At 36.5% G+C, this 42,069-nt stretch carries 35 protein-coding genes, 3 pseudogenes and 1 riboswitch; of the genes and pseudogenes, 1 reads left to right on the top strand and 37 read right to left on the bottom strand.

What is annotated here, in order from left to right:
• The 19 genes and pseudogenes from AC6F8J_RS07155 to AC6F8J_RS07065 form a co-directional block, all read right to left on the bottom strand.
• Positions 1–267 (bottom strand): annotated as a pseudogene (locus tag AC6F8J_RS07155) (CheR family methyltransferase); the annotation flags it as partial.
• A 1-nt stretch (position 268) separates the two neighbouring features.
• Positions 269–1,132 (bottom strand): EAL domain-containing protein, encoded by an 864-nt coding sequence (locus AC6F8J_RS07150; RefSeq protein WP_500722049.1) that lies wholly within the window; start codon positions 1,130–1,132, stop codon positions 269–271.
• A gap of 24 nt (positions 1,133–1,156) precedes the next feature.
• Positions 1,157–1,489, bottom strand: a pseudogene (locus AC6F8J_RS07145) (diguanylate cyclase domain-containing protein); the annotation flags it as partial.
• A 47-nt stretch (positions 1,490–1,536) separates the two neighbouring features.
• The gene (locus AC6F8J_RS07140; protein ID WP_500722047.1) at positions 1,537–3,018 is read right to left on the bottom strand and encodes an ABC transporter substrate binding protein; all 1,482 of its coding nucleotides are present in this window, start codon (positions 3,016–3,018) and stop codon (positions 1,537–1,539) included.
• A gap of 105 nt (positions 3,019–3,123) precedes the next feature.
• Complete coding sequence (locus AC6F8J_RS07135) at positions 3,124–4,449, bottom strand: diguanylate cyclase (protein ID WP_500722046.1); 1,326 nt, start codon at positions 4,447–4,449, stop codon at positions 3,124–3,126.
• Positions 4,450–4,580: 131 nt separating this feature from the next.
• Positions 4,581–6,314 (bottom strand): methyl-accepting chemotaxis protein, encoded by a 1,734-nt coding sequence (locus AC6F8J_RS07130; protein WP_500722045.1) that lies wholly within the window; start codon positions 6,312–6,314, stop codon positions 4,581–4,583.
• Positions 6,315–6,328: 14 nt separating this feature from the next.
• Positions 6,329–6,826: a chemotaxis protein CheW gene (locus tag AC6F8J_RS07125; RefSeq protein ID WP_500722044.1), complete on the bottom strand. Its 498-nt coding sequence runs from the start codon at positions 6,824–6,826 to the stop codon at positions 6,329–6,331.
• A gap of 18 nt (positions 6,827–6,844) precedes the next feature.
• A complete protein-coding gene (locus AC6F8J_RS07120) occupies positions 6,845–8,944 on the bottom strand; it encodes a chemotaxis protein CheW (RefSeq protein WP_500722043.1) in 2,100 nt (699 codons plus the stop codon).
• A gap of 17 nt (positions 8,945–8,961) precedes the next feature.
• Positions 8,962–9,318, bottom strand: coding sequence for a response regulator (locus AC6F8J_RS07115; RefSeq protein WP_500722042.1), 357 nt, complete (start codon positions 9,316–9,318; stop codon positions 8,962–8,964).
• A 16-nt stretch (positions 9,319–9,334) separates the two neighbouring features.
• The gene (locus AC6F8J_RS07110; protein ID WP_500722041.1) at positions 9,335–11,599 is read right to left on the bottom strand and encodes an HD domain-containing phosphohydrolase; all 2,265 of its coding nucleotides are present in this window, start codon (positions 11,597–11,599) and stop codon (positions 9,335–9,337) included.
• A gap of 146 nt (positions 11,600–11,745) precedes the next feature.
• Complete coding sequence (locus AC6F8J_RS07105) at positions 11,746–12,708, bottom strand: hypothetical protein (RefSeq protein ID WP_500722040.1); 963 nt, start codon at positions 12,706–12,708, stop codon at positions 11,746–11,748.
• A gap of 12 nt (positions 12,709–12,720) precedes the next feature.
• Positions 12,721–14,223 (bottom strand): diguanylate cyclase domain-containing protein, encoded by a 1,503-nt coding sequence (locus tag AC6F8J_RS07100; protein ID WP_500722039.1) that lies wholly within the window; start codon positions 14,221–14,223, stop codon positions 12,721–12,723.
• Between the two features lie 3 nt (positions 14,224–14,226).
• Positions 14,227–15,258, bottom strand: coding sequence for a uroporphyrinogen decarboxylase family protein (locus AC6F8J_RS07095; RefSeq protein ID WP_500722038.1), 1,032 nt, complete (start codon positions 15,256–15,258; stop codon positions 14,227–14,229).
• On the bottom strand, positions 15,255–15,887 hold the full coding sequence (locus AC6F8J_RS07090; protein ID WP_500722037.1) for a cobalamin-dependent protein: 633 nt from the start codon (positions 15,885–15,887) through the stop codon (positions 15,255–15,257). The genes AC6F8J_RS07095 and AC6F8J_RS07090 overlap by 4 nt, the downstream gene beginning before the upstream one ends.
• A 204-nt stretch (positions 15,888–16,091) precedes the next feature.
• Positions 16,092–16,352 carry a hemerythrin domain-containing protein gene (locus AC6F8J_RS07085; RefSeq protein WP_500722036.1) on the bottom strand — a complete coding sequence of 87 codons (261 nt, stop codon included), beginning with the start codon at positions 16,350–16,352 and terminating at the stop codon, positions 16,092–16,094.
• Between the two features lie 167 nt (positions 16,353–16,519).
• The gene (locus AC6F8J_RS07080) at positions 16,520–16,861 is read right to left on the bottom strand and encodes a Na-translocating system protein MpsC family protein (RefSeq protein WP_500722035.1); all 342 of its coding nucleotides are present in this window, start codon (positions 16,859–16,861) and stop codon (positions 16,520–16,522) included.
• A 138-nt stretch (positions 16,862–16,999) separates the two neighbouring features.
• On the bottom strand, positions 17,000–17,593 hold the full coding sequence (locus AC6F8J_RS07075) for a TetR family transcriptional regulator (protein ID WP_500722034.1): 594 nt from the start codon (positions 17,591–17,593) through the stop codon (positions 17,000–17,002).
• Positions 17,594–18,044: 451 nt separating this feature from the next.
• Positions 18,045–18,221 carry a hypothetical protein gene (locus AC6F8J_RS07070; protein WP_500722033.1) on the bottom strand — a complete coding sequence of 59 codons (177 nt, stop codon included), beginning with the start codon at positions 18,219–18,221 and terminating at the stop codon, positions 18,045–18,047.
• A gap of 235 nt (positions 18,222–18,456) precedes the next feature.
• A complete protein-coding gene (locus tag AC6F8J_RS07065; protein ID WP_500722032.1) occupies positions 18,457–19,632 on the bottom strand; it encodes an aminotransferase class I/II-fold pyridoxal phosphate-dependent enzyme in 1,176 nt (391 codons plus the stop codon).
• Positions 19,633–20,436: 804 nt separating this feature from the next.
• On the opposite strand from AC6F8J_RS07065, the gene AC6F8J_RS07060 reads away from it, so the two are divergent.
• Complete coding sequence (locus AC6F8J_RS07060) at positions 20,437–21,183, top strand: hypothetical protein (protein ID WP_500722031.1); 747 nt, start codon at positions 20,437–20,439, stop codon at positions 21,181–21,183.
• A 415-nt stretch (positions 21,184–21,598) separates the two neighbouring features.
• Here AC6F8J_RS07060 and thiT read toward each other — a convergent pair whose 3' ends face one another.
• The 18 genes and pseudogenes from thiT to AC6F8J_RS06970 all read right to left on the bottom strand — a co-directional run.
• Positions 21,599–22,273 (bottom strand): energy-coupled thiamine transporter ThiT, encoded by a 675-nt coding sequence (thiT, locus tag AC6F8J_RS07055; protein ID WP_275843520.1) that lies wholly within the window; start codon positions 22,271–22,273, stop codon positions 21,599–21,601.
• A 56-nt stretch (positions 22,274–22,329) separates the two neighbouring features.
• A riboswitch (TPP riboswitch) is annotated at positions 22,330–22,429 on the bottom strand.
• Positions 22,430–22,656: 227 nt separating this feature from the next.
• Positions 22,657–23,916 (bottom strand): phosphoribosylamine--glycine ligase, encoded by a 1,260-nt coding sequence (gene purD, locus AC6F8J_RS07050; RefSeq protein WP_500722030.1) that lies wholly within the window; start codon positions 23,914–23,916, stop codon positions 22,657–22,659.
• Between the two features lie 38 nt (positions 23,917–23,954).
• Entirely contained in the window at positions 23,955–24,587 is a 633-nt protein-coding gene (purN, locus tag AC6F8J_RS07045; RefSeq protein WP_500722029.1) for a phosphoribosylglycinamide formyltransferase, read from the bottom strand.
• Positions 24,581–25,600, bottom strand: coding sequence for a phosphoribosylformylglycinamidine cyclo-ligase (purM, locus tag AC6F8J_RS07040; RefSeq protein ID WP_500722048.1), 1,020 nt, complete (start codon positions 25,598–25,600; stop codon positions 24,581–24,583). Before purM ends, purN begins: the two co-directional genes overlap by 7 nt.
• On the bottom strand, positions 25,597–27,000 hold the full coding sequence (purF, locus tag AC6F8J_RS07035; protein WP_500722028.1) for an amidophosphoribosyltransferase: 1,404 nt from the start codon (positions 26,998–27,000) through the stop codon (positions 25,597–25,599). The genes purM and purF overlap by 4 nt, the downstream gene beginning before the upstream one ends.
• A gap of 32 nt (positions 27,001–27,032) precedes the next feature.
• Entirely contained in the window at positions 27,033–27,749 is a 717-nt protein-coding gene (gene purC / locus AC6F8J_RS07030; RefSeq protein WP_500722027.1) for a phosphoribosylaminoimidazolesuccinocarboxamide synthase, read from the bottom strand.
• Positions 27,750–27,802: 53 nt separating this feature from the next.
• Positions 27,803–28,318 (bottom strand): 5-(carboxyamino)imidazole ribonucleotide mutase, encoded by a 516-nt coding sequence (gene purE, locus AC6F8J_RS07025; protein WP_500722026.1) that lies wholly within the window; start codon positions 28,316–28,318, stop codon positions 27,803–27,805.
• A 9-nt stretch (positions 28,319–28,327) separates the two neighbouring features.
• Positions 28,328–29,476, bottom strand: a complete 1,149-nt coding sequence (purK, locus tag AC6F8J_RS07020) for a 5-(carboxyamino)imidazole ribonucleotide synthase (protein ID WP_500722025.1) — start codon at positions 29,474–29,476, stop codon at positions 28,328–28,330.
• A gap of 353 nt (positions 29,477–29,829) precedes the next feature.
• Positions 29,830–31,437 carry a mannitol dehydrogenase family protein gene (locus AC6F8J_RS07015; protein WP_500722024.1) on the bottom strand — a complete coding sequence of 536 codons (1,608 nt, stop codon included), beginning with the start codon at positions 31,435–31,437 and terminating at the stop codon, positions 29,830–29,832.
• Entirely contained in the window at positions 31,438–32,514 is a 1,077-nt protein-coding gene (gene uxuA / locus AC6F8J_RS07010; protein WP_500722023.1) for a mannonate dehydratase, read from the bottom strand.
• 31 nt (positions 32,515–32,545) lie between these two features.
• The gene (locus AC6F8J_RS07005) at positions 32,546–33,565 is read right to left on the bottom strand and encodes an alcohol dehydrogenase catalytic domain-containing protein (protein ID WP_500722022.1); all 1,020 of its coding nucleotides are present in this window, start codon (positions 33,563–33,565) and stop codon (positions 32,546–32,548) included.
• Between the two features lie 104 nt (positions 33,566–33,669).
• The gene (locus AC6F8J_RS07000) at positions 33,670–34,359 is read right to left on the bottom strand and encodes an FCD domain-containing protein (RefSeq protein ID WP_500722021.1); all 690 of its coding nucleotides are present in this window, start codon (positions 34,357–34,359) and stop codon (positions 33,670–33,672) included.
• Positions 34,360–34,486: 127 nt separating this feature from the next.
• On the bottom strand, positions 34,487–35,767 hold the full coding sequence (locus AC6F8J_RS06995; protein ID WP_500722020.1) for a TRAP transporter large permease subunit: 1,281 nt from the start codon (positions 35,765–35,767) through the stop codon (positions 34,487–34,489).
• Positions 35,767–36,264, bottom strand: a complete 498-nt coding sequence (locus AC6F8J_RS06990) for a TRAP transporter small permease subunit (RefSeq protein WP_500722018.1) — start codon at positions 36,262–36,264, stop codon at positions 35,767–35,769. Before AC6F8J_RS06990 ends, AC6F8J_RS06995 begins: the two co-directional genes overlap by 1 nt.
• A 70-nt stretch (positions 36,265–36,334) precedes the next feature.
• Positions 36,335–37,390 (bottom strand): DctP family TRAP transporter solute-binding subunit, encoded by a 1,056-nt coding sequence (locus AC6F8J_RS06985; protein WP_500722017.1) that lies wholly within the window; start codon positions 37,388–37,390, stop codon positions 36,335–36,337.
• 333 nt (positions 37,391–37,723) lie between these two features.
• A complete protein-coding gene (locus AC6F8J_RS06980; RefSeq protein WP_500722016.1) occupies positions 37,724–38,359 on the bottom strand; it encodes a hypothetical protein in 636 nt (211 codons plus the stop codon).
• A gap of 41 nt (positions 38,360–38,400) precedes the next feature.
• The gene (locus AC6F8J_RS06975; protein ID WP_500722015.1) at positions 38,401–40,485 is read right to left on the bottom strand and encodes an aminopeptidase; all 2,085 of its coding nucleotides are present in this window, start codon (positions 40,483–40,485) and stop codon (positions 38,401–38,403) included.
• Between the two features lie 27 nt (positions 40,486–40,512).
• A pseudogene (locus AC6F8J_RS06970) lies at positions 40,513–42,069 on the bottom strand (insulinase family protein); the annotation flags it as partial.

Genomic DNA, 42,069 nt, shown 5'->3' with positions numbered 1-42,069 from the left:
CATCAAATAATTAAAGTGCTCCGATTCGCGCATAAAATAGGTATGGTTGGTGGTGATTTTATCAATCAGACGACTCAGTTCCTTACCTTCTTTGTCGTTTTTAAGCAATTGATAATAAGCCATAAAACTATTTAAGTTATGATCTCTGACAATGCTACCCAATCGACCAACCAACAATGTCTTTTTTTCATCTTTTAGATGTATGCCGCTGTGTTCTTTTATAAAATCCGTAATGAGTCTAAACTCATCTTCAGATATATGAATCATGTCACACCCACTTTTGCAAGAATACTTGCTCTTTAGTGTCATCTTCATTTTCTAGTATGTTCATAGGTTGTTGATGGCTTTTCATAAAAATAATAGCATCCTGAGCCGTAAGTGGTTTACTATAATAATATCCTTGAATAAAGTCACAACCATACTTTTTAATATATTCAACCTGTTCCAAAGTTTCTACACCTTCTGCTATAGTTTTTAAAGATAGACTTTTCGTTAAGGTACAAATTGTATCGATGATCAACTTTCCCTCTTTGTTCTCTAGAATATCGTCTATAAATTGTTTATCTATTTTTACGATATCTATTGGTAATTTACTAATATGAGACAAAGATGAATAACCTGTACCAAAGTCATCTAAAGCAACTGTGATGTTGTTGGCTTTTAACTCTGCCAATTTGCTGCTAATGATATCGTAAGAATAAATCATCATAGATTCAACAATCTCAAGTTGAATCATTGAAAAGTCTATATAGTTGTTATTAAGTTTTATAAGTAAGTTGGTGACAAAATCCGCTTCATAAAATTGAATGACGGAAATATTTATAGATACCTTTGTGACTCTTTGTTCATTCTTTTTAAGCATTTTAATAAAATCAATGGCCATATCTATAACTTTGTCACCTAAGGGTAATATCTGTCCACCTATTTCAGCAATAGGAATAAACACGTTCGGTGAAACCGGACCATAACAGCTGCTATTCCATCTTAATAAAGCTTCAAAGCTATTGACGTAAGAACCATCCAAGGCCATAATCGGTTGAAAAACCAGATAGAACTCATTGTTTTCTATGCCTTGTTCAATCTCGTTGATCATCTTGTATTCATTGTCTAATAAATGTTCTAAGCTTTCCATATATCGTATCGTTGAACCTTTTTGTTTTCTTTTAGCTTCATACATGGCAATGTCCGCAAATATGATAAGCTCATCGTAGTCCTTGGAATCCTCAGGATAAAGGCTGTATCCTACACTGGCTTTGACCGAAATTAATTCTTCTCCAACTTTAATGGGCAGCACAAATAGTTTTTTTAAGGAAGATACCACTTCATCCATAGTTATTACATCATTAGAATGTGTATAATCATAAATAATGACAAACTCATCGCCACCCACACGGCTTACAAAATAGGTTTCTCCTAAAGCTAAAAGTCGATTGCTGATTTGCTTAAGCACAACATCACCCATATGGTGACCAAAGTTACTATTAATATACTTAAAATTATGGTTAAAGGGTCAAAACTAAGTTTCACTAAATTCACCTACCATATGTAGATTACGTTGATACATTCATAACTACATATGGTAGGTGAAAGTTCAACTATATAGTTTTGAGGCCTTAACCAATTATCTAAATCTAAAAATGCAATTAATAGTTTATGATTATGCTTTGCATCATTTGATAAGAGTTTTTTTACATAGGATTCAAGGGCTATTCGATTATTTAAACCCGTTAATTGATCTATAACCGTTCTTAATTCCAAATCTTTTTGGTAAACTAGCATAGCTTCATTTTGTGCAATTAGCTCTTCTTCTGATGTAGCCACTTGGTCATATAATACCTGCAATTTATCATTTTGATCCATCAGATTCCTATTGGTAAAATTAATAATCCGTCTTTGATGTAGTAATATTCCAATAAGACCGATAAGGGCAAGAAACCCCAGTAATACAGACCATATTAATGGCCGATAAGATGCGTAGAAACTATGTATTTCATTTATTATGACGGTGTCGTCAGGCAAGATGATTTTATCTAATTTATACCTACGTGTCATATTTTCATCTACACCTAAATAGGATGTGCTTTCACTAGAATAGGGCATATCCTCAACTGGTATACCACCCAAAATATTAATAGCAATAGCACCCAGTTCTGCCCCCTGTAAATGAGCACTTAAAAACTCACCACCGATTACACCAGCTCCGAAATATATTTCTCCCAAGGAATACATAGGTACACTTGAGGCTTTTGAGATTTCTTGGCTAAAAACTTTCCCATCTTTTATGACACCGTCAGCAGATTCAAAGTAAGATATTAAAAAAACTGCTGTATCTTTTTCCAACACGCTTACCTCTTGAAGTATTTCTGCATAAGCTTTGTCTTCCCAAGAATTTAAGATATAACCATCCCTCACTTTTAATGCATCAAAACCAATTAGAATTTTCTCAACCAGTTGTTGACTGCTGGATGAGTGATCGTTTATAATCACCACTTTCTTAGCATCTGGCTGCAAAATACGCATGAGTTCAATCACTCTTGTATATCCACGTATTTCGTATACACCCGTAATATTTTTGGCATCACCAACTAAGTAATCTACTCTACTCTGAAGAACACCACTAAAGGCAATCGGTGTATCTTTTTGAAGTTGATCTCTAACTTCTATGGCAAATTCCAAACCAATATCATCTGTCGCCAAAATCATATCAAATTCTATGTCTGAATATTTATCTATAAAGATATCTTTTTGTTTTGACATGATATACTCTTCTGAAATTCTTTTAGAATCTAAGTTTTCTGTGTATATATTGGCTTTTGGAAAGGCTTCTAAAATTGTGTTTCTAACACCTTCATCCTGCCCATTCGTCCACTGGTAACATAAGTCGTAAGAATGAATGATCATGATATTTGGCGCAGCTTCTTGAGCACTAATCGAGTCATCCACAATTAAACCTAGTAAAAACAAGGCCCCTATAAGACATACTATATTTTTAATTTCCCTCGAAGTTGATTTTATCATTTAATCTCCTTTTTGCTGGAACCTGTTCTAATTTTCTGCTTCTATCTTCCCTTTTTCACAAAAAATAGCAACTGTTTCAACCGCTGTTATTGAAGACTTAGTGATTTAGTTTTTCTCTTTCTTTTGACTAGCTTTTTTCTTTTTGAAGAAATACATCATCTCATCTGCCTCTTTGATTTTTTTATTTATATGGCTCATATCATCTACAAAAGAAATACCATAAGAAAATTCAATTGGAAATTCAAAATGCTGCTGTAATAATAGTTCTTTTTTTATTCTTTTTATGGTTTCAATACCACTGTCATGCTCATTTTTTCTAAGAAAGAGTATAAACTCATCCCCGCCATATCTTATAATTAAATCATCACTTCGTATTGTATTTTTAAATACAGCTACAATCGTTTTTAAAACTTCATCGCCTATAGCATGCCCATATAGGTCATTAATCATCTTAAAATTATCTAAATCAATCAGGATTAAAAGCCCAGACTCAAAGGGATGCTTTTGAATAAACTCATTAAAAAATAATCTTGTATTGGCTTCCGTTAGAGTGTCTTTATCCGCTTGATTTTTATAGGTATCACGGTCAACCGCTATATCTCTAATTGTTTTTTTTGAATAGTCTACAATAAAGAAATAGACAATTAAAAATATAAACATATAACCTGCTACTATAAAATAGATACTTTGTCTCGTTAAACTATCCCGTCTTGCATATAAACTGTCTTTTGATTGATAGATGATTACCTCATGTTCATAATTAATAGGCATAGCAAAGTATATATTCATCTTATCTTCAAAAATATTTTTGTGCGTTTTTAAATAGACTCTATTTGATCTATTCTCTGCGATCAATACTTGAACATCATCTCTATTAAGTGCCAAAATAGTGTCATCTATATGAAATCCTAGTAAATCATGACCAATAACACTTTTATTTTCAATAATTGGAGATATCACTTCTAAGTAGGTTAAACTATCATCAAGGCTTATGGCATATGAAAGTTGATCCATTGATTCTACATTCATGATATTTGCTTTAATCTCATGATTATCATTAAACCCGGCAACAATTTGATGGTCTACAATTCTTAAGGCGTAATCAACATGTTCAATTGCACGTATACCGTCCAAATATTTATCTTCTGTGAAATCCTTAAGTTCATCAAAACTCACTTTTCCTTCTAAATACTCAATGATTTTATTACGAATGACCGTACGGCTTGAAAGACCTTTTGCGCCCTGTACTTTTTTTTCAACGGATACCATAAAGGCATTTGCTTTTGTTTCTGCTAATAAATTGAAATTATCTAATAAATTTATCTCTATTTCTTTTTTCATAGGAAAAAAAATACCATATAAGGTCAATACTAAAGTTACTAAAATTAGTAATATGAATACGATGCGCGTTCTTTTTATATATTTGTTCATGTAAACACCTGACCCTCAAGATTTAAAATCTAGTGCTTTTTAATTAGATCAAGAAAGGGGTTTTACCCTTTCTTGATCCTTACTCCTTAAATAAGCGACTTGATCATAACCGTTTTTCTTGCTTATGTGTTCTAGTATTTGTCAAAATCTGTATCACTTAAGGTAATCTTTTTGTTTTGCTTTGTTGCTTTTGTAGTCTCACCTTTTTTCATGTCCTCTAGCATCTTCATTACTTCCGGATTGATGTCATCATACCCTTGGCTTCTTTTGTTTTTTGCATGTTTTAGCTTAAAGGTTGCCACTTGGGTCTTAAGCATATCGGCTTGACCGGACAGTTCTTCACTGGCTGCTGCGGTTTCCTCTGCTGTTGCACTGGTGGTTTGTACCACATCGGAGATCTGCATGATGCCTTGATTGATCTGTTCTACACCCTGGGCCTGTTCGTTAGATGCTGCGGCTATTTCTCCAACCAGTTCTGCTGCTTTTGATACGCCTTCTACAATCATATTCAAGGCTTCTGCTGTTTCATTGGCCAGCTTAGTACCGCCTTCCACTTCTTTTATTGAACCCTCTATCATAGCGGTGGTTTCTTTGGCTGCATTGGCGGATCTTGCTGCTAGGTTTCTGACTTCTTCAGCGACGACGGCAAATCCTTTACCGTGTTGTCCGGCTCTTGCGGCTTCAACGGCTGCGTTGAGGGCTAGAATATTAGTTTGGAAAGCTATGTCGTCGATGACTTTGATAATCTTGGATATGTTGTTGGAGGAATCATTGATGCCTGCCATGGCTTTGACCATGCCAGCCATTTGTGCGTTCCCTTTTTCAGCATGTTTTTGTGCGGAAGCTGACAATTCTTTGGCTTTTTCTGCGTTGGCAGCATTTTGTCTGGTTTGTGCCGCAATCTCTTCTATGGATGCTGTGAGTTCTTCTACAGAGCTTGCTTGTTCTGTTGTCCCTTGAGATAAGGACATACTGGAGTCAGATACTTGTGTGGAACCGGATGCTACTTGCTCTGAGGCAGAGTTGATGTTGGTCATGACTTCGTTGACGTTGTCGGTCATTCTAAGGAAAGCTTCTGCCAATATGCCAATCTCATCCTTGGACTCAACGTGAATCTCAACATCAAGATCACCATCCGCAATACGTTTGGCTGCCACAACCATTTTATTAATTGGCTTTTTAATAATACTAGATATATAGAGTCCTAATACAATGGAAAGTAAGACGCCTACAATGGAAATTATGATGATTAATGTGGTGGCAAAAACTACAGCTTGATCTCCCGCCTCATTATCCCGTGCAGCCTCTTCGAAAATAATCTCAGACACTCTTAATAAGGCTTCTTCTGCTGGTAAAAATGCTTCTGCAGAAATTCTGTTTGCGTTTAGCAAATCATCTAGAAGACTATTTTGATTGGTTGCATTCACTCTAACCGCTGCATCATATTTTTGTGAGGCTTCAATGGATCTATCAACTGTAATGCGCCATGCATCCCATAAGGGTTCAAAGGAATTCCACGCTGACGTTTGTTCACTCGTATGTGGTAATGCTTCAAACTCAGCCCTATACTTTTCACTTCGTGCAAATGCTTCCTCAATATATCTGTAATCGACTACTCTTTGTTCTTCTTGAACTTCTGTATTCGCCAAATTTCTAAGCCCTGCCTTAACCGCAGTTTGTGATTCACGCATCATTAATATGGCATTGACACTTGGTAAATTCACATCTGCCATTTCATTTAAATAACCACTTAATGTATTGATACTGAAGAGACCAACCCCCCCTACAGTGCCTGCTATCATAGCCACTAAAATAAAGCCAATAATGAGTTTAACCCCTATTTTTAAATTTAAATACCATTTCATTTGATTTTCCTCCTCTAGTTGTTTGTATGATTTAATTCATTTAATTCGTTTTCATCGAGTAACTTTTCACAGTCTAATATTAAGGTTATTTTTTCTTCGCTTTTGCCCACACTTTTGATATATTTTCTGCCGCCGGTGTTGAGATTGGGTGGCGGTACGATGTTGTCATCGCTTATGTTTAGGACTTCTGCTACCTCATCTACGATGATGCCTATGGAGAGTTGACCTACATCAATGACGACGATACAGGTTCGGTCGTTATAGTCTTTTGGCGCTTTACTAAACTTAAGTCTGGCGTCCATGACCGGTATGATCTTGCCTCTTAGGTTGATGATGCCTTTAATAAAATGGGGTAATTCCGGTACCACGGTGATGGGTTGTATGCCGATGATTTCCGTTACATACATGATGTCGATGCCATAACATTCTTCCCCTAAGTAAAAGGTTAAGAACTTGCCTTTCTGCGTGTCTTCTTCTTGTTCATCCATAAAGTTGTTCATGTCTTCATTCATTTTTTCACCTTCATCCTTTTATTTTTCATGTACATTGGACAGTTCAAATTCGCCAACATCCAAGATTAAACTGATGCTGCCATCCCCCAGTAGGGTACATCCTCCTAAGCCTTTTATTTGTTTGTATTTTTTTATATAATTGGGTAGGGATTTGACCACGACTTGTTGTTGGCCAAGGAGCTCATCGGCCAACAGACAACAGCTTCGGTCATCTTCTTCTACCATAATCAAAATACCCTTTTCATAGTTTTTTACTTCTGTTTCTAATCCATAATGTTTATAGAGCTTTATGATGGGATAACATAGGCCCCGTACCATAATCATTTCTCGTCCTTCTGGGTCTCTTATGATTTCTTTATTCTGGGGTCTGAAGGATTCTTTGACGGATACAATGGGTATGGTGAATCTGGCATCCCCTACTTTGACGTTCATGCCTTCTATGATGGCTAGGGTTAAGGGTATTTTTAGAATAATGGTGGTGCCTTTTCCAAGTGTACTGTCTACAATAACTGAGCCGCCTATGCTTTCGATGTTTTTGGCGACCACATCCATACCCACACCTCTTCCTGAAAATTCCGTGACTTGCTCTTTCATGGAAAAGCCAGGATGAAGGATTAAGCGGTAGATGTCTTTGTCCTTCATGTCTTCTATGGCTTGATAGATAAGCCCTAGATTATAGGCTTTTTCATGGATTTTTTCTTTGTCTAAGCCCTTTCCGTCATCTTTGATGATGATGAGGACGTCACTACCTGAGTTTTTGGCTTCGAGGGTTAGGCTGCCTTGTGGGTCTTTTCCGGCAAGTCTTCTTTCTTCTGCGTCTTCTATACCATGGTCGATGGCATTTCTTATGATATGCATCAAGGGGTCTGCTATTTTTTCTATAATGTTTTTGTCGACTTCTGTTTCTTCACCGTATACATCCAGTACCACATTTTTTCCTAGCTTTCTTGTCATATCTCTGACGATTCGGTGCATTTTCATAAAGGTTGTGGATAAGGCCACCATCCGTATGGCCATGACCATGTCCTGTAATTCACTGGATATTTTATGCAGTTGTCTTGAGGCTTTCTCAAAGCTTTCTATTTCTAGTCGCACCACTTCCGGATTCTGGGATACCATGGCTTCTGCTATGACCAGCTCGCCCACCATGTCCATAAGTTTATCCAACTTATCGACGTTGACACTGATGATGCTTTGGGCGGATGTTGCTTTGATTTCTTGCTTATTTGCTTCCTTTTCTTTTTTTATGTTTTGACTCTCAACATATTTTTTGGAGGTTTCCGGTATCTTAATATCTTCTGATAGCTCTTGGTCTTGATAGATAACTTCGAATTCTTTATACCATGCTTGGTCTGTTTCTTCAAACTCCAAGCTTTCTAAAAAAATGGTGTTTTCTAGGTATCTTCTTATGTCTTCTTCACTTGACGTTGACCGAATGGCCATCAAAAAGCCATTGGCGCGTATTTCATCCACCGTTTGATCATTGTCTATGATGTCATTTGGTTTGTAGAGGACTTCTTCTGCCAAATCCACGATGTTGTGTATGATGGTATAAGCTCTGATGTTTTCCATCTCACTGTCACCTTTGAAATGGATTTTGGCTTTATAGTATTTGGCTTGGTCTTCTTTTTTGTTGGGACTGATGTAATATTTTTGATCTGCTTTGGTCTTTGTTCCAGCTTCTTTTTTACTTTTTTCAAGCCCATTGTCTTCTTTTAGCTTGATGAGATAGGCATTGACTTTTTCGGTTAGGCTTGTAGTGTCGCCATCTGGTGTTTCTCCATTTCGAATCTTGATCATTTCGATCTTGTAGTAATCCACACTCTCAAGTATACAGTCCACTAAGGTTGGAAAATCATATTCTATGGGCTGATTTTCTCGTATGACAAAAAACACATCTTCTATCTTATGGGCTAGCGTGCTGATTTCATTAAACATCATCATCGCCGATGAGCCCTTTATGGTATGCATGAACCGAAATATCTCATTAATGGTGTCTACAGAAAAACTGCCTGTTTTCTCACTTTGTATCATCAGTTGCTCAAGGGTCTCTATGATCTGTGACGTCTCATAGACATAAGCTTCCAACATCGGTTCATCAATATATGAATTTTCCAATTAACATTACCCCCTATTTATGATTTCATGCTTTCCAACACTTCAATAAGCTTGTCTTCTTTAAATGGCTTGACAAGAAAAGAATTGGCACCAGACATGACTGCTTCTCTAATAAGTGTTTCCTGACCCATCGCTGAGACCATGATGACTTTTACTGTAGAACTTAATTTTTTTATTTCTTTTAAAGCTTCTATACCTGAAAGATTTGGCATGGTAATGTCCATAGTAATCACATCCGGTCTGTACTTTTTGTACTTTTCAATAGCATCTTGACCGTCAACGGCCTCATACACTAGTTCATAATTCATTTTCTCAACCATTCTTTTTATTGTCACCCTCATAAATGACGCATCATCCACTATCATTAGTCTCATTTTAAGCTCCCTTCTACTAAAATGCTTTGATAAATACTTCCGCAATATTGGGATCAAACTGACTGCCCGCACATCTTTTTATTTCGTCAAGGGCCTCCTCCCTGCTTTTTGTTTTCTGATAGCTACGTTCCGCTGTCATGGCTTCAAAAGCATCAGCTATAGCAATAATTCTAGAGCCAAGAGGTATGTCTTCTCCGCATAAGCCTTCGGGGTAGCCTTTTCCATCCCAGGTTTCATGATGATGCAATACCATTTTGGATAATCCCATGTACTCATCCACGGATTTTAAGATTTGGTAGCCCGTTTCCGAATGTTTTTTGATCACCCCATACTCTTCTTCTGTCAATCTACCTGGTTTATTGAGAATTTCCATTGGTACCATGATTTTACCTATGTCATGAAGCATACCGGCCACCTTAATGGCATATGCTTCCTTTTCTTCCACGCCTAGGGCTTGGCAGATCACTTCACAATATTGGGACACCCGTTCAGTATGAATTTGCTCTTTATCGTATTTATTGTTTATACTCCGTAATACCATTTCAATGGTTTCATTACGCATTGTCTTTCCATATTTCAGTTTATCTTTATACATCAGATTATCCGCATTTTTAATGATTGTATCCATCGTTTGATTCATATCCGTTTTTACAGCATAGCCAATAGCCACTGAGACCACTATTGAGTCGAGTCTTTCTTTATGGGTTGCCTCTTTTATTCTAACTTTAATCCTTTCTGCTTGCTTGGCATTGGTGTTTGGCAACAGGATTGCGAATTCGTCACAACCCATTCTGCCGATAATTTCATCTGATCTACAAACTTCTTTTAGAATGTTACTAACACGCTTAAGAAGTTGATCTCCCATAGCATGACCAAAAGCATCGTTGGTTAATTTGAGGCCATTAATATCAATAACCATATAAGTGAAGGGTAAACTGCTTTCATAATCCAATTGCTTAATAGCTTTTTCTAAGTAACGTCTGTTGTAGATACCGGTCAAATAATCATGGTAACTTAGATGTTGGATTTGTTTTTGTTTTTGGTCTTTATCCGTACAATCTCTAAAGACAATTACGACGCCCGTTATATTGCCTTTTCTGTCTTTAATCGGTGCTACACTGTCTTCAATAATGTACTCTTTTTTATCTTTTGATATCAACATGGTATGATTTTCCAGTTCAATACTTTCACCCGTTAATAATACTTTTTGAACCGGATTCTGACATACTTCTTTTGTTCGCTCATGAATGATATAAAAAACCTCTTCTGTTGATTTACCAATGGCCTCTTCTTGGGTATAGCCCGTTAAAATCTCCGCTATGGGATTCATGACCGTAATCTTTCCCTGATTGTCACATGCTATAATTCCGTCCCCTACAGAAAGTAACGTTGTTTTAAAATGCTCCTTTTCAACGTAGACCTGCTCTTCTATTTGTTTATTCTTTGTCACATCTCTTAAATAGCCATACCATAAGATTGAGCCATCTGATAACTTCTCAGGCCTAGCTGATCCTAACACATGGCGTTCACCTTGCAAAGGAAGAATGACACGGTATTGGTCTTCCCAGTCTGTCATCGTATTTGCTGATTGTTGGATCGAGGCTTTCACTTGGTCAAGGTCATCCGGATGTATGCGTTCAAATACAATAGACGCATCTTCTTTTACTTGTTCCGGTGTCACTTCATAAATCTGATGGATGCCAGAACTTGTGAACGGAAAACAGGAAGTGCCATCTGGTCTCAGCAAATACTGATATACTGCACCCGGTACCTGCTGGGATAAATTATGCAAAAGTTGATCTCTTAAAAAGAGTTTGTATTCTATTTCTTTTTGCTCGGTTACATCTCTCGAACTAAATAGTATTTCTTTTGGTTGGTTCATCTCATCTCTTAAGAATTTTCCCATTGTTTCAAGCCAAAGGTAACGACCATCTGCTTTTTGGATTCTATATGTAACCCTTGTACCATCTATTTGATGAATGAGGTAAGCTTTAAAAGCTTCTAAAACTCTGGGTAAATCCTCAGGATGTATCTTTTCAAAAACCGTTTGCTCCAAAAGTGTTTTCTTACTATAACCTAAAATCTCATGAGACTTACCTGCCCATTTGTAACGCCCTTGCAAATCTGTTATTGAGACCAAGTCAAACATGTTTGTTGTAATCTCATCTAATAAGGCTTTTTCATATCTTAGTATTTTTATTTCTTTTTGGTAGTCTTCATATTCTTTATATTCTTTGATGCTTTTATCTAATGTTTTTTTTGTAGTCTTTTGATCCGCCATATACATCCTCCATTCGCACCTAGGTTGTACTTGTTACAATGGAATAAATAAAAATCTATGTGATATTATGGTTAAGGCGTCAAAACTATATGGTATGTGAATTTAGTAAAAATTAGTTTTGACCCTTTAACCATATTATTATCCTATCAAAAAATCATTTCACATATATCTTCACCATTATGATTTTCTAACATACCAATGGCTTTAAAATATTTTATATACAATTGATCTTTATCCACCCGTTGCTTTGTCGTATCCTTATCTGCTTTCATCTGCATGATTTTATGAACAAGCACTTCCTTAAGCTTGAAATGTATGTCATTGTGTTGATCCATCAGCTTAATAAATTTTTTGACATCTTGTAATTCGATACAAGGTAAAAAGATAAGAAATTGATTGTCAGAATAACGGCAGGCATAGTCTTTCGGTCCCAATAAACCAATTACATGTTCGTAAAAAGAAGCTAAGTGTTCATTTTTCCACAAGAACCCAAAATTCTCTTGAATCCATACTGTATCCTTTAGTTCTGTTAAGATAAAAAAGGCTTGACCATCTGTTTGACAGTTGGTACGGATACAGTTCATAACGTTTTCATGGAATCTGTCTTTTTCCACAGCGTTGTCTTCATCGTTTAACATAAGGAATCGATCTGACTCTACTTTGTATTTCATAACGTCTGTTAAATCAATAAGAGCCACCCAAACATAAGCTATTCCTTTATAGTCAAAAGGTACCATAGAAATATCAAACCACTTTATAATGCGTTCCTTTTTCATAGCAAAAACTTGCTTCATTTGAATATTATTCACCACTTGCTTTTCTTTCAAAACTTTTTCTAAAGTATTTAAAAATTTACACTTTTTACAAACTAATTCATTGCCACATTTTTTATTTTGGTCTTTTAGATTTTCGCATTTAAAGATATTTCCATAATACTCATGGGACAAATTCATGTCACCTTCAAACAATGACCTTAATCGATTGTTTATGTAGACCACTTCTTGCTTCTCATTAAAAATCATTGTATTTAGAGGTGTATTTTTTATGATTTGGTTTAACATTATTACCGATACTTCGCCAATGTCTTCAAAAAAATCAATATTCTTCATTCATTACCTCCTTTAAACATGCTTACATTTTTTATCTAGGTACATGTTTTGATCTGCTTTTTTTATCAATGATTCTATACTTTCATTCTGATGATCTTGATGAACATAACCAATAGATATACCGATTTTCAAATGTGCTTCTTGGGTGCTTTGATTATAAAGCTCAATCTCTTTACAGATTCTCTTATGAATGTGTTTTAGATTATCCTTAACTGGTGCTGATTCTGTCACGATGGCCACAAACTCATCACCACCTATTCTTGCAAGCACATCTTCTTCTCTAAAACATTTCTTTAATAGTTTTGCAGCATTTAGGATAATTTTGTCACCCTCTAAATGCCCGTAATGATCATTTACATACTTTAATTTATCAATATCAAACATAAAGACTCCAAGTTGGACTTCTTGAGATTGATCACTCAAAATGCTATTAATATACGTCCTATTGTATAGCCCTGTTAAACCATCATGATAACTTAAGTACTGTAGTTCTTTCTCTGACTTCAATATTTTTTCATATTGCTGGTTGTTGGATAATATCAAACCACATATTTTGCCAATTTCTATTGCAAAATTTAAGTACTTATCTATATATTGAGGAAATATGAATTCTCCAACATCCAGTATGCCATATGGTTTTTTGTCCCAACTTATTTTTATACAGAATCTATTTTCTTCTTTGAAAAGAATGAATTCTTTATTTTCATCTTCAAGAAAATCTATCATGTCTTCCGATATGTTTTTATTCTCTGTATCATTGTTCCAATACTTGAATTGCTTCGCTCCAAACATATGCAAAAATACTTCTTTTACTTTTTCAATTGTATCTCTTTTATTGGAGTGCACTGCAATTTTACCCATGAGATCAAAGATGGCTGAGTACTCCGCACATTGTGCTTGAGCCTCCAAAAGTGGTTCTTTATATTTTTCACTTTTTTTATGTAAGCGCCATTCAGAAACAATACTTTTTAACATATATTCTATAGATTCTAATTCAAAAGGGATAATGACATAAGGTATTTCTAAATAGGTCGATAAGTCTTTTAGATAAACCTCGGTATTAGGGTCAATACCAGCATCAAAAAAAACCAATTCCTTACAAAACTCTTGATAGAATCGTCTTGCTGTAGCTTGATCAAATCCTGCATTGCTTATGTGTGCCCTCCAATTCCTTAGCCAACCTAATCCGATGATATAGCCACCATTTTTTAATATATACTCAATGAATCCCTCATGTGCTAGGTGGTTAAAGCAATAATTGGTCCTTCTGATTTCAAAAGATGATTTTTCTTTAATGAATCTTACAGCCTCGCAAAATTGACTACAAATAACCAGTCCATCCTCGCCACGGTCATTGCTTTGTTGAAAAAGTGCTTCTGTTTCTACTTTTTTTGCTTTATTTTCACACATACATGGATAAGCCATCATGGCCACATCATCCATTTTTTCTTTTTCTACAATTCTATTAAACTCCGGAAAAAAGTTTTCACAAATAAATATATTAAGCTTATTCATACTTTACACCTGCTTTATCGGGTAAGTTCCATACTGTTTTATGGCTTTGCCGATTTCAAATAAAACATCCTCAGAAACTTGCCATGGTATTTCACCATGATTATCCGATAAAATCAAGCCGCCCCCCTTTCCCGCATTAAAAATAATTTCTTTGACTTCATTATGAATTTTCTCTGGTTTCCAGTGTACCATTTCTACTGCATTCAAGTTTCCAAGTAAGCAAATTCTGTCTTGAGCAGCTTTTTTAATATTTGCCAGATCATCTTTTGCACTGAATCCAATAACCGCCGTTTTTGATTCAATGATTTCGTCTAGAATAGGGCATGCGCGTCCAGAAGCCAAATGTGTTGCCGTTGGTCCACTGATTCTACTTATGGTTCGTTTGTCTATTTCGTAACCTCTTGATAAATATGTGTTTTTTTCGATTATTGAAGGCGAAGCCAGGGGATTAAAATAGCAAATAGCCGTAGCACCTGCTTCTAATTGTGCGTTCGCCCATGAAACACAAAATGATTCGTTAATCTTCATAAGCTGTTCGAAATCTTTTTTATGAAAATATAACAGTTCTAAATATTTTTCAAATCCCATTTGCATGACCGGTAAAGAAAAAGGTGACATAACCACGCCGATTATCGGGACTTCATCACCGACTTCTTTCTTCAACATTTTTGTTGCATCTATTACCCTTTTAAGGCATGGTGTCTTTTTTACATCTGGTATTTGAATTTTGGATATTTGATCCATCGATTTGATAAAAGGTATCCCGGAATTTGGTGCGCCTTCATCCACAAAAATCACCTCACCACCAAAAGCCTCAACTTCGATTGCTGCATAGAAGAAGGTATAGATACAGTCATGCTTATATTTTTCTCTCATCTTCAATTGTGCTTCAAAAACATATTCCGGTTTTGAGAAATAAGTCTTAATGCTTAATTGTAGCTCTTTGGCGCCATAATAAGACAAGAGCAAAAAGAAGGGTACCCGGTCCGGTTCTTTATGGGTGATTGCCATCATCGTTCGTTCAAAGGAATTCATGCGCCTTCTCCCTTCATTAATTTCTCAAGTATCTTCGTAATATTGGATGCATTTTTGCCATCTGCATCTGCACCCACTTCTTTCCACAAATCACTGTCCATTCTAAATGGAGCACCTCCGACAATGATTTTTACATTGTATTTTTTTTCATTTATTTTATTTTTTAGTTCACGTACCTTAAGAGCTGAGGAAAGCATAAGTGTTGAAATAAGTAGAATCTCTATTTGGTTTTCTATTGTTTTCTCAACCAGTTCATCCACACTCAAACCTTGACCAAAGTCCATGATTTCAAAGCCTCCAACACGTAATATCGAATAGACAATACGTTTTCCAAGTGCATGATGATCGAGGAGAACACCAATCGCTATTTTGGGTTGTTTGGTTTGTTCAACACCTTTAGACGCTGGTAGATATTTATCCATCAACTCTTCACATATAACCCCACTCATATAGATTTGAGAGAGAGATATTTCACCATGATTCCATCCATCACCAATTTTTTCTAAAGTATACATGACCAGATTTTCTAACTCATTAAAGTTACTTTCATCGGATAAGTAGATTTCCTCAAAAATATCTTTTGCTTTTGTTCTATTGATTTGTAACAATGCATTTTCAAATGCCTTCATTTTCACTTCCATTAATATAAAATCCTTTATCTTGTCTACCAGTGTTTTTTTGTTGCCGATTATTTGATTTAATAACCTTATTTTCAACATAAAATCATTAAAGCTCAAACAAACACAAAAACCGACCCCCAGAACATAAGTTCTCAAGACCGGTTTTACATTAAAGCCAAATTGGTTCTTTCTCTTTTTTGTCTAACCAACATTCTATTCACTTTTCATTGCTTCTATAATATAATCACTATACTTAAAATCCGTATCCATGATATGTTTAAATACCCATGATGATACAAATCTGGTTAATTCTGTTATTGTTTTTTCTTGTTCCATATTCATTTCATTATAATTCAAATTGTTTAAAAAATCAATGAATTTATTATGTTCTTGTACGTGTATATCCATACCTGGAAATTGATAAAATTTCATTAGCTTTTCTTCTTGTTCAAAGTGATACTTGGTATAGGACACGAGTGCATCCACCTAATCCATAATTTCAAAAAATGAGTCTTGACCATTATAAGTATTTAGTAGTTGATTTATTGAATTACCAATCTCAAATAACCGTTTATGCTGTTCATCAATTAAGGGGATTTTAACTGAAAATTCATCTTTCCATACAAACATATTTATACATCTTATTCTGTGATTTTCATTTTATATATAAAGAAATCGTTGATGAAATCTGAGTCAAGCTCATAGAATTCAAATTTATAAGATAAATTTAATATGGATAGAAAGGCTTTTTCCGAATTTTTAGAATCACGTTCATAAAAATCTGTAAACACATCAATGGCTTCTTGACCAAAATTCCTGATTAAATACTTTTCGAAATCGGATACAACACCATTCATAACAATATGAATTTCATCTGATAAATACTTAACATAAATATTTTTTGGGCCTTTACCGTTTGCATTTTTCAGGATTGTTGTAAAGGCCTTTAAAATAGCCGTTTTCTCATAAACAGTAAAATTCAAGTCATCACCTGCTCTGTACCCATTCTGTCAATTTTTTACTTTTAATTTAAGAAATTATAGATTTCTATTTATGGTTAAAGGGTCAACACTAAGTTTCACTAAATGCATATACCATATATTTTTGACGCCTTAACCATATTATTTATGTATATTAAATGTTTTCTCAATACCATTCCAATATGTATTCCAAACATTATCTATAAAAGATGCCATTTTTGAATTTCCTGAGTATAAAAGCATGCCATCTAAAGTACCATGGATCATTACCATATAAGTCTGTATAATCGGTAAAATACTTTCTTCATAGCTATCCTCACAAACCAGCAGGTCTTTTATTAACTTTTTAAGTTCTATCGAGATTTTTTTTTCATGTTTATTAATAACTTCTTGGGTTTTGATGAAAAGTTTTTTTGACTCAATAAGAAGTATCCATCTCCAGAACCTAAGCTTATTCAAGTCCTTATAATATTCAATGATAGAATAATATATTCTCTTCATTTTCAAATGGGCCTTTAAATCCTCTATTGCTTCTAGCTCTTTTTCTATCATATTGAAATACTGCTGTACTTGTATAACAATCATTTCATAAAATAAATCATCTTTATTATCAAAATAATTATATAACGTTTGTTTCTTGATACCTGAAGCTTTTGCAATTTCAGAAAGTGATGCATTGTAACCTTTTTTTGAGAATTCTTCATACGCTGACTCTAGAATCAATTTTTTTCTCACTAATAACCTCCGCCTACTGACGCCTGGTCGTAAGTATATTGTACTATACCATATTGAATTTGTCTAGGACTATAGTAATCTTTTTAGTTTCTGCTGATTAAGTTGACTTCCGAACCAACCAGCCATTAATTTTATAAATCGCCAGTAATTCAACAACTGGCTAGAAATTCCAAAAAATATTCGTGACTAAATTTTGAATAAATTCGTCACAAATACTGACAATCCTATAGTTGTCATGGTTATTTCTTCAAGTTTTGTTTTTATTAGGTCCATACCATAACACCGTTTGCTTAAGCTCAAGCTTAAGCTGAAGCTTCTTTCAACTTCGATTCGAGCCCATCCCACCGTTTTCATCATCACTATTGTCATCTTTTGACGTTGCGGCTTCTAGCATATATTCATTGGCTTCCATAAACATTTGAGTACTGATTTATTTTCTAAAATCCACCAACTAACTGGCTTCAAAAGGAACGCCATCTTGATAACCAGAAAGTCCTATGAAATGAATGATTAAAGCACCTAATGCCATACGAAGTGGCTTGGCAACATTGCCGGTATCGCTTGAAAATAGCTCGGCATATTTTTCTTCAAATTCTTCTAGTGTATTGGGTCTACCAAGGTAATCCATCTATTCTTAGGTTTCATCTTAAGCCTAAGGGGCTGATTAAACTCAAGGAAAGTAGGTTGAGAATCATCGGATAGAGTATACATCTTTTTTAGGCTCCTACAGAATTATTTGGCATAAAGTGCAAGGATAATGGTTGAATTCAGGAAATACCCTTGCACTTATTATACAAAAATTCGCTTCAAATGCAGTAAAATCAGGATTTTAAAGTTACTCAGCAGACACTAAGTATCAAAGCTTATTTAAGCGCTTTTAGGATATCACTTTCTTCAACAGCTTTGATGGCTTGCCTAAGCACATCTTCATTTTGAACTAGGGCCAACCTGACATACCCTTCACCTGAAGGTCCAAAGGCACTTCCTGGTGTTACTATGAGACCTGTTTTCTTAACAAGGTCCATTGCAAATTCTGACGAAGTTCTGTAATGTGACGGAATGCTTGCCCACACGAACATGGTTGCCTCCGGTTTATCCATCATCCAACCTATCTTTGTAAAACCTTCACACACGACATCACGCCGACTCTGATAGATTAACCTAGTAACTTCTACACATTGCTGCTCTCCTGTTATGGCTGCAATCGCAGCTCTTTGAACCGGTAAAAACATGCCATAGTCTATGTTTGATTTAAGTCGTTTCATTCTCGATACAACCGAGGCATTGCCTAGGCAAAACCCAATGCGTGCGCCTGCCATTCCATAGGTCTTTGAAAGAGAATTGAATTCAATCCCAACTTCTATGGCACCTTCATAGGCTAAAAAACTACCTGCCTTTTTATCGTCAAAGACCAGTTCGCTATAAGCATTATCGTGTACGATGATTAAATCATTCTGACGGGCAAACGCAATCAGGTCCTTATAAAACCAATCCGGTGCCATGGCTGTTGTCGGGTTGTTGGGATAAGATACCAGAATCATTTTAGCCCTTTTAACAACTTCTTCGGGAATAGAATTAAGCTGTATGATGTAGTTGTGTTCCTTCTTTTGAGGCATGTAATAGACTTCTGCTCCGGCCAAAATCGGACCATCTGCAAAGACCGGATAACAAGGGTCCGGTACCAGTACAACATCACCTTCATCCACAACACATAAAGATATATGGGCCAAACCCTCTTGGGAACCTAGTAAAGAACATATCTCCGTCTTAGGATCTAGTTCAACATCGTACCTTTTTTTATACCACTTTGCGACAGCTTCCAGTAAGTTTTCTTTGTCATTAATTGCATAAATATATTGGGTCTCATCATCAATACCTTGTCTTAGAGCCTCCCTAATATGTTCTGCAGGTGGGATATTGGGTGTCCCCACACTCAAGTCAACGACAAATTCTCCTGCCTCTATCCTCTGTTTTTTAACTTCAAGCAACTGGGTAAATATGCTTTCTCCAAATCGCTCCATTCTTTTTGCAAATCTCATATTCAAGCTCCTCAACTCAATTTAATAGACTATTTCTTTCAAGGCAATAATGACATTGGCACAATTGGTAACTTCAAGCTTCATATAAATTTGGCTCACATGGTTTTTGACTGTACCAAGTTATAAGTTTGTAATACATTCTTTTATGGCGTCTATCAGAACCTTTTGATGTATTGGTAGAATAGTAATGCCTTCATCAATAATAATGCTAATTATCAATCCGGTCGATTTTCTAACCGTTTCCGCAAGATGAAATAGCTGTTGTTCAAAATCCTCTATGATTTCATCTCTAATGGCCTTAGTAGAACTTCTAATTTCTCTGATTGAATTTTTAGGTCACCAAATGCTTTTTCTAATTTTAGATTGGTTATCATTTGCTTTTTTAATGTATAAAAAGCCGCTACAAAAAGTACTTACACCAATACATTAACATATATGGTTATGAATGCATCAACATAATTTATATACTGTATGTGAAATCAGTGTTTGTACAAAGGGTAAAGTGATATGAAAAATAGGGTGCATCATATTTTTCCGTCACCACTCTAAGGGATAATACTTCATATGTCATCACCAGACATAAAGCCTCCTTTTTTATAATGGATTTAGAATTATTTTGCTTTCCGGTCTTTTAGATTATATCATTTTTTACCTAATATTTATAGTCTTGTTCATTATTGCTAGATGTTCTTTTCCTAATATTTCATTTATATTATACATCTAATGATAAGATTGACATTTGCCGATTATATATTTAGCATATAGTAGCAGCTTTATATTTTTTAACTATCTTGGAGGCGAATTATGACAGAGGATAATAAACATTCGAGCGGCAAATTAAAACTATTTTTAACTGTGGCTATGATTATTGTATTGATCTTAGCTATTGCTTATGTCTTCGATCAAGGTGAAATACCTGCAAATCCGTCTGAAAAAATATTAACAAAGTCTTTGGATTCCGAAAGCATGGAGAACAGTGCTTCTTATGGTAACACTGATGGCTTGACTGAGAACATGACTGAATCTTCCGAAGCTTTAGAGCCTACAGAACCTAACGAGCCTAATGAAAGTACGATGCCCATCATTAATGATCCACTTGAAAATGAGTTTCGTCTCATTACACATAAGAATACTTCTCTAGGTATTATGAGCTGGGATGATCAAATCAGTATTCCTGATATCCTAGGTAACCATCAAACTGAGATTGTAGAGACCATAGGTCAAGGTGGAGATACTTTCGAAGGTTCTAAGCTAAAAACTATAGAATATGAAGGATTAAGGGTTATACTCTTATCACCCAAAGAGAATGGAAAAACATATTATGTTATGAGAATGGACATAAGCAATAACCTATATGAAACCTACCGTGGCATCAAAGTCGGTGATTCATTTCAAAGACTTGAAAATACTTATCATGAAATTGAGCAGGTCGAAACCGGTGATACACTTCAAGATACTTATCGATATACGGATCATAGTTATCGATATATTGAGTTTATAATTGTTGATCATGTTGTTGCTTTTATAGAGATTGGTATGGAATTGCAATAAATGTCTCGTGATCTGAGATTCCATGAAAACCCTTCCACAGTGTGTAATTAGGGTCTCTAATTGGTGCATCCATGCACTTCATGGTCGGTGTTGGCTTACTAGAGTATTACCTATTAGTCGTAGTTTTTCATTTGGTACTTACTATTAATATCAAAACTAATACTCACTTTTTATACTAATGAAATTTAAAAGAATAAATGAAAAGTGATTATTTAAACAGAGTATGAAGTTCCAGGATAAAGAACAGAGGCCTTGCAGCTAATCCACGGATGGGCTTTCATAAGACAACTTGAGTCTCAAGCAAAAAAGTAGTAACCTTAGATTTCCATCCATGGTTACTACTTCGTTAAGAAACTAGGGACTACCAATCATAGGTTGTCCTTTTTTGTTAATTTGTCGTTATTTTGCTAATATCCTAAGATATGGCTGACTTTTTAATCTGATTAAAGGCTTGCAGGACACTCGGAACTAATAGTACAATCGCTGTCACAAAACCTTCTACACCGGTATAAGAAAAGTTATACCAAAATGAATATAAAATGGTGTTCCAACCTTCTGGTGTGTACTCGGCAAAGAAGATAATACCTGATAAAAAGTGAAAAAAGAACCTACCCATAACACCTATGGCTAATCCTTTGACCAAACCATGCTTTGAGCCTGCAAAGATACCGGATAACCCTAATGCGCCAAAGGCCAGAGGATAATCCAATACGAGCTGAACCGGGTGCATGACCCAACCACCAAAGACCAATTGTAGAAGTCCATAAACAATACCAGCCAATACTCCTTGTCTAACACCATAGAAATAACCGATGACAACAATGAAGAACATACTAAATAAAGTTATAGACCCACCTTGGGGCAAGGCAAAAAGCTTAATCTGTGATAACACCATAGCCAGTGCAATGGCTACCCCTGAATAAGCCAAGGGCTTAATCTTATGCTCTGAATCACCTTCCTTGTTAACCAAAATAAGTGCCAGCAGTAATAACAATACAGCCAGTACAATGATGATGAGCTTACCCATATCCGATTCAATAATGAGTTGAAGATCACCTGTTGCCCATGCTTCTTTGAATCTTTCGAACATAAAAAAACCTCCTAACGAAATTATCGTAGGCGGTATTAACTGAATGCTATGATGATACTACTCAAGCACTGCTTTCCTACGCCAGCATGATCTGGTTCAGGTATGAGGGTCAGTTAATACTATCTCAGCCGTGTGACGGCTCCCCTAGCGATTTGCTCTATTAGCATACTGCTTTTCTGTTTATCTGTCAAGATGATTTGAGTATTAATAAAAAACTTTACTATAGAATAATGATTTTCTATGAAATTCATTTAGAGTCAAATAAAAAACGACTTCTAGCTGAGAAGATTGAAAACAGAGATAAATTCGAATGGGCGAATGGCATATTCTCATTCCTTTACACCCCATCCCATCGATTCTAAAAATAAAACTGAAAATTCTTCTTACTTAATACCGATATCACTTCGATATTGCTTATTCTCAAATTCAATCTCTGAAACGGCTTTATAAGCCGTTTTTCTTGCCTCTTCTATAGAATTGCCAAAGGCTGTTACGCCAAGGACACGACCGCCATTTGTAAGGACTCGGTCATCCTCTTTTTTTGTGCCGGCATGAAAGACGACAACATCGTCTTTCTTTTTTTGTTCTTCTAAACCGGTAATGGTGTAACCCTTTTCATAGGCTATAGGGTAGCCTCCAGACGCCATAACAACACATACAGTAGCTCTATTGTCCCACTTTAGCTCAATCTCATCTAACCGGCCATCAATGGCCGCTTGGAAAACATCAAATAAATCTGTTTTCAGCTTAGGTAATACAACTTGTGCTTCCGGATCTCCAAATCTTGCGTTGTATTCCAATACCTTAATACCCTGTGGTGTCAGCATCAAACCAAAGAATATAATACCCATAAAAGGCCTTCCTTCTGCCTTCATAGCTCTTAAACTGGGCTCAAATATGGTTTTTACCGCTATTTCATGCATTTCCTTTGTGTAATACTGACTAGGAGAAAATGTACCCATACCACCTGTGTTTGGTCCTTGATCCTTGTCAAAAGCACGCTTGTGATCTTGGGCACTCACCATCGGTAGAACATGTTCCCCATCACAAAATGATAACACAGAAACCTCCGGTCCGGTCATGAACTCTTCTACCACCATAACTTTTCCGGCATCACCAAACTTTTGGGCCACCATAATCTCATCCACACCAGCTAAAGCTTCTTCTTGGGTCTCACATATCAAAACACCTTTACCAAGGGCCAATCCATCTGCTTTTAGAACTGTCGGATATGTACACGTTTTCAGATAGGCTTTTGCCTCATTTGGGTCATCAAAAACTTCATAACCGGCTGTTGGAATATTGTGTTTTTTCATTAGGTCTTTGGCAAAAACTTTACTACCTTCAAGAATTGCAGCATTTTTTCTCGGACCAAAAATACGTAAACCTTTGGATTCAAAGCGATCCACAACGCCAAGCATCAATGGGTCATCCATTCCTACAACGGTCAAGTCGATGGCTTCTTTAAGTGCAAAGTCAAGTAGCCCTTCAACATCCGTCGCTGATAAATTCACACAGTCTGCCATTTCCATGATGCCTGCATTGCCTGGGGCACAATAGATTTTAGTCACTTTTTTACTCTGTGCAAGTTTCCATATAATGGCATGTTCACGGCCGCCACCACCGATAACAAGTACTTTCATCTTTACTCCAATCCTTCATACAATATTAGATACCTTTTCTAAACACTTTTCTTTTGAAACACTTTACCATGAATCACTTCCAACTGGCCCCTAGCGATTTGGTTAATGACTTCCGGTAACAACTGCCATTCCGCTTCTTCCATAATTCGCTTTTGTAGTGTTTCCGGTGTATCAGTTTCTAAGACTTGAACTGTTTTTTGAGCAACAATGGGACCGGTATCTGTACCCTCATCCACAAAATGGATGGTGGCACCTGATACTTTAACACCTCGTTCAAGAGCCGCTTCATGGACTTTAAGACCATAGAAGCCATCTCCTGAAAAAGCCGGTAAGAGAGATGGGTGTACATTGATGATTCTGTTCCTATAAGCGTTAATAAACCGACTGCCAAGTACGACTAAATAACCTGCCAGTACCACCAAATCCACTTCTAATGCTTGAAAATAATCAATTAATGCTTGGTCGAATGCTTCTCGCGTTTCATATGTTATTGGGCTTATCCAACAGGTTGATAGACCATGCTTCTTAGCTCTTTCTAGAGCATAGGCCTTCTTCCTATTACTTACGACGGTTACAATTTTTACATTTTTTATTTCTTGATTCTCGATACGATCAATAATGGCTTGTAGATTAGTTCCGCCACCTGATACTAATATACCGACTTTTAGCATAATTCCACTCCTGATTGACCTTTTTTTACTTCGCCAATTACATAAGCTTTTTCTCCTATGGCCTCAAGGACTTTAATCGCCTGATCCACCTCACTTGGAGCCAAAGCCACAATCATGCCAATCCCCATATTAAAGGTGTTGTACATGGCTTCCTGTTTGATATCTCCAAGGGCTTGCATGACATTAAAGATTGGATGCACCGGCCATGTACCCAATTGAATCTTTGCATAACAATCCTTGGGTAACATTCTTGGTATGTTTTCAATGAATCCACCACCGGTTATATGGCTGATGGCTTTTATTTTAACCGCTTCTTTTAAGGCTTTAATCATCTTGACATATATTTTTGTCGGTACAAGAAGGGCTTCACCTAAACTGGTATCAAGACCGGCCACTTCAAGAGCCAGTTTATCCCTTGTTGGGTTAAAAAGTTTCCTTACTAAGGAATACCCATTGCTATGTATCCCAGAGGACGGTAAGCCAAGTAATATGTCACCTTCTTTTATATCCTTACCATCAATCACATCTTTTTTATCCACGATACCAACAGAAAATCCGGCCAGATCGTATTCATTTTCAGGGTAAAATCCCGGCATTTCCGCTGTCTCTCCGCCTATTAAAGCTGCACCTGATTGTCGACAACCCTCAGCAATCCCGCCCACGATGGTCGCTATTTTTTCAGGTATATTTTTGCCACAGGCAATATAATCTAAGAAAAATAAGGGTTCTGCTCCGGCGCATATTATATCATTAACGCACATGGCGACAGCGTCAATACCAATGGTGTCATGTCGCTCTAATTCAAAAGCGATCTTCAACTTTGTTCCGACACCATCCGTACCGGAAACTAATATTGGCTCTTCCATCTTATGCTTGGCTAAGGAAAAAAGTCCGCCAAATCCACCTAAATCCGTTACCACTTCTTCACGCATGGTGGTTTTGACATGTTCTTTCATTAATTCAACTGCCTTGTAGCCTGCTTCCACATCTACCCCGGCCGACTTATAATCTATTGACATCTTTTTGCCTCCTCATCTACAACCTCTACTGGATAATCGCCAGTAAAACAACCGGTACAGAATTCACATCCGGCACCCTCAAATGTTGATAATAAACCTTTTCTACTGATATAGCCTACACTGTCTGCACAAATAAGGTCTCTGATTTCATCCAAACTGTGGGTGCTGGCAATCAAATTTTCTCTTTCCGGTGTATCAATGCCAAAATAACAAGAATATTTTACCGGCGGAGAACTGACTCTTACATGAACCTCTTTTGCACCAGCTTCTCGCAGTAAATTCACAATTCTTCTGCTGGTTGTACCCCTAACAATGGAGTCATCAATCATAATGACCCTTTTACCTTCAATCTGACTTCTTATGGGATTTAGTTTCAAATGTACGGCCAATTCCCTAAGCCCTTGACTTGGAGCAATAAAAGTTCTTCCCACATAGCGATTTTTCATAAAACCATCTACAAGAGGTATCCCGGATGCTGCCGCAAAACCATGAGCTGCACCTAGTCCGGAGTCCGGTACCCCAACAACGACATCCGCTTCAACAGGGTACTCCTCAAAGAGGACTTTCCCCGCTCTAAATCGTGCTTCATAGACCTCCAATGACTCAATCACCGAATCCGGTCTTGCAAAATAGATATATTCAAAACTACACATAGCTGATTGCTTTTTCTTATTGGTTTGAATGGACTCCAGTCCCTTTTCTTTACTGATGACAATAATCTCTCCTGGGTCCACATCTCTTACTAAGTCAACACCTAATGCGTCAAAAGCACAGGATTCAGAAGAGAATACAAAAGAGTCTTCTTTTTTCCCCAACACCAAAGGACGCATACCAAAAGGATCTCTTGCTGCAATAAGTTTATGAGGGGTCATAATGACAAGAGCATAAGCACCTTTGATGATTGACATGACTTCAACCAGTGCTTCTTCTATTGAGTTGTATTTAATTCTTGCTCTGGATAGCAAGGCCGCTATGACTTCCGAGTCTGTTGTTGTTTGAAATATTGTGCCTTTCGCTTCCAGTCCCTTACGTAAAGTATCTGCATTCGTCAAGTTGCCGTTATGTGCTAAAGCCATATGACCTTTGGTGTATTTGATGACGAGGGGTTGGGCATTTTCCACTAAACTTGATCCAGTGGTAGAGTACCTGACATGGCCAATACCTGAATGACCATTTAGATAATCCAATACATAGTCATCAAATATGTCCGCTACCATACCCATTTCTTTTCTATATACAATGGTGCCATTGTTATTAATGGCTATTCCTGCACTTTCTTGTCCTCTATGCTGTAAAGCAAATAAGCCATAATACACCATTCTTGAAGTATCAAACTCATTGTTATTGTACACCCCAAACACACCACATTCTTCTTTTAATTTATCCTGCCACATAATTTCCTCCGAGTTGTCCTTTGATCAGTTGTCTAGTTGTCATGAGCCAGTAAACGGTTCATGACTTCTTGATAAGCATCTTCTACATCCCCAAGGTTTCTTCTGAATCTATCTTTGTCTAGTTTTTTGTTAGTGGTAGCATCCCAGAAACGGCAAGTGTCCGGCGATATTTCGTCAGCCAGTATAATTTGACCTTTAGAGGTTTTTCCAAACTCAATCTTAAAATCAATGAGCTCAATATTTACATCTTTCAAATGGGCTGTTAGGGCTTCGTTGATTCTAAAGGCATAGGCCTCAATCAAATCTAATTCTTCTTTCGTTGCGATATCCAGTGCAAAAATATGGTAATTATTGATCATTGGGTCCCCAAGTTCATCGTTTTTATAGGAGTATTCCAACACTGTCTTGTTCAACCTCATACCCTCTTCAAGGCCTAGTCTTTTACTTAAAGAACCGGCAGCAAAATTTCTTACAATCACCTCTAATGGAATGATGGTCACTTTTTTTACAACTGTTTCTCTGTCACTTAACTCTTCTATAAAGTGGGTAGGAATCCCTTTTGTTTCTAACATTTTCATAAAGAAATTGGACAAACGGTTATTGACAATCCCCTTCGCTTCAATGACACCTTTTTTGGCACCATTAAAGGCTGTTGCATCGTCTTTATAGGATACAATTAACTTGTTTGCTTCATCGGTTATATAGACTTTTTTCGCCTTACCTTCGTATAAAAGTGCTTTTTTTTCCATTGATTTCCTCCGTGTTGTCAAAAGATGATTATGCTCATGTTTCAATTTAAATCCTACATCTTTTCAAGATAGGCTTCGTATCCTATTGCTTCTATTCGACTTGCTTTTTCCTCTACCATTGTTTCTAGAGACTTCTTATAGGTCTCGACGCTTGTATGAATTCCTTCATCAAAGCTAGCTAATATTTGAGCTGCTAAAAGACCGGCATTTTTTGCACCATTAATGGCCACGGTTGCAACGGGTATGCCTGGTGGCATCTGAACAATAGAATATAGAGAATCAATTCCACTTAGGCTACTGGTCTTAACCGGAACTCCAATAACCGGAACCGTGGTTAAGGCTGCTACCATGCCCGGTAGATGGGCTGCCCCACCTGCACCTGCAATAATAACTTTCAAGCCTCTATTTTTCGCCTCTTTTCCATAGGTATACATACGTTCCGGCGTCCTATGGGCTGAAACGATGGTAAGTTCATAAGGTATCTTCAAGGCATCTAGTACTTTTGCCGCTTCTGACATAACAGGAAGGTCTGAATCACTTCCCATAATAATTCCAATTAAAGGTTGCATACATATCTCCTATTCTTCCTTTATAATTTTGATTTTTGAAAAGGCCAATTCCGCTGCTGCTCTTGCTTCTTCAACCGTTGAACCGATTGCTGTTATATGTCCCATTTTACGATGTGGCTTTACTTCTTTTTTGCCATAGAGATGTACTTTTGCGTTTGATATCTGGCAAGCTTTGCTTAGACCAAGGACTTTACTCGTCCCTGTGGCTTCTCCTAATAGATTTTTCATGACTACCGGTGTTCTAAGTGTTACATCACCCAGAGGCAACCCTACGATCGCTCTAATATGGTTTTCAAATTGAGAGGTTAGGCAGGCTTCTATGGTATAGTGCCCTGAATTATGAGGTCTTGGTGCCACTTCGTTCACATAGAATTTTTCATCTTTGGTTACAAATAATTCAACGCAAAACATACCCACACCATGAAATATATTCATGACCTCGGTAGCCATTGCCATTGCTTTCTTTGTGCCCTTGTCTGATAAGTTGGCCGGTACTGCCGTTTCATCTAAAATACTGTTTATGTGTTTGTTTTCACCAACAGGATATATGGCCAAATCGCCGTCTATCCCCCTACAAGCCAATACAGAGATCTCTTTATCAAAATTAACGAATCTTTCAATCATAAGTGGGCGTTTCCCACTTCCCAGTTGTTCATAAGCTGTTTGAACTTCTTTTGCTTTTTTTATTAAGAAATTACCTTTGCCATCATAACCGCCTGTACAGCTTTTTAGCATCATAGGGTAACCAAAGCTTTTACCAATGCGGTGAATATCGGATACATCCTTAACTTCATAGAAATCCGGTACAGGCACCCCATTTTCAAGTAGCGTTTTTTTCTGATTGAATTTATTTTGAATAATGGCCAAACTTTCAGGCGTAGGGTAAATGGCATGCCCTTCTTTTTCTAATTCTTTTAGAATATCTACATGAATATGTTCAAATTCATAGGTGATGACATCCACCTTGTTTGCCAATTCACGAATAGCATCCACATCATCAAACGCCGCAATAATATGCTCATCCGATATGGCATGGGATGGACAATCCCTTGTTGGGTCTAAGATCACGATATAATATCCGTATCTTTTCCCATCTAGAATCATCATCTTGCCAAGTTGTCCGCCGCCTATGATACCTATTCTCTTAAGCTCACTCATGTTATAACCTCTTTTTCTGTCATACCGTCATAAGGCTTTCAAACACATAAAGTTCAGATAAAATGACCTTCAGCCCACTTCATATGTCCTTTTAATGCTATTCTACAGAGAAAAACATCATTCGTCAACTCTTTTACCGAACATTTATAAACTAATTCTATTAAATATTCGGATTGATTTTGTATAAAATTACGTCATGACATACATGTATATATTATTTATTGTTCCAAACCGGTTAAAGCTCTTTTTATACTACAAAAAAGTCGGTTATGATGATAGGACATCACAGCCGACTTTCATATAGTTTTGACACTTTAACCATGGTTAAAGTGTCAAAACTAAGTTTCTTTGATTTAAATACAGTATTTTTCCATTGTCTTTAGAACAGCACCAGGTCCTTCAATAAGCTCATTAAACATTTTTTGTATCTTATCAGCCAACTCTGCTTCATAAAGATCTACACCAAAAATGTTTTTATTACTAAGAATACCTGTTATGACTATATCTTTACTTCCAAGAGCAACTTCTTTTAATTCATTTTTCAACATCTCCAAAAGAGGATCCGAGCTGATTTCAAAGGGCATACCTTGGTCATCCACGCCCAATAGGTATCGACACCAAAGTGCAAGTGCCAATGGAATTGCTACTAAATCCTTGGCATTTAAAGCTTCATCTTTCATGTAAGATTTGATGGTTTCTCCGAATCGAATGCCCACTTTCTGGGATGTATCTGTTGCGATACGTTGTGGTGAATCCGGAATATAGGGATTCATGAAACGTTCATATACCACTTCATCTAAAAATTCTTTTGGATTGATAATACCCGGATCTACAACGACTTTCAGTCCTTCGTCATAGCCGATTTTTTCCACAAAACGTTTTAGTAGAGGATTATTCATTTCATCCGCTATTAAGGTATAGCCTAAAAGACAACCGGACACAGCAAGTCCCGTGTGCAAAGGATTTAGACACGTTGTAACCTTCATCGTCTCAATTCGATTAACGGTCTCTCTGTCAGTAAAAATGACACCAGCACCTTCAAGTTTCGGTCTGCCATTTGTAAAAATATCCTCAATAACCAGATATTCACTGATTTCTGCGTTAACAAAAGGTGCCATATAGGAATTTTTCGAAGTTACAATCGGTTCCAAATTTTCTATACCTAAATCTTCCAGCTTCTCTTGAACAACTTTTGATGGCCTTGGCGTGATCTTATCAATCATTGTAAATGGATAGGCTACTTTATTTTGGTCTTCTAAATAAGTAACAAACCCTTCTTCAACAAATCCTCTTTTATGCCATTCTTTGCCCATGGTGATGACAGCCTCTTTTAGGATATCGCCATTATGGGAGCAATTGTCCATACTCACAAGGGTTATAGGATACGCACCTTCTTTATATCTTGTATACATCAAAGCTGCAATAATACTCATGGTATGATAGACTTCTTGTGGGCCTTTCTCAAAGTCCTGTAATACAATGTCAAAAAACCTACCTTGAGGATTTTTTAGAGCATAGCCCTTTTCTGTTATGGTGAAGCTGACCATTTGTAGGCTTTTTGCCTTAAAAAATTCTCGTAAACGTTCTTGACCTGCTTTTCTTATTTGATCTGTTGTTAGGCTTTCTACTATACTACCAACAACGGTTTTCTCAAAGCTTCCATCCGCCTTCATCAATACTAAAAGAGAGAGATTATCATAGGGCGTATATACTTTATCCACGATCTCATAATCAAAAGATTCGACTGCAATAATACCTGTATCTGCCTTCTTATTGTTTAGCACTTTCTGATGGGCATTGGCGATAAAACCCCTGAAAATATTTCCTGCGCCAAAATGTATCCATGTTGGATTTTTTTGCGTATTTTGAGTAATTTTGTCTCTGTCATATAAAGGCAGTTCGATATCTTTTTCTTTCCAAGCTTCTTTATTCATTAAACCTTCATTGCTTAATTGTAACATTTAGTTACCACCTTTTCTTTTGTCAAGACTGTCTATGATACCTAACATATACATCACGCCTAGTGCACGATCGTATAGGCCGTATCCGGGTCTACAGGTCTTTTCCTCTCCCCATAAATGACGACCATGATCCGGACGAATATAGCCTTCAAACCCATGATCATGATAGGCTTTAAGTGCCTCATATATATCTACGTTACCATCTTTACCACGATGGGATACTTCTATAAAGTCTCCATTCTCAAATACTTTTACGTTACGAATATGGGCAAAGTGAATTCGATCACTAAATTCACGAATGATATCAGGAATCTTATTTAATAAGTTCGGTCCTAAAGACCCTGTACATAGTGTCAACCCATTATAAGGACTATCTACTAATTCTAAAAATGTTTTAATATGGTCTCGATCTCTGATGATTCTAGGAAGACCAAAAATAGGCCATGGCGGATCATCCGGGTGAATGGCCATTTTTACATCATGGGCCTCACAAACAGGTATGATTTTTTCCAGAAAGTATTTTAGATTATCAAAGAGTTGTTCTTCTGTCATACCTTCATAAGCCTTAAACAGTTCATCCAGCTTCGCCATTCTTTCAGGTTCCCAACCCGGCATCGTAAAATCCCCTGTATTTCCAAGGATTCTATTCACCATGTCTTTGGGATCATCTGTAATGGCATTTTTCTCATAAAACAATGCATTTGATCCATCTGGCAAAGCCCTATATAGATCTGTTCGTGTCCAATCAAATACAGGCATGAAGTTATAACATATCACTTTAACACCTGCTTTTGCCAGCTTCTTAATTGTATCAATATAGATCTCAATATAGCGATTGCGACTTGGAAGCCCAAGCTTAATATCATCATGAACATTAACGCTTTCAACGATATCCGCATTAAAGCCTTTTGATTTGATATAATCTGTTGTTTCTTGAATTTCTGCCATTTCCCATGCTTCACCGGCAGCTTTTTGGTGGAGGGACCACACGATACCCTCAACACCCGGTATCTGCTTTATTTGATCTAAGGTAATGGAGTCGTTGCCTTTTCCATACCAACGCCATGTCATTTGCATTTTCGTTCTCCTAACTTTTTTGAATTACCATTTACTCAAAACTGACAACAACTTTTCTAATACTTGTATCACCACTATCTATTAAATCAAAGGCTTTCTGAATATCTTCAAATTTATATACATGTGAAACAGCGCCTGTTAAATCAAGTTGATCCGCTTCAATAAGATCCAGTACTTCTTGAAATCTTTTGTTCTGTAATCTAGATCCTCTTACGTCCAATTCTTTAGCTGTGATTTTTAATTGCGTGACTTCTGTTTTCTCTTCAGAAAAACCCATGGTAATAACCCGTCCTGCATTACCGGTTACATTCAGCAAAAAAGGAAGTGTATCTTTGGTACAAGCTGCATCCACTGAGACTGTTACACCATAACCATCTGTAATTTCTCGAATCCTTTTCTCGGCTTCATCATTCCCTACATTGACAACATAATCTGCGCCTGATGCCAGAGCCTCTTCCAATTTATCATCAAAAATATCTGCTACGATAATCTTAGCGCCTGATAAACGTGCAACTTTCAAGATACTTCTTCCTAGTGCTCCAGCACCCATTATTAATAGGGTATCTTCTTTTGCTAGCTCTGCACGGTGCAGACATTGTACCGCTATCGTTGCAGGCTCAATCATGACGGCATCTGTATACGCTATTTTCTCAGGCAAGATATAGCAACTGCTTTGATCCACATTGATATATTCTCTGTACCCACCATGAACGTGTACACCTCGCACCTTTAATGTATGACATACATTGCCTCTACCCATTTTACAGGCATAACATTTACCACAATTCATGACTTGGTCAATTATAACTCGGTCACCTATTTTTAACTGATCCACTTGACTTCCAACTTCATCAACGACGCCTACAATTTCATGTCCTAGGACTCTAGGGTAGGTTGCTACCGGACTCGTTCCGTGATAGATATGAACATCGGACCCACATATACCTGCAGCCATTATTTTTACAACAACTTGAGTGTTTGATTCTAAAGTAGGTTGGTCCATATCTATTATTTCCATTTTCAGTGGTTCATAAACCATTGCTGCCTTCATAGTGATCCCTTTCCATTGCTTTCTGCTACTTTCTATTACTTGAAAGTTGTTTTTGTTATTTCTACTACATTCCTATTCTTTTTAAGGACACTCTTGACTTCCGATTAAGTTTGATTATTTTTCTTGAAATACTCTGGATAAAGTTCTCCTATCATCTGCCGATCTATTTCAAATCGCTTCAAATGTTTACAGATTGAAGCTTTTGCTGCTTCTTCATCATGTTTAATAATGGCTTCTAGAATTGCTTTATGGTCGCTTACAATTTTCAAGTCTTTTATTGTTACGAAACTCAGATTTCTAAATCTATCATCATGAATCATAAATCCTTTGATCATGGAGTATGTTCGTTCTTTTTTGCATATTGAAAATAACTTTTTATGAAATGCATCATCTAACTCTAAAAGCCTATCCGGATCCGGATGTTCTAGATAAAAGTCTTGAAGTCTTACGTTTTCTTCCAAATCAAAAATGTCTTTTTCTGTGGCTAGATTACATGCCAGTCTTACAATCTCCGGTTCAATAATCAGTCTTAAAAAACGTGCTTCTTCAACCAATTCCGTATCAATCAATGGAATAACACTTCCTTTTTGAGGAAATATCTCAACAATCTGTACTTTACTAAGTTCAATCAATGCCTCTCTCACCGGCGTTCTGCTCAGACCCATGTTCAAAGCTATTTCATTTTCGCTAACAATGCTTCCTGGCTTCAATTTCATCGATATAATATTGCTTCTTAATATTCTCAATGCATATTCTCGGGCTGATTCTCCTTGATACCTTTCAACAACTTCCATAGATTCATCTCCTCAAAATATTTTTATTATCGCCTTTTAGATTATTATTTCTATATTGATTAATCTATAGATATGCGAAATTATAATAGGCAGTATTTCATACCATTACTTTCTTACAACATTTATACTACTTAATGAAACTCGGAAGCCATAATGTAATTGGTTCAAAAAAAGCTACAAGAAAGAGTACTATAAGATTTGCAAATAGAAAAGGTAAAATAGCTCTTGATATCCTTATCAAAGAAATATCTCCGATTTTTGCAGCTACAAATAAACACACACCCACAGGTGGCGTAACAAGTCCAATAATCAAGTTTAATACGGCCATCACTGCAAATTGAACATCAGGCATACCGATTGATCTTGATACAACCAAAAGTACTGGAAACAAAATAACAATTGCAGATATCGTTTCCATAAACATACCAACGAAAATCAAAAGAAGATTTATCAACAAAATTACAAGAATTTTATTTGTAGTCAATGATAGCATGCCATCTGCAATCATTTGAGGTATCTTTTCACTAGCTAGAATCCAAGCGAATGCATTTGCAAATCCAACAAGTACCAATATACTTGCAGATGATCTTGCAGATTCTGCTAGAAGTTTTGGAATCATGCTGATTTTTAATTCCTTATACACAAATATTCCAACACAGAGTGCATAGAGTACAGCAATGATTGCTGCTTCTGTAGGTGTAAAAATGCCACCTAAAATACCGAACAAAATAATTACAGTCATCAATAGCGCCCAAAATGCGGATCTAAATGATTTGAACATTTCGCCAAGTGAAGCTATATTACCTTTAGGATAATTACGTTTTTTAGCCATATACCCATTAATCACCATTTGAAATACTCCAATCAGTATCCCCGGAATCATACCTGCAATAAACAACTTACCTACAGAAATTCCTGTAAGTGTTCCTGCAATAATCATTGGTATACTCGGTGGAATTATTGGTCCAATGGTAGAGCTTGCTGCTGTAATAGCGCAAGCATAGTCTGAATCATATCCTGATTTTTTCATTGCAGGAATCATAACGCCTCCAATAGAAGCCGTGTCAGCAACCGCTGTTCCTGATATTCCAGCAAAAATCATGGATGAGCCGATGTTAGCAAAGCCCATTCCACCACGAACATGTCCAAATAGTTTATCGCCAAAATCTACAATTTTCTGTGTAATACCGCCTACATTCATAAGATTACCTGCTAATACAAATCCCGGTATAGCCAATAATACAAAAGAATCCATACCACCATAGATTTTTTGTGGTAATGCAAACAGATCTATCCCCGCCAGTAACAAGTAAATAAAAGAAGATAAACCTAATGAATAAGCAACTGGTATGCCTACCATAAGAAAAAAGATAAAAGAAAAAAATAATACAATAACCAATACATTCATTATGCAACATCCTCCTTGTATTTCTTAAATGCACTTATTTTCCTGATTGCTATATATACATTAGCAATACCCATACCAACGATACAAATAAAAACAAATGAGTGTATGTACATCATATTGACTCTCAACCCGGCTGATAATTGTCTACCTCCAAGTTGCGTGAATTTATTAGCAGCTGGTATTAAATAGAGAAGAAATCCACCTACTATAAAATGAACAGAGGCTTCATATATAAGTTTTCTTTTTCCTTTAAATAATGATGGAACAACATCTACAGCAACAAATTCATTATGCAGGACCGCAGTAATTGATGAAATAGAAATCAGGAAGATAAAAATCATTCTGGTTAATTCCTCAGTCCAATGGTAAGGCCTATCCATCAATGGTGTTCTTCCAATTATTTGTAGTGTGACTACTACTATAAGTGCAATAAATGCAACGATAGATATAACCTCCAAAATATGGTGGATTTTATTTAGTATGCTATTTCTTTTCATAGCTATTCCTCACATTCCTTAGAGTTTAGTATTAATATCCAAGAAGACTTGGATATTAATACTAAATAAACTACTTGGTATTCTTGATTAATGTATAAAGTTCAAACAGCTCTGGTGATAGATTCTCTTCATAGTATTCTTCAGCAACACGTACCATTTCTGTAGTATCTGTTTCTATAAACTCTAAGCCTTTCTCTTCTAGGAGTATGTTTAAAGTCGCTTCTTCACCTTCCGTAAACAATTGGTACTCATAATCATGTGCAACCTGAGCCGCATCCATCATAACTGTTTGTAGATCCTCTGGTAGTTCGTTCCATTGATCTACACCAATCAACATATAAATCCAACCACGAACATGTTCTGTTTTATTGATATATTTCTGAACTTCATAAAATCCACCACTGTACATTAGTGCTAATGGGTTATCTTGTGCTTCAATAACATTTTGTTGTAATGAAGTAAAAACTTCTGAGAATGCCATTGGTACAGGTCTTGCTCCCCATGCATTCCAAACTTCAATAAAAAGTGGTACATTCGGTAATCTTAAATTCAAGCCTTGTAAGTCGTTAATGTCATTTATAGGCTTATTTGATGTAAGCATTCTCGGGCCTCTTTCAAAATAAGTTAGTACTTTTAATCCAGCCTGATTTAAAATTGCCTCCTCTAGTATTCTTCCCGGCTCTCCATTTATTACAGCATTCATATGCTCTGAATCTTTAATAAGATATGGTGTTGACATAACCCCTACAAGATCTGCCCAGTTTTGAAGTGACTCGCCAGACAATACCATATCTGCTGTGCCCGCTTGAATAGCCGTAACGTTATCAATTTCATTACCTAATTGTTCGTTAGCATATACTTCAATTTTTATTCTTCCGTTGGATTGCGCTTCAACTTCTTCAGCAAATTTCATAGCGCCTTTATGCCAAGTATTATTCTCGTCAGCCGCATGTCCAAATTTGAAGCTAAAAACTGTGTCGTCCATAGCCTCATCGGTTTCAACTTCTGTCTCTGTACTTACTGATTCAGATGGTTCCATAGTCGCCTTACCAGATGAACACCCAACAAACAATGATACTAATAATGATACCACAACCAGCATAATAATAAATTTTTTCATTTTCATTCCAGTTCCTCCTAATGCCATTTTTAAAATCCTCCTTTTACATTCCATGTATAATCCGCATCATGTAACATACTAATTTATTAGTATGTTAGTATATTACTACTATGGTTATACATTGTCAACAACTTTATTTCCAGTTAATTCTTCTCGTTGTACAATAACCACTACATATTTAATGACAATAGCTATTTTGCTTATATTCATAGTCAACATGTCAGTAAATATAATTTAAGCTATAACTATCTATGCATTTTCTACATGAGTACACTCCATATGAAACAAAAAAACAGCAACCTCAAATCTTCATCTTCAGTCACTGCTTCTATGTGATTCTTACTTTTCTAATAAATAATTTAAAACAGCAATAATCTCTTTCTTTCGACCGCTTAAGGCGTATATACCAACATAATAACTTTCATCTTCCTCTTGTATTAATGGACGTAACCTGGGGAAATAATCCAATGACACTATGAATTTTCCATCTATACCTTTAGCACCTAATACCTCTAAACGCTCAACTAGGTCAGCACCCTCTGACACATCTCTCATCTCTTCTAAAGATATAAAAAACTTGTTTTCTACAAGATACTCCTTATTCTCTTCATCGACTACAAGAATGTCTAAAGCTTTGACCGATGATTTTCCCATGAATCTTGCTTCACTGGTCATGGTTGTCGTTGGATTGATCTCAGGGTTAATCTCTAGGAACTCTATCATTAAGGCTTCATTCTCTGCTGTGTTCATAATCTGATGGTTCAAGGTATCTTCTAGTTGTCTAGCATAGACCACATCATGACTTTTTGTCCTTATGGTGATGTCCATGACGATGTCCGGCGCCGGATTTAACCAGTAGTTGTTCACAAGTGAACCTAGTATTAGAATCACCGCTATGCTCAATAAAATATGCACTTTATAATATGCCCAAACATGGTCAATTTTCTCCGATTTGCTCATTGTTTTCCAAGTCATAGTTCCTCCTACAAAAACCGCTCTTCTTGTTGCATTCTTTCTTACACATGATCTTTATCATCGAAGGGTTGATTTAGGGCTTCTGTGCCTTTTAGCACAAAACGACCACCTTGGATGATAGGATAAGCGATACCTTCATTCGTATATCCAATGATGGTATCCAACTCATCATAGGGTATGGTAATATCCGTATGGCGATAAGTATAGGCCTCCTCTGCTTTTGTATTTCTAAGCTTAGTTTTTTCATTTTCCCTGGCGATCATCTCTTTTCCATCTGGGTTGTAGACTTGTTGATCTTCCCCCCATACAAAACAAGTATCGCCTATAGCAAAGTGTGGGCCGGTTTTTTCACCGATAAGAATGGGCAATAAGGCGTGTATATTATATTTCTTAGCCATCATATAAGCGACCGTATTGGTCCCAATGGCAAATTCCCCAAGTGGTAATGTGGTATGAGGATATAGAAGGGTCTCTTCTATGTATTTAAGGTTTTCCTCTTTTGTTTCAAAGTTCTTACAGGCATACTTGACCACCATGCCCTCTTTAAACCACAATTTTAGATCTTTGTACCTTAATCCCGTTAGATATATGTCTTTTACATGGAGCAAACCTTCTGTGCCTGACAGGACCGGTGTTGTATAGACTTCTCCTACGGGTACATTCACATCTGCTGTGCAATTATCAAATTTGGTCTGTGTTTTAGGATCTGCTAAGGGCATTAACTGAACTTTCATATCGGTCCTGTTCTGACCTGCCCCTTTAACCACCACATACTCTGTCTGATCTAAGGCATCAATGATTGCCTGTTGGATATCTTCATACATTTTTGGATCTAAAGTATTGACTTTTATGGTTGCCTCAAAAATAGCCTTGTAATCCTTACCAATACTTGGTAAGGGATAATCATTAATGGTAAAACTATAGGAAGAACCCGGCAAATACTTACCCTGAAGGTTTTTTACCGCTACTGTATGCTTACTTACGAGCTCCGTCATTTTTTTATCATAGGTCATGTTGGCTTCATGGTTCTTCGGTTCAAAAGGCAAATTGCCAAAAACTTCCATCAAAGCCAAGCCAGCATAAACCCGAGCTTCTTCTTTGTATTTCTCAAAGATGTCTTTTTTGATCTTATAAATAGCGTCTAAGTAAACCCCATCCATGTATATGGCATTACTGAATCGATGATCGTATTCCATTTGTTCATTGGGTTTAGTATTACATAGCCTCGGTCTCTGTGCGCCCTTTAGCTCATACTGTACGATTGGTTTTAGCCCTAGCTTTTTAAAGTTTTCGCTGGCTTTTTTTATTATTCTTTCAAACCCTAGATGATAGGTGAGAAGTATGCTTTTCTTGTGATCAAATATTTTTCTCTCCCTTTGATACCCACGCATGAAGGCTTCTGAAAAAGTATTTGCGATTAAGTCTATTTTTTCTTCCTCCATACTAAGGATCTGCTTAGCGCTCTCGATTTCATTGATCCCTACATACATACCATATCTAAAAAGATACCTTAAGTCTTCATGGTTGTAATCCCTTATGATGTGAGCATAAGTGTCAAATTCCGGTGATACAAGTCTTATCCAATGATGCTCTTCTAGAACACTTGCATGGTTAAGCAAATGATCTCTCATCATCAAACTCAATGTTTCAACTTCTCTCTCCTTTTTTAGCAAAATACGCTCATATAGACTTAAGAAGAGTTCATTGTAAACCATCATATCATAACGTCGGTCTTCATAAGCAAATCCTACAAATTGACGGATTATAAAGTTAAAACCTGACAAGAACCTTCCCATCTCTAAGCCGAAAACAGTGCAGGCATAAGTAGGGTTAACAAAGCTGGTGGCATAGTGATCGCTGTTAATATCTGCATAAAGGTCATGATTGATTTGTAGCAGCGTATCAAAGTCCTTATCTTCGTAATATGTAGGCATTTTGATGGCTTCGTTGTGAGCCATCATCGCCATCATAAAACTGCCCACCTTCTTAAAATATCGATGGTAGTTATTCTTGTTTTGTTGGCTTCCAATCTCTATGAGACAATTTGCTATAGCCTTTTTTGATATCTCATACCGCTCTTTGACCTCTGTATTAGAAGCTGTATATAACTTATTCGTTGGTCTCATATTTACTCTCTTTCTACTGCCACAATATTAGTTCAAGGTCTTAACTGTAACAAACATATCTTTTTCTTCTTCAATTGTATTTTCGTTTCCAATGACGCAGTAGTAATCTTGTCGGATGATTTTTTCAATCAATTGACCGAGGGCCCTTAGATCTTCTTGGGTTGTTGTCAGTATTTCATCCCGTTCTTTTTGCTCATCTTCTACAGAAACATTTGCCAAATACAATCCCAAAGCCCTTTCACCCTTCATTTGTGGTGTTAATGGTACATCCACATTGCTCATGGTGCCGATAATGTATTTTACAAGTTCTCTTTCATCTAGATTCAGATTTTTTATATAGTCTGACAAGGCCCTATATATTGCGTAAGTCTTATTTAGGTTAGGATCTCTATAAGAACCTAGGAAAAACAAGCCGTTTCTTCTAAAACCGGCAAATCCACCATAAGCCCCACCTTTTACTCTGACTTCTTTCCACATATAATCCAAGCTCATAATCGTTTGTAATACCTTCATATGACCATTGTATAGATAACCTTCTTTTACATAATCACCGGCTAATGCACAGTATTGAACCTTGCTGGCTGTTTTAAAACCTTCATTCAACACTTCAAAAGTGATTGGTAATGTAGCTTCGTATGTTATGGCTTTTTGGGGAAATTCTCTGATTAGTTCTTGAAGCTTTTCTTTAACAGGTGCTACAAGTTTTTCTTCAGTATTCACTAGAATATGTAGATTTTCTCTACGGGTGATCTTATTAAGAACCGCTTTTAACTTTGTTGCTACTTCCTCATACTGATTTTCAGACACAAGCTTCTTTAGAAACTCATAATAAGTAATGCCATCTAGAGCTTCTTTGTAAAATGCACTGATGTTAAAGTAGCTTGAACAGCGATTAATGCTAACAGTATGCCCACCACTGGTTAAGGATGTACTCAGTCTGGACTTGTTTTCTAAGATCAAGTCCTTCAAACGATTCAAATCTGTAAAGACGGACTCTGTCAGTAGCTCTTTGACCAAGGCAAGGGTTTCCTCCATTTTTTCGCTTAAGCATTTGAACTTCATTTCAAACTTAGTCTGACATGTATCCGGTTCATTGTTCATACCGTATACATTGGTGTCTGCGTTTATACCACCTGTATGAATGTTAATCTCATCTGATAAATCTGAATAGCTATGTTGCTGTGTATCCATACGCATCAAAAGCTTTGTAAGCAAGCTGACATAGGGCAACTCTTCAAAAGTCAGAGGTGAAAAATCAAACAATAAGCGCATATATACAATGTTATTGGTAAAGGTCTTATGAAGAATCCATTCATGATTTTCTTCTTTTATAACTTCGTATTCTATAGGAGACGCTTCTTTTTTTATGTCCGATAAATCTAATAATGGTATTTTTTCTAAATCTTCTCTTGAATTCGGTTCTGCTTGATGTTTTTTAAGAGATTGGGTCTCTTCTATTAGGGCCAACTTATCTTCATGGGTTAAACTACTTCCAAAGGCATGAAGTTTATCCTTCAGTTGTTTTTCTTTATTTGCTAACATCTGGGCATCCGGAATAAGTCTGAGCAGCGCCGTATGTGGATT

The organism is Petrocella sp., from assembly GCF_059865615.1.
The sequence above is the reverse complement of the archived record's forward strand: the minus strand, read 5'-3'. Positions and strand labels throughout refer to the sequence as shown.

Bases quoted from the DNA above. Each gene is read 5' to 3' on its own strand.
- AC6F8J_RS07150 (WP_500722049.1), bottom strand. From the start codon at position 1,132: ATGGAAAGCTTAGAACATTTATTAGACAATGAATACAAGATGATCAAC.
- AC6F8J_RS07140 (WP_500722047.1), bottom strand. From the start codon at position 3,018: ATGATAAAATCAACTTCGAGGGAAATTAAAAATATAGTATGTCTTATA.
- AC6F8J_RS07135 (WP_500722046.1), bottom strand. From the start codon at position 4,449: ATGAACAAATATATAAAAAGAACGCGCATCGTATTCATATTACTAATT.
- AC6F8J_RS07130 (WP_500722045.1), bottom strand. From the start codon at position 6,314: ATGAAATGGTATTTAAATTTAAAAATAGGGGTTAAACTCATTATTGGC.
- AC6F8J_RS07125 (WP_500722044.1), bottom strand. From the start codon at position 6,826: ATGAATGAAGACATGAACAACTTTATGGATGAACAAGAAGAAGACACG.
- AC6F8J_RS07115 (WP_500722042.1), bottom strand. From the start codon at position 9,318: ATGAGACTAATGATAGTGGATGATGCGTCATTTATGAGGGTGACAATA.
- AC6F8J_RS07110 (WP_500722041.1), bottom strand. From the start codon at position 11,599: ATGGCGGATCAAAAGACTACAAAAAAAACATTAGATAAAAGCATCAAA.
- AC6F8J_RS07105 (WP_500722040.1), bottom strand. From the start codon at position 12,708: ATGAAGAATATTGATTTTTTTGAAGACATTGGCGAAGTATCGGTAATA.
- AC6F8J_RS07100 (WP_500722039.1), bottom strand. From the start codon at position 14,223: ATGAATAAGCTTAATATATTTATTTGTGAAAACTTTTTTCCGGAGTTT.
- AC6F8J_RS07095 (WP_500722038.1), bottom strand. From the start codon at position 15,258: ATGAATTCCTTTGAACGAACGATGATGGCAATCACCCATAAAGAACCG.
- AC6F8J_RS07090 (WP_500722037.1), bottom strand. From the start codon at position 15,887: ATGAAGGCATTTGAAAATGCATTGTTACAAATCAATAGAACAAAAGCA.
- AC6F8J_RS07070 (WP_500722033.1), bottom strand. From the start codon at position 18,221: ATGGATTACCTTGGTAGACCCAATACACTAGAAGAATTTGAAGAAAAA.
- AC6F8J_RS07065 (WP_500722032.1), bottom strand. From the start codon at position 19,632: ATGAGATTTGCAAAAAGAATGGAGCGATTTGGAGAAAGCATATTTACC.
- AC6F8J_RS07060 (WP_500722031.1), top strand. From the start codon at position 20,437: ATGACAGAGGATAATAAACATTCGAGCGGCAAATTAAAACTATTTTTA.
- thiT (WP_275843520.1), bottom strand. From the start codon at position 22,273: ATGTTCGAAAGATTCAAAGAAGCATGGGCAACAGGTGATCTTCAACTC.
- purD (WP_500722030.1), bottom strand. From the start codon at position 23,916: ATGAAAGTACTTGTTATCGGTGGTGGCGGCCGTGAACATGCCATTATA.
- purN (WP_500722029.1), bottom strand. From the start codon at position 24,587: ATGCTAAAAGTCGGTATATTAGTATCAGGTGGCGGAACTAATCTACAA.
- purF (WP_500722028.1), bottom strand. From the start codon at position 27,000: ATGTGGCAGGATAAATTAAAAGAAGAATGTGGTGTGTTTGGGGTGTAC.
- purC (WP_500722027.1), bottom strand. From the start codon at position 27,749: ATGGAAAAAAAAGCACTTTTATACGAAGGTAAGGCGAAAAAAGTCTAT.
- purE (WP_500722026.1), bottom strand. From the start codon at position 28,318: ATGCAACCTTTAATTGGAATTATTATGGGAAGTGATTCAGACCTTCCT.
- purK (WP_500722025.1), bottom strand. From the start codon at position 29,476: ATGAGTGAGCTTAAGAGAATAGGTATCATAGGCGGCGGACAACTTGGC.
- AC6F8J_RS07015 (WP_500722024.1), bottom strand. From the start codon at position 31,437: ATGTTACAATTAAGCAATGAAGGTTTAATGAATAAAGAAGCTTGGAAA.
- uxuA (WP_500722023.1), bottom strand. From the start codon at position 32,514: ATGCAAATGACATGGCGTTGGTATGGAAAAGGCAACGACTCCATTACC.
- AC6F8J_RS07005 (WP_500722022.1), bottom strand. From the start codon at position 33,565: ATGAAGGCAGCAATGGTTTATGAACCACTGAAAATGGAAATAATAGAT.
- AC6F8J_RS07000 (WP_500722021.1), bottom strand. From the start codon at position 34,359: ATGGAAGTTGTTGAAAGGTATCAAGGAGAATCAGCCCGAGAATATGCA.
- AC6F8J_RS06995 (WP_500722020.1), bottom strand. From the start codon at position 35,767: ATGAATGTATTGGTTATTGTATTATTTTTTTCTTTTATCTTTTTTCTT.
- AC6F8J_RS06990 (WP_500722018.1), bottom strand. From the start codon at position 36,264: ATGAAAAGAAATAGCATACTAAATAAAATCCACCATATTTTGGAGGTT.
- AC6F8J_RS06985 (WP_500722017.1), bottom strand. From the start codon at position 37,390: ATGAAAATGAAAAAATTTATTATTATGCTGGTTGTGGTATCATTATTA.
- AC6F8J_RS06980 (WP_500722016.1), bottom strand. From the start codon at position 38,359: ATGACTTGGAAAACAATGAGCAAATCGGAGAAAATTGACCATGTTTGG.
- AC6F8J_RS06975 (WP_500722015.1), bottom strand. From the start codon at position 40,485: ATGAGACCAACGAATAAGTTATATACAGCTTCTAATACAGAGGTCAAA.